This is a genomic window from Pantoea sp. Sc1 (assembly GCF_000255315.1).
GTDB lineage: Bacteria > Pseudomonadota > Gammaproteobacteria > Enterobacterales > Enterobacteriaceae > Pantoea > Pantoea anthophila.
Map to the genome: position 1 here is coordinate 3,503,043 of NZ_AJFP01000001.1, position 57,014 is coordinate 3,560,056.

General features: G+C 55.1%; 54 protein-coding genes and 1 tRNA gene (2 of these 55 cut by a window edge). 28 read left to right on the top strand and 27 right to left on the bottom strand.

Annotated elements, in window-relative coordinates:
• On the bottom strand, positions 1-332 hold the 5' portion of the coding sequence (locus S7A_RS20585; protein WP_009092317.1) for a DDE-type integrase/transposase/recombinase. Its footprint begins 70 nt before the window's first position; 332 of the gene's 402 nt are visible here — the first part of the coding sequence; its start codon is at positions 330-332; its stop codon lies beyond the left edge, outside the window.
• Positions 333-1,715: 1,383 nt separating this feature from the next.
• Between S7A_RS20585 and S7A_RS21550 the strand changes: the two genes are divergently transcribed.
• From S7A_RS21550 to S7A_RS16295, 5 genes are all read left to right on the top strand, one after another.
• Positions 1,716-1,949, top strand: a complete 234-nt coding sequence (locus S7A_RS21550; protein ID WP_202799431.1) for an N-6 DNA methylase — start codon at positions 1,716-1,718, stop codon at positions 1,947-1,949.
• Between the two features lie 29 nt (positions 1,950-1,978).
• The gene (locus tag S7A_RS21555; protein WP_202799432.1) at positions 1,979-3,100 is read left to right on the top strand and encodes an Eco57I restriction-modification methylase domain-containing protein; all 1,122 of its coding nucleotides are present in this window, start codon (positions 1,979-1,981) and stop codon (positions 3,098-3,100) included.
• On the top strand, positions 3,007-4,200 hold the full coding sequence (locus S7A_RS21560) for a BsuBI/PstI family type II restriction endonuclease (RefSeq protein ID WP_237712317.1): 1,194 nt from the start codon (positions 3,007-3,009) through the stop codon (positions 4,198-4,200). Before S7A_RS21555 ends, S7A_RS21560 begins: the two co-directional genes overlap by 94 nt.
• A gap of 710 nt (positions 4,201-4,910) precedes the next feature.
• Positions 4,911-5,432 carry a hypothetical protein gene (locus S7A_RS16290; protein WP_141629827.1) on the top strand — a complete coding sequence of 174 codons (522 nt, stop codon included), beginning with the start codon at positions 4,911-4,913 and terminating at the stop codon, positions 5,430-5,432.
• Between the two features lie 331 nt (positions 5,433-5,763).
• On the top strand, positions 5,764-6,399 hold the full coding sequence (locus S7A_RS16295) for a hypothetical protein (protein WP_009092320.1): 636 nt from the start codon (positions 5,764-5,766) through the stop codon (positions 6,397-6,399).
• Positions 6,400-6,501: 102 nt separating this feature from the next.
• Here the strand turns inward: S7A_RS16295 and S7A_RS16300 are convergent, their stop codons facing one another.
• From S7A_RS16300 to S7A_RS16325, 6 genes are all read right to left on the bottom strand, one after another.
• Entirely contained in the window at positions 6,502-6,777 is a 276-nt protein-coding gene (locus S7A_RS16300; protein WP_009092321.1) for a hypothetical protein, read from the bottom strand.
• A gap of 41 nt (positions 6,778-6,818) precedes the next feature.
• On the bottom strand, positions 6,819-7,145 hold the full coding sequence (locus S7A_RS16305; protein WP_009092322.1) for a DUF1493 family protein: 327 nt from the start codon (positions 7,143-7,145) through the stop codon (positions 6,819-6,821).
• Complete coding sequence (locus S7A_RS16310; RefSeq protein ID WP_009092323.1) at positions 7,139-7,585, bottom strand: STM2901 family protein; 447 nt, start codon at positions 7,583-7,585, stop codon at positions 7,139-7,141. Before S7A_RS16310 ends, S7A_RS16305 begins: the two co-directional genes overlap by 7 nt.
• A gap of 506 nt (positions 7,586-8,091) precedes the next feature.
• Positions 8,092-8,176 (bottom strand) — tRNA-Leu (locus tag S7A_RS16315).
• A 209-nt stretch (positions 8,177-8,385) separates the two neighbouring features.
• Positions 8,386-9,417 (bottom strand): DUF1176 domain-containing protein, encoded by a 1,032-nt coding sequence (locus tag S7A_RS16320; protein ID WP_033736633.1) that lies wholly within the window; start codon positions 9,415-9,417, stop codon positions 8,386-8,388.
• Between the two features lie 11 nt (positions 9,418-9,428).
• The gene (locus S7A_RS16325) at positions 9,429-10,481 is read right to left on the bottom strand and encodes a DUF1176 domain-containing protein (RefSeq protein WP_141629828.1); all 1,053 of its coding nucleotides are present in this window, start codon (positions 10,479-10,481) and stop codon (positions 9,429-9,431) included.
• 241 nt (positions 10,482-10,722) lie between these two features.
• Between S7A_RS16325 and S7A_RS16330 the strand changes: the two genes are divergently transcribed.
• Both S7A_RS16330 and S7A_RS16335 read left to right on the top strand, forming a co-directional pair.
• Complete coding sequence (locus tag S7A_RS16330) at positions 10,723-11,736, top strand: HNH endonuclease domain-containing protein (RefSeq protein WP_009092326.1); 1,014 nt, start codon at positions 10,723-10,725, stop codon at positions 11,734-11,736.
• Complete coding sequence (locus tag S7A_RS16335) at positions 11,733-12,398, top strand: bifunctional 2-polyprenyl-6-hydroxyphenol methylase/3-demethylubiquinol 3-O-methyltransferase UbiG (protein ID WP_009092327.1); 666 nt, start codon at positions 11,733-11,735, stop codon at positions 12,396-12,398. The genes S7A_RS16330 and S7A_RS16335 overlap by 4 nt, the downstream gene beginning before the upstream one ends.
• Positions 12,399-12,516: 118 nt before the next feature.
• On the opposite strand, the gene S7A_RS16340 is transcribed toward S7A_RS16335, so the two are convergent.
• From S7A_RS16340 to S7A_RS21320, 3 genes are all read right to left on the bottom strand, one after another.
• Positions 12,517-13,515, bottom strand: coding sequence for a YsnF/AvaK domain-containing protein (locus S7A_RS16340; RefSeq protein WP_009092328.1), 999 nt, complete (start codon positions 13,513-13,515; stop codon positions 12,517-12,519).
• A 16-nt stretch (positions 13,516-13,531) separates the two neighbouring features.
• Positions 13,532-13,933: a DUF2382 domain-containing protein gene (locus S7A_RS16345; protein WP_033736634.1), complete on the bottom strand. Its 402-nt coding sequence runs from the start codon at positions 13,931-13,933 to the stop codon at positions 13,532-13,534.
• A gap of 247 nt (positions 13,934-14,180) precedes the next feature.
• The gene (locus S7A_RS21320; RefSeq protein ID WP_141629829.1) at positions 14,181-14,363 is read right to left on the bottom strand and encodes a hypothetical protein; all 183 of its coding nucleotides are present in this window, start codon (positions 14,361-14,363) and stop codon (positions 14,181-14,183) included.
• A gap of 103 nt (positions 14,364-14,466) precedes the next feature.
• On the opposite strand from S7A_RS21320, the gene S7A_RS16350 reads away from it, so the two are divergent.
• The 3 genes from S7A_RS16350 (at position 14,467) to S7A_RS16360 (ending at position 16,427) form a co-directional block, all read left to right on the top strand.
• On the top strand, positions 14,467-14,976 hold the full coding sequence (locus S7A_RS16350; RefSeq protein WP_009092330.1) for a DUF2501 domain-containing protein: 510 nt from the start codon (positions 14,467-14,469) through the stop codon (positions 14,974-14,976).
• Positions 14,977-15,107: 131 nt separating this feature from the next.
• Positions 15,108-15,743 (top strand): hypothetical protein, encoded by a 636-nt coding sequence (locus S7A_RS16355; protein ID WP_009092332.1) that lies wholly within the window; start codon positions 15,108-15,110, stop codon positions 15,741-15,743.
• Between the two features lie 15 nt (positions 15,744-15,758).
• Positions 15,759-16,427 (top strand): MarC family NAAT transporter, encoded by a 669-nt coding sequence (locus S7A_RS16360; RefSeq protein WP_009092333.1) that lies wholly within the window; start codon positions 15,759-15,761, stop codon positions 16,425-16,427.
• A 46-nt stretch (positions 16,428-16,473) separates the two neighbouring features.
• Here S7A_RS16360 and S7A_RS16365 read toward each other — a convergent pair whose 3' ends face one another.
• From S7A_RS16365 to S7A_RS16375, 3 genes are read right to left on the bottom strand one after another with little or no spacing between them, the layout of a single operon-like run.
• On the bottom strand, positions 16,474-17,736 hold the full coding sequence (locus S7A_RS16365; protein WP_009092334.1) for a cytochrome c: 1,263 nt from the start codon (positions 17,734-17,736) through the stop codon (positions 16,474-16,476).
• A 4-nt stretch (positions 17,737-17,740) separates the two neighbouring features.
• Entirely contained in the window at positions 17,741-19,510 is a 1,770-nt protein-coding gene (locus S7A_RS16370) for a GMC family oxidoreductase (protein ID WP_009092335.1), read from the bottom strand.
• A 31-nt stretch (positions 19,511-19,541) separates the two neighbouring features.
• A complete protein-coding gene (locus S7A_RS16375) occupies positions 19,542-20,270 on the bottom strand; it encodes a gluconate 2-dehydrogenase subunit 3 family protein (RefSeq protein ID WP_009092338.1) in 729 nt (242 codons plus the stop codon).
• A 689-nt stretch (positions 20,271-20,959) separates the two neighbouring features.
• Between S7A_RS16375 and S7A_RS16380 the strand changes: the two genes are divergently transcribed.
• Complete coding sequence (locus S7A_RS16380) at positions 20,960-22,531, top strand: ABC transporter substrate-binding protein (protein WP_009092339.1); 1,572 nt, start codon at positions 20,960-20,962, stop codon at positions 22,529-22,531.
• Between the two features lie 160 nt (positions 22,532-22,691).
• Positions 22,692-24,194, top strand: a complete 1,503-nt coding sequence (locus tag S7A_RS16385) for a helicase HerA-like C-terminal domain-containing protein (protein ID WP_009092340.1) — start codon at positions 22,692-22,694, stop codon at positions 24,192-24,194.
• 32 nt (positions 24,195-24,226) lie between these two features.
• Here S7A_RS16385 and S7A_RS16390 read toward each other — a convergent pair whose 3' ends face one another.
• Entirely contained in the window at positions 24,227-24,721 is a 495-nt protein-coding gene (locus S7A_RS16390; RefSeq protein ID WP_009092341.1) for a hypothetical protein, read from the bottom strand.
• A gap of 248 nt (positions 24,722-24,969) precedes the next feature.
• Between S7A_RS16390 and S7A_RS16395 the strand changes: the two genes are divergently transcribed.
• On the top strand, positions 24,970-26,259 hold the full coding sequence (locus S7A_RS16395) for a DUF445 domain-containing protein (protein WP_009092342.1): 1,290 nt from the start codon (positions 24,970-24,972) through the stop codon (positions 26,257-26,259).
• Between the two features lie 65 nt (positions 26,260-26,324).
• Here S7A_RS16395 and S7A_RS16400 read toward each other — a convergent pair whose 3' ends face one another.
• Positions 26,325-27,170, bottom strand: coding sequence for a BtpA/SgcQ family protein (locus tag S7A_RS16400; protein WP_009092343.1), 846 nt, complete (start codon positions 27,168-27,170; stop codon positions 26,325-26,327).
• 29 nt (positions 27,171-27,199) lie between these two features.
• Between S7A_RS16400 and S7A_RS16405 the strand changes: the two genes are divergently transcribed.
• Entirely contained in the window at positions 27,200-28,081 is an 882-nt protein-coding gene (locus tag S7A_RS16405) for a ribokinase (protein WP_009092344.1), read from the top strand.
• On the opposite strand, the gene S7A_RS16410 is transcribed toward S7A_RS16405, so the two are convergent.
• On the bottom strand, positions 28,074-29,024 hold the full coding sequence (locus tag S7A_RS16410; protein WP_009092345.1) for a substrate-binding domain-containing protein: 951 nt from the start codon (positions 29,022-29,024) through the stop codon (positions 28,074-28,076). The two genes, S7A_RS16405 and S7A_RS16410, sit on opposite strands and share 8 nt — an antisense overlap.
• Positions 29,025-29,347: 323 nt before the next feature.
• Between S7A_RS16410 and S7A_RS16415 the strand changes: the two genes are divergently transcribed.
• From S7A_RS16415 to S7A_RS16440, 6 genes are all read left to right on the top strand, one after another.
• Positions 29,348-30,370, top strand: coding sequence for a LacI family DNA-binding transcriptional regulator (locus S7A_RS16415; RefSeq protein ID WP_009092347.1), 1,023 nt, complete (start codon positions 29,348-29,350; stop codon positions 30,368-30,370).
• A 375-nt stretch (positions 30,371-30,745) separates the two neighbouring features.
• Positions 30,746-31,492, top strand: coding sequence for an ATP-binding cassette domain-containing protein (locus S7A_RS16420; protein ID WP_192810383.1), 747 nt, complete (start codon positions 30,746-30,748; stop codon positions 31,490-31,492).
• 22 nt (positions 31,493-31,514) lie between these two features.
• The gene (locus S7A_RS16425; protein ID WP_009092349.1) at positions 31,515-32,516 is read left to right on the top strand and encodes an ABC transporter permease; all 1,002 of its coding nucleotides are present in this window, start codon (positions 31,515-31,517) and stop codon (positions 32,514-32,516) included.
• 3 nt (positions 32,517-32,519) lie between these two features.
• Positions 32,520-33,599, top strand: a complete 1,080-nt coding sequence (locus S7A_RS16430) for a phosphotriesterase (RefSeq protein WP_009092350.1) — start codon at positions 32,520-32,522, stop codon at positions 33,597-33,599.
• A gap of 12 nt (positions 33,600-33,611) precedes the next feature.
• Complete coding sequence (locus S7A_RS16435) at positions 33,612-34,367, top strand: glutamine amidotransferase (protein WP_009092351.1); 756 nt, start codon at positions 33,612-33,614, stop codon at positions 34,365-34,367.
• Entirely contained in the window at positions 34,367-35,479 is a 1,113-nt protein-coding gene (locus tag S7A_RS16440; RefSeq protein ID WP_009092352.1) for a M20 family metallopeptidase, read from the top strand. Before S7A_RS16435 ends, S7A_RS16440 begins: the two co-directional genes overlap by 1 nt.
• A gap of 95 nt (positions 35,480-35,574) precedes the next feature.
• Here S7A_RS16440 and lptG read toward each other — a convergent pair whose 3' ends face one another.
• Positions 35,575-36,651: an LPS export ABC transporter permease LptG gene (gene lptG, locus S7A_RS16445; protein ID WP_009092354.1), complete on the bottom strand. Its 1,077-nt coding sequence runs from the start codon at positions 36,649-36,651 to the stop codon at positions 35,575-35,577.
• Positions 36,651-37,751: an LPS export ABC transporter permease LptF gene (gene lptF / locus S7A_RS16450; protein ID WP_009092355.1), complete on the bottom strand. Its 1,101-nt coding sequence runs from the start codon at positions 37,749-37,751 to the stop codon at positions 36,651-36,653. Before lptF ends, lptG begins: the two co-directional genes overlap by 1 nt.
• 268 nt (positions 37,752-38,019) lie before the next feature.
• On the opposite strand from lptF, the gene pepA reads away from it, so the two are divergent.
• The 3 genes from pepA (at position 38,020) to S7A_RS16465 (ending at position 42,916) form a co-directional block, all read left to right on the top strand.
• Entirely contained in the window at positions 38,020-39,531 is a 1,512-nt protein-coding gene (gene pepA, locus S7A_RS16455; protein WP_009092357.1) for a leucyl aminopeptidase, read from the top strand.
• 65 nt (positions 39,532-39,596) lie between these two features.
• Positions 39,597-40,055, top strand: coding sequence for a DNA polymerase III subunit chi (locus S7A_RS16460; protein ID WP_009092358.1), 459 nt, complete (start codon positions 39,597-39,599; stop codon positions 40,053-40,055).
• Positions 40,056-40,060: 5 nt separating this feature from the next.
• Positions 40,061-42,916: a valine--tRNA ligase gene (locus tag S7A_RS16465; RefSeq protein ID WP_009092359.1), complete on the top strand. Its 2,856-nt coding sequence runs from the start codon at positions 40,061-40,063 to the stop codon at positions 42,914-42,916.
• 269 nt (positions 42,917-43,185) lie between these two features.
• On the opposite strand, the gene S7A_RS16470 is transcribed toward S7A_RS16465, so the two are convergent.
• A complete protein-coding gene (locus S7A_RS16470) occupies positions 43,186-43,425 on the bottom strand; it encodes a hypothetical protein (RefSeq protein WP_009092360.1) in 240 nt (79 codons plus the stop codon).
• Positions 43,426-44,015: 590 nt separating this feature from the next.
• Here S7A_RS16470 and S7A_RS16475 point away from each other — a divergent pair.
• Positions 44,016-44,516, top strand: coding sequence for a GNAT family N-acetyltransferase (locus tag S7A_RS16475; protein ID WP_009092361.1), 501 nt, complete (start codon positions 44,016-44,018; stop codon positions 44,514-44,516).
• Here the strand turns inward: S7A_RS16475 and S7A_RS16480 are convergent.
• The 4 genes from S7A_RS16480 to rraB all read right to left on the bottom strand — a co-directional run bounded on the left by S7A_RS16480 (position 44,511) and on the right by rraB (position 48,228).
• Positions 44,511-45,299, bottom strand: coding sequence for a histidine phosphatase family protein (locus tag S7A_RS16480; RefSeq protein ID WP_009092362.1), 789 nt, complete (start codon positions 45,297-45,299; stop codon positions 44,511-44,513). The genes S7A_RS16475 and S7A_RS16480 overlap by 6 nt on opposite strands.
• A 13-nt stretch (positions 45,300-45,312) precedes the next feature.
• Positions 45,313-46,632, bottom strand: coding sequence for a hypothetical protein (locus S7A_RS16485; protein ID WP_009092363.1), 1,320 nt, complete (start codon positions 46,630-46,632; stop codon positions 45,313-45,315).
• Between the two features lie 361 nt (positions 46,633-46,993).
• Positions 46,994-47,755 (bottom strand): tRNA-(ms[2]io[6]A)-hydroxylase, encoded by a 762-nt coding sequence (locus tag S7A_RS16490; protein WP_009092364.1) that lies wholly within the window; start codon positions 47,753-47,755, stop codon positions 46,994-46,996.
• A gap of 56 nt (positions 47,756-47,811) precedes the next feature.
• Positions 47,812-48,228: a ribonuclease E inhibitor RraB gene (gene rraB, locus S7A_RS16495; RefSeq protein WP_009092365.1), complete on the bottom strand. Its 417-nt coding sequence runs from the start codon at positions 48,226-48,228 to the stop codon at positions 47,812-47,814.
• Positions 48,229-48,390: 162 nt separating this feature from the next.
• Here rraB and argF point away from each other — a divergent pair, with 162 nt between their 5' ends.
• The 4 genes from argF (at position 48,391) to ridA (ending at position 51,553) form a co-directional block, all read left to right on the top strand.
• Positions 48,391-49,398: an ornithine carbamoyltransferase gene (argF, locus tag S7A_RS16500; protein ID WP_009092366.1), complete on the top strand. Its 1,008-nt coding sequence runs from the start codon at positions 48,391-48,393 to the stop codon at positions 49,396-49,398.
• Positions 49,399-49,681: 283 nt separating this feature from the next.
• Positions 49,682-50,617, top strand: coding sequence for an aspartate carbamoyltransferase (pyrB, locus tag S7A_RS16505; RefSeq protein ID WP_009092369.1), 936 nt, complete (start codon positions 49,682-49,684; stop codon positions 50,615-50,617).
• Between the two features lie 12 nt (positions 50,618-50,629).
• Entirely contained in the window at positions 50,630-51,094 is a 465-nt protein-coding gene (pyrI, locus tag S7A_RS16510; RefSeq protein ID WP_009092371.1) for an aspartate carbamoyltransferase regulatory subunit, read from the top strand.
• 72 nt (positions 51,095-51,166) lie between these two features.
• Entirely contained in the window at positions 51,167-51,553 is a 387-nt protein-coding gene (gene ridA / locus S7A_RS16515; RefSeq protein WP_009092373.1) for a 2-iminobutanoate/2-iminopropanoate deaminase, read from the top strand.
• A gap of 53 nt (positions 51,554-51,606) precedes the next feature.
• Here the strand turns inward: ridA and lplT are convergent, their stop codons facing one another.
• The 4 genes from lplT to S7A_RS16535 form a co-directional block, all read right to left on the bottom strand.
• A complete protein-coding gene (gene lplT / locus S7A_RS16520; protein ID WP_009092375.1) occupies positions 51,607-52,797 on the bottom strand; it encodes a lysophospholipid transporter LplT in 1,191 nt (396 codons plus the stop codon).
• Positions 52,794-54,944 (bottom strand): bifunctional acyl-ACP--phospholipid O-acyltransferase/long-chain-fatty-acid--ACP ligase, encoded by a 2,151-nt coding sequence (gene aas / locus S7A_RS16525; protein ID WP_009092376.1) that lies wholly within the window; start codon positions 54,942-54,944, stop codon positions 52,794-52,796. Before aas ends, lplT begins: the two co-directional genes overlap by 4 nt.
• Before the next feature lie 91 nt (positions 54,945-55,035).
• Complete coding sequence (locus S7A_RS16530; RefSeq protein WP_009092377.1) at positions 55,036-56,421, bottom strand: efflux transporter outer membrane subunit; 1,386 nt, start codon at positions 56,419-56,421, stop codon at positions 55,036-55,038.
• A 2-nt stretch (positions 56,422-56,423) separates the two neighbouring features.
• On the bottom strand, positions 56,424-57,014 hold the 3' portion of the coding sequence (locus tag S7A_RS16535; protein ID WP_009092379.1) for an efflux RND transporter permease subunit. Its footprint extends 2,511 nt past the window's final position; 591 of the gene's 3,102 nt are visible here — the last part of the coding sequence; the start codon falls outside the window, past its right edge; it ends in the stop codon at positions 56,424-56,426.

The following is a 57,014-nucleotide window of genomic DNA, read 5'->3' on the forward strand; positions in this document are numbered from 1 at the left end:
TGTCGACTTATCAGGCTTGATAATTCCAGCATAAGACCACGGTCTTCTGCCCATTGCGCCAAAGCCAGTGAGACCAATTCCGGTCCGTTATCTATCCGCATTCTCAGCGGAAATCTACGGTGTGCCACAATCCTGTCCAGCATCTGCACTACCCACTGCATCAGGATATTCAGATCATGTTCTGATACCCAGAACTTCATGGTAAAATCATCAAAAATATTAAAAGCCCGAAAACGTCGGCCATATGTCAGCGTGTAGTGCATAAAATCAATCGACCAGCTCTGATTGAGTGCTTCCGGCGTGGCCTGCGGGGCCTGATAGCGTGCCGGCAAAGATTATTTACACTTACGCCGAAAATTCAGTTTAAGCAGGCAGTAAATAAAGTGCCGAAGCTTGTGATTAACGCAAAACCCTTCACGCCGCAGAAGCTGCCAGATAAGGCTATAACAAAAGCCCCAGCTCAATGATGCGTCCAGATAATAGTGCATAAGCAGCGGACGCCGGGCCGAATAACTGCTGGCTGACAGGGACAGGTCTGCCAGCCTGCTGGCACAACGTTGCGACAGGCCCATTGTCTCACACATAACTTCCGCGAATGCCCGCTGCTGTTCTGTCGTCAGAACTTTCGACCCACGGCCACCTGAAGCGCCTCTTTATCCAGCATGGCTTCAGTGAGTCAGCTGCTCCAGTTAATTAATATCCCACTAGTGCTGCATGGCGGCTCGGGCAACAATGCTAGCAAGGTCGTGGAGTCAATCCGTTATGGCGCCGGTAAAAATCAAAATCTCTAGCAATATGAAGAAGGGCTTTCTGAAGTGCTGGAACAGGAACTTAAACAGGGCGGATACGAACCTAATTTATTGCTTATCAAACCGATGCAGGCTGCGTTTAAAGTGGTTGTGGCAGAGATAGCGCGGTTTAGTTCAGTGCGGAAAGCGTCGTTGTTTCCGTAAGGGGAGTTGTAGGGGCAGAGAGTCTAGGGAAAGTGACTGATGATGAGCGTCTTTTTGGGTTAAGACTTTGGCAGATAAGCTCCTATTCATACTAAGCTGAAAAGCTCTGTAACTTTCCCTTTATCAGGTTTTCTAAGGAAAGTAACAAATTACGCATGATTCACTACACACCCGGTATCCACATCGGCAAGACCAACTTTAATGATCTGATGAATCTATTCTTATTTGGCTAGTAAGCTGGCCGACACTTCTTTGATATTCCAACTTCTAATACCATTCGACCCATTACTCATATTTTCTACCAGTACCTAAATAGACAAGGAATTTTGTGACAACACCCTGTTTTCCTACAAAAAACTCTGGTACTGAGTTGTTTAAAAAGATGTGATGCGTCCCCTCAGGTGCTGTATGGTGTTGCATATAAAAACATCAGAATCCTAATATTGGCAAAATTATCAATCACCTACGCCTACATCAAAAATCTCAGCAGAAATTCTGCATAGACGCAACGGGATATGTTGATAATGTTTGAGGTATGGATGTGTTTTTTCGATGTTGACGCTAGATTTATCTTGACATAAATTTCATTATGTGAATATGCATAAATCAACGGTGAGCATGTAATCAATGTATCCTTGCTAAACCTTTTTCTTTAAGCAGTTTATAGTAACATTGTACCCTTGAGCAGCGTTTTGATGAGTGGAAGTAAATGCTACCAAAAAGAACGCAGTTTTAAATTTTTTGTAACTAAGTGGAAAAACGATGAGTCTTTTGGAATTGGCTGAACATAATAGAAAAGAAGCAAACAAACTACTCAACCCCAAAACCAAATCGGCACTCGGTCAGTTTATGACTCCAGCCCCGATTTGTCTTTTTATGGCAAGTCTGTTTGACAATATAAGAAGTGACGTAAAGTTACTTGATCCTGGCTGTGGAGTTGGATCACTTTCCGCTGCATTTTTAGATCGAGCTTTATCGTTGGGAATAAAAAAATAGACCTTGATGTCTATGATATTGAAGACGTGATGCTACCATTCTTAGGTAAAACATTAAAATCATGTATAGATAAGGCCGGAGAAGTCTTATCATTCAAAATAAACAATAAAGACTATATTATTGAAACCAGCCTAAGTATAGAAAATACTTTCAATAGTAAAGAGATCGAAACTTATAGCCACGTAATTATGAATCCTCCTTATAAAAAAATCCTTTCCTCGAGCCCTCACCGGATTTCGATGAGCAAGGCCGGGATAGAAACGGTAAACTTATATTCAGGATTTGTTTCTTTAGCGCTAAAACAATTGAAAATGGGCGGAGAGTTAGTAGCGATTATTCCTCGTTCTTTCTGTAATGGCCCGTATTATCAGCCATTTCGAGAACAGTTACTTTCCGAAACATCTATTAAGCATATTCACATCTTTGACTCTAGGAATACTGCTTTTGCGGAAGATAATGTTCTTCAAGAAAATATCATAATTCACTGCATTAAGGGGGTAACGCAAGATGAAGTTACAATTACTTCAAGCCCAACTTCTGACTTTCAGATTGATGAAGAAACGGGACAAATAACAGCTACTGATATGACACAACGTAAGGTTTCGATAGAAAAAATAGTAAACCCTACAGATAAACAAAAATTTATTCATATCGCAGCAAGTCCGCGTGAACAGGATATAATTGAAAGATTGTCACCTTTCATATCGACTTTAGAAGATTTAAAAATCCAAGTTAGTACAGGGCCAGTCGTTAACTTTCGACTTAAAGAAGATCTACGTGAAAAATTAGATTCACAGTCCGTCCCGCTTCTTTTTCCTCAGCATTTAAACGGAAAGGTTGAATGGCCGCTTGAAGGTAAAAAGCCAAACGCTATAAGAATTTCAGATTTGTCACGTCCATGGCTTTGGAGAAATAAAGGCTACTTTCTAATTATAAAAAGATTTAGTAGCAAAGAAGAAAAGCGTAGAATTGTAGCAACTTTATATGATTCATCTCTCCCAGGAGATTTAATTGGATTTGAAAACAAAACTAATGTTTTTCACAATAAAAAATTGGTATGGATGCAGATCTTGCCCGTGGGCTTTATGTTTATCTTAACAGTACATTATTGGATAAATACTATCGTCAATTTGGTGGCCACACTCAAGTAAACGCCTCAGATCTAAAATCAATCCACTACCCGTCTTTGGAAATCCTTCGAAAAATAGGCAGTACGTTAGATGGGGAAGTACTTAGTCAGAATGAAATAGACGAAATAATCAATAGGGAATTAGATCTTATGACAGATGGAAAATCGGCTGATCCACTTAAAGCTCAAGAAAAAATCGAACAAGCTATAGAAATCTTGCGTATGTTGGGAATGCCACGCCCTCAGATTAATGAACGTTCAGCATTGACCTTATTAGCGCTTCTTAATCTTCACCCTAACGGGTCTTGGTCAGAAATACAACGGCCACTGATAGGTGTAACTCCCATCATGGATTGGTGTAGAGATGTATATGGTAAAGAATATGCACCGAATACACGTGAAAATTTTCGGCGTCAAACTCTCCATCAATTTTGTAATGGAGGAATTGCGCTTTATAATCCTGATGAGCCCAACCGGGCAGTTAACTCTCCTAAAGCTTGTTATCAAATAGCTCCAGAATTACATACCGTACTGCTGACATATGGTACCCCAGAATGGGATGAATCTCTCAAAAAGCATATGGATCACATATCCACTTTGATTGAGCAATATGCAATGGCGAGAAAGATGGAAATGATCCCTTTGAAGCTGAATGATGGAACAGATCTCATCTTAAGCCCTGGTGCTCACAGCCAATTAATTAAGGATATCATTGTTGAGTTTGGTCCTCGCTTTGCCCCGGAGGCCGAAGTTATATATATAGGGGATACTGGCGCAAAAGAAGATTATTTCCGCAAGGACCGCCTTGCAAATCTGGGAGTTATTGTAGACCGTAAAGGTAAGCTGCCAGATGTTGTACTATATTGGGAAGAACGTAATTGGTTACTGTTAATCGAGTCAGTGACTTCACATGGACCTGTTGATGGAAAAAGGCATGGTGAGTTAGCAAAATTATTCGCGAGTGCAAAACCAGGCTTAGTTTATGTCACAGCTTTCCCTGACCGAAAAATGATGGCTAAATATCTTATGGATCTATCATGGGAAACAGAGGTCTGGGTTTCGGATGCACCGACCCATATGATCCATCTGAATGGTGATCGATTCTTGGGCCCGCATAATTAATATAGATATAAAATCTTAATGGGATCTAATTTTAGCTCCCATTTTTTATTTAAATGCCACAAAATACAAATCCTTAATTGCAAAGCTGCATTGTAAGGTAATTATAAAAATATCACCACCAACACCTCGCCTATTATTTACAATATTTATCTTAACCTTACTCTAAATTCGTGTGTTGTTGTAATTTTATTTCTTTCAATTACATAAATTAATTTTATTTTCAAAAAATTATGATAGCTCGCTAACTTGACATCATTTATTATCTTTATAAAATCACCTGCAAATATTACTTACATAAATCAAAAGTATCATTATTTTAAAAAGTGCTATTTTTAAGCTTAAATTAGGTCCAACAGAACAAGTTTTAGTACGGAGTTGAAGAAATTGGCGGGATCAGCAGCCCTGATATTTTGGGATTTCTGTGATTTTGCTGGAGACTCTCCAGTACGGCGCTTAGCAAAGCAGCCATTTAGGTGGGATATTTTTTTCAATCAATTGAAGAGTGTAGGCATGGTCTTTTGTAGTTGCCCACGGCAGAGGGGAATCTTAAATGATTTATCCTTAATGCCTTAGAGTTTTGTAATTGTATTTCATCAAATAGTTCTTCTAGAGGATAATTATGGCTGGCATTGGCTATTAGGTAGGTAAGTCTATTGATGACTTTCTGCTCGGTGACTTGAACGGTGCGATGTTACACGCATGTATGGCCGTTGATGGTACTTCGAAAAAAATTATATCCGGAAATGTACCGACACCGCACGAGATTTATAACTACTTTGCGAGAAATTTACTTAATCCTCCATCCAAAGTTTTTTCCAAGTTTAGACATCGAGCAAATAAAGTGGCCTGTTAAAATCTCTGCGGAACAAAATTCTGAAGAATGGCCTGACACAGCCGAGGTAATTTATAGTGTGCACCGCTGTGCCCATGATAATGGTGGCGAATTACCTGCGGGTTTCGAACTAATACCTGACGTACTTCACGGTGTTACGAACAGCACTAGTTTGAAAGCCGCTCCGGGTAGGGTGCAGATTTCCTATAGGGTGATCGTTGGCTTACTTGCAATTGCCGTACTTGCTACAGTAAATCATAATCTGAATACCGAAGACGGATACTGCTTATCACTCAACCACAAACAATTTATCATTAACCAATGGCGGGGTAAGCGTGATAAGTTTTTAGCCATAGCCGCACCGCACGATACACAGCACGTTAATTTTGGATTTGGGTAACTGGTATTCACAGGTAAAATCAGAAATACAGCTTTGAAACGTTCCTCTTGATCTGCAAGAAAAACTTTATAAATGAGAGATGAACATGAAGATGCTAATAATCGACCTTCTTTTGTGCGTCTCGTCGAAGATTTCCGCCGTGCAAGTAAAACTAACTCATGTTGAGCGTGTGGGTAATGGGAGAACTGCACATTACATCGAACGATGCTTGTTAAATCGTCAAGTTCATATCAAAATATTCTGTTAAGATTAGATACTGATCGCACCCGTACATACAATAAATCACATTCCCAAAAAATTTTAAAATTATTAAAATCAAAAAGGAAATAGAATGTTACAGTTTATTGTTCAAAACTTTACAAACATCAATGCATTCATTACGGCTTTAGCAGCAATTTTTACAGCCATAGCCACTTTTTTTCTGTGGCGAGTCACTAATCTATTAGCAAAAGAAACTAAACGCATGGTTGATGCTGCTGAGCAGCCTCATGTTGTAGTCACTCTTGAACCAAATATGTGGGCTGCATTTCACTTTGATATATGCATTACTAACACCGGCAACTCTCCGGCTTATAATATAAATGTGAATTTCGACCCACCACTAATCAATGCGGATCACAGAGAAAGAAGCAATCATAACATACCATTCAGTAATATAAGCGTATTAAAAAACGGTCAATCTCTCACGAGCAATATTTGTGAATATGAAAAAATTAAAGATATCAAATATAATATTAAAATAAGTTGGTCTAAGAGGCCTAACTCTCGAATTCGAGACGAAAATGAATACGTTTATGATATGGCATCCTTCGATGGGATTTCTTATTTAGGTGCAAGGAGTCCAGTAACACAGATTGCAGATCAGATTAAGAAGATTCGTGAGGATTGGAGACCGATATCACAAGGAAATAAGAAAATAAATCGGATATTTTCAGCCAAAATGATAGAGATGAGGAATCAAGATTAATTCAAGAGCGCCATCAAAAATTCCTGCAAGAGCGCGAAGAGAAATTGAAAGAGTAAAAATAACTAAAGGCCCTTTGCGGGGCCTTAAAATAGATGAATAATTTTATCCTTCAATTTCGACAAGTTTAAAAACCGTACCATCACTACGAGTCATTTTCCGATTATCAATATCTAAATCAAACGCTATGGTTTCGATTTGCTTAGTTACGGCAAAACCATCATCGTCGCCAGAATCCTTTTTAGGCACAATTTTGGTTATATCCATTGAGACTTTACCATCCACTATCGGATACACAAGCTCCCATCTTCTATCCTGAAAACGTCCTTCTTCAATAAATCCATATGTGATACCTTCAAACTGAACTGCAAATCTTTTCATTTTATTCTCCAGAGGTATTTAAGATAAATAACTACAATTTTTTACTCGTACAACCACTTGCCCGCTTTTGCAGAATCAGCAAACATTTTTACTGTCAGGGGTTTTTTAGTCTGGATAATGGCCTTGTTAGTAAACCACTTTCTAAAAAACCACGGGGTTTTCCACGGGAAATATCGGTCAATATCCATCCTGGATAGATCGATATCAAACTCTTTCCCGAATTTCTCTATAGATATGATTAAATCCTCTTGCTCAGTGTAATCTTGCAAGACATCATCAAAACCCACTGCATTATCCTTTGTTGGGAGCCAACCTAAAATAGGTAGTTCATCCTGAAAAAAAGTGAGCACTTCATTATCTGTCACCATACCTTGTCATCACCCCGAGCAATACGATTGTAAGTCACTACGGTTTTATATGTGATTTGAGAAAAATCATTAGCCAGTAGCACCAATCCTACAACAGGGACAGTTCTGCCTACAAAAGCCCCTAAGTTGTTAACGTACATCGGCTTTAAAAGTTGAATGCTCTTGTTTGTTATGGTTGGGAGACGGAACGGCAGATGTATATCAAGGTAACGGCGTGACATTATAGAGGCTATAGAAGTGCCTTTAGTGGCCGCCCCAGGCTTTGTGCGGGTTTTCAGTAATGGCAATCCAAGGATTATGCTGCTTAACGCTACTAAATCATGAATGCCATACTGTTCGTCGATTTTCTCAACGAATAACCAGAAAAACAGTTCACCAGCGGTAAGGTTAGTTATCCCGTTGTAGAAGTACGTCCCGTTTAGCTCTTCTGTTGTATCCATGCTAGCAGCCCTACAGATAAGATAGATTTATCATAAAGCCTCATTACAAAAAGACAATAGAAGCCATAAAGCCCCGTTGGTGGTACTATAAACAAGCGGAGCATAGCGACATCATCTGTCAGACTGATCACAACCTTATCAGGATAACTGTGTACCCATGCGGGAGCGTGGCTGAGACGCTGGCAGAGCCTGCATATCGTTTGCAGGTACGTTTTAACCACCATAGACCTGTTTTGGGGCTGTACAACGCCACAGATCGGGCTTGAATGCGTGCGATCAAACTGTTTTGGGATGGTTCAGAGACGTGGGCAACGTCATAGCTTTTCAAGTTGAGAACTGTACGTGTTTGAAGCTTGGAACTACACGCCGCTATGAGATAGTATTCCCGAAGATCTGCCACTACTAACTACAGCGGCAATTTCTGGTGAAACTTTAGATCACTTCTTACATGCAAGAGAGATAGAATTTTGCGTCTAACTCACTGTTTAATAAGAAGTTAAATTGAATGGTGCCGAAGGCCGGACTCGAACCGGCACACCTTTCGATGGTTGATTTTGAATCAACTGCGTCTACCGATTTCGCCACTTCGGCACTGAAGGGATGCGGAAAACGTTGGGGATTATACCGTTACCCCCTGTTTCCGCAACCCTTATCCGCAGGCTAAGGTACAACTGCTGAAAAAACCATCTTTTCAGATTTTACGTTCATCAGATGGCAGCCTTGCTGACGCAGACCACTCCCCCTCGCCCGCTCTAAAGCAGTTCCTCCAGCCCTCATGGTTCCCTGGCGTAACAAAAGCGCTAACCTGAAACAGGCTTCACATCCGCGACCAGCGTAGGCAGATCCCAGGTGCCGCCAGCATGGATATAGCGGCACATCCCGGTTCCGCCGTCATAGCTTTTGCGGAAAGCCTGACCATCCCACACCCAGCTCTCCTGGTTCATGCAGTCGCCGATGCCCCGGCCTTTCTGCACGCTGGTGATCTCGCCCTTGTCGTAATCCGATCCGGACACGGTTACCAGCACCGGCTGGCCTTTTAGCTGATTATCAATCACCCAGTAGCCATAGCCTTCGTTGTAAGCGGCTCGCCAGCAGAGCGCCGAAAGCAAGGCATGTGTCTCATCCAGTGGCGTCAGGGTGAGTCCATCGGTCTCCGGATCGCTGTTTTCGGCAGGTGAGTACAGGCTGTCGCACGTGTCATCGTCATTGCGATTGACGGTTGAAAGCAGTCGGGTTTTCAGCGCGTCGATTTCCGCATCAGTCAGCAAACGGGGTTCGCCGCTGACAGTTTTTGCTGCCTGGATAACCGGTGCGGGCACAGCCTTAGCCACGCTGCTCTCCGGCTTATTGCCCTTTTTGGTGAGCGCGCCTGGCGTGCCGATCCGGCCCTGCACGTCGTCCGCTTTCACCAGCACGGCGTAGGCGCCTTCGCCGGAAAGCAGGAAAGGCTTTGTGCCGCCTTTAAATTCGACTTTACCGTTGCCTTTGACGGCACTGATGACCGCAGAAGTCTGACTGGCCGACATGCGCCAGTTGTCGTCAGCCGCCACGAGATCGCCGGCTGACTTCCCGTCGATCCACAGCGTCAGCTTTTCCGCCGGTTCGCTGTCATCTTCGGTGTCGCCCAGCGTCACCTCTCCCACCGTCTCCGTTCCGGGTCCGGCGGCACGGGTGAGCAGGATGGAGCCGGACGGATCCTCTTCTTTGCCATAACCCGCAATGCGGCAGGTCAGCGTATTATCACAGGCGACTTCCCAGTCTTTGTGCTCAAAGGTGGTGCCGCTCTGGCTGGCCTGAGCCGACAGGGAGAGCATCGCCAGAACGAACAGCATCGGTTTACGGTTCACTTTATTCCCTCATGTTTTACGTCTGATATCAGCGTGGGTATCACTCTGTCACCGAGGGTACGTGGAAACCAGCAGCCATCGTTGATTTCCACCAGGCTTTGACGAAACGCCCTGCCATCCCAGACCCATTCTTCTTTAAACACGCAGCTGCCGGCACTGCTTGCCAGCGAAACATTGGTGATTACCCCCTTTTCCCAGGTCTGTGCGTCGGTGGTGACGGCCACCGGCTTCGCTTTGCGTTGCGGGTCGGTAACCCAGTAGCCGTATCCCTGGTTATAGGCTGCGCCCCAGCACTGGGTGGAGAGCAACGTGTGCGTTGCATCCAGTGGCGTGGCGGTAATATCGCCGCTGATAATATGGTCGTTGACGTCCTTCTCTCCGACTGCGGTCAGATAATCACATTCCTGATCCTGGGTTAATGCGGCAAGCAACTGCGGCCTGAGCGCTGCCGCCTCTTCTTTTGTCAGAACAGAGGGCTGGGAGTGACTGATCTGTGCCGCCTGGATAACCGGAACAGCCACGGCTTTCGCGACGCTCTTTTCGGGCCTGTCGCCTTTTTTCACCCAGGCACCCGGCGTGTTGATGCGTCCCTGCACGTCATCCACTTTCAGCAGGGCTGCATAGGCGCCATCACCGGAAAGCTGAAGGGTCTCATTATCCCCTCTGAACTCCACCGTGCCGCGTCCTTTGATAGCCTGAATAAGCGTCAGCGTCTGCGCATCTGACAACCACCAGCGATGCGCTTTCTGCGTCGCGTCACCCACACGCTGGCCGTTAATCCAGAGCGTGAGCGCTGTTACCGGCTGCTGATTTTCATCATCCTCCGGCAGCATGATTTCGCCAGAGGTGGCGGTATCCGCGCCCGCTGCACGCGTCAGCAACACGCCGCCCAGATTCTCTTCTGTGGTTTGCCCGCCGACACGGCAGGTTAAGGTGTTATCGCAGGCTACTGACCACGCCTTGTGATTAAAAGATACGCCGCTTTCCTGGGCGATAACCGGGGTGGCAAGCGCTGCCACTAACATTACCCGCTTCTGAATAACCGTCACGCTGCTTCCTGTTCCCTGAATGTGAGGTGAGTGAAATGACAATCTGTTGCTAAGCAGAGGGCGTCCCTGCGGATGAGCCCGGCAACAGCGGCTATCATAATCTCTTTATGACCTTTTAACGCCTTTTTATCCCTGAAAGCGCGCCCTGTTCCTCCCGTCCTTTACGGTTTACATTTACCTGTGTTTGTTATCTGATCCTGTTACGTGAATTTTCGAGCAGCCTCGCAAAACAGGAACCTGCATGCGCTTTTACCAGGCCGATCCCCGCCTTGAAAACTACTGGCGTGGCGTTATTCTCTTTGGCAAAAATGTCGCCTCCTATAAGTTTGCTCTGGCCCATGCGCTCTATGATCTGAAGCAGCCAGACAGCGATCTGATTACGCTGGAGGCGCTGGCCGTGCCCTTTACGCGTCATTTATGTGCTCACCTGCGCGATGCGCCAAAACAAATTACCAGTAAAAGCAGCGGGTTTCTGGAGGCGTGCAGGCAATTCAATGTGGGCGACATCACCGAAGATCAGCTGATTGCCATTACCGTGAAGCGCGGCTTTGCGAATGTCATTGATGCCTTTCATAACGTGAATCACGCGGAAATCGACAAACGTTTCTTTCTGGATGAACGGCGCAGCCATAAAGGCATCCGGCTGACGGATAACTTTTATCAGCTGACGGAAAATGAACAGTTTGCCAGTCTGGTCGCGGAAACAGAGGCCAGATGGCGGCTGGTTGAAGAAGCCTGGGCGATGAACGTTTCACGTAACCTGATTGCGGTTGATTATGACGATAACGACAAGATGCTTTTCAGCCGTCAGAGTGGTCGCCGCGTCACCATTACCAGCTGTCGCAGCAGCCTGAACGGCTACCAGAAAGGCCGGTGCTTTTATTGCTTCCGGCCGATTAGTGTGACGGGCGGTGAGGAGAACCAGGCTGATGTCGATCACTTCCTGCCGCTGATGCTCAGCGAAGAAATCGGCAACCTCAACGGCGTCTGGAATCTGGTGCTGGCCTGCCAGACCTGTAATCGCGGTGCTCAGGGTAAGTTTGCTCGTATCCCCTCAATCTCGCTGCTGCAGCGCCTGAACGATCGAAACGAATACTTTATTAACAGCCACCTGCCACTGCGGGAAACGTTAATCCGCCAGACCGGCGAAACACCCCAACAGCGGCACAGCTTTCTGCAGACAAACTGGAACAGGGCAAAATTTGCCCTGCTGCACGAGTGGCAGCCAGCGGCACAGGGAGACAGCCTGTTTTGAGCAACGAAGAGTATTACCGGGAGCACGCTCAGCGGTTTTTTCGCGATACGGCCAACGTGGATATGTCGGCACTTTACCGGCCTTTTATCAGCGAATTGCCGTCCGGCGCACGCATTCTGGATGCAGGCTGCGGTTCAGGGCGTGACGTCAGAGCCTTTAGTGACATGGGCTTTGTCGTCGAAGCCTTTGATGCTTCCGCCGAACTGGTTGCGCTGGCTAGTCAGTTTTCCGGGAAATCGGTAGCGCATAAGCGTTTTCAGGAGGTTGATGCGGTTGAAACTTACGACGGGATCTGGTGCTGCGCCTCCCTGCTGCATATCTCCGAAGCGGAGCTGCCTGGCGTCATGACCAGGCTGGCCATCGCGCTGAAACCAAACGGCGTCTGGTATCTCTCGTTCAAATATGGCCGCGGCGAGCGGGAAAAGGACGGCCGCAGATTTACAGATATGGATATGGCCGGGTTGCAGAAGCTGATTGATGGCGTTAATGCTCTCGGCGCTCAGACGCTGGCAGAAAATAAGCCGCTGAAGACAACAGAAGCGGGCGCCGGGGAGAACAGGTTCGCTCTTGAGACAGCACATCTCTGGCAGACCGGTGATTTACGTGTCGGTCGGGGCGATGAGATCTGGCTGAATGCGATTCTCAGGAAAACGTTAAGCTGACATCTCTGCCTCTCAGGCGAGGTTCCACCCCCACAAAAAAGCCAACCTTGCGGTTGGCTTCTTCGTGCATGCTCAGCATCGGGCATTGCCCTCAGCGCCTGTTGTCAGGGTTGGCGCCTCAGTGCGAATGATCGTAATCACGATGATGCAGCTTGTTTTCAACCTTATCCTTCACTTCGCTGGCTTTCTCGCTCACCTTCTCTGTCAGGCTCTCTTTGTGGTCGCGGTTCTGCACGCCGAGTGAGGCGGTGCCTGCGGTTGCCGGTTTGCCTCGTGCCGCCGAACCCGGCAGCTCGCTATCCAGACCGCCACGGGCGTGGTCGATGTCCACTTCCTGACGACGCACCGTGTCATTAATGGTCTCGGTGCGGTCACTGCCATCGGTTCGCACCACCACTTCTTCTTTCACATGGGCCGTTTTGTTGATCACCGGCTGCTCATGAGTCTCTGCCACTTCGACGGTTTTCTCGGACCAGTCCACCTCTCCGGCCAGCGCGGGTTCATTTACCGAGCGGCGGAAGATGTCAGCGTGCTGTTCATGCAGCGAAATCTCTTCAGAGACGGTATCGGTCACCGTATAGCGGCGTACACGGGTCGAGCCTTCGCTGACCAGACGTTTACCCACTTCAATCTGCTCTTCGGCCAGACGCAGAATGTCGGCTTCGCTCTCATCGCCGGTCAGCGAGGTGCGTCGCGGCTCTACCTGACGGTCGTTGGTCTCACCGGCAAACTGTTTACCGGCCGTCGGATTTACGCCCGGCGTGGTCGTGCCGTTATCCAGGGTGCTCTGCATACGTGACGGGACATCCACCGAGTCATGCGAATGGAGAATCGTCATGGCGCGAGCCAGCTTCTCCTCTTCGGTGCGCAGCGTCAGAACCACGCCGCCTTTATCCATCGCCCGGGTATAGACATCCGCCTGATCTTTATCGACGGTATGGCCAAACAGGCGCTGCCACAGGCTCGGATGGCGGACTGACTGCCCTTCCTGCTCTAAACGCTCTCCACTGATAAGACTGATGTCCCGATCGGAAAAGCCTGCTTTCACGAGATTTCTTTTCGCGGCCTCTGCCTGATTTGCAGAATCGAACAGTGTTACGATTTTTTCCTGTGCCATGATAGGTTCCTCTCTGTTAGCGGGTTTGATCGTCATCTCTCTCAACGTTCACCTGCTGCTCACGTCGGGTCACCACTTCCTGAAAAGGAACGTGTTCCTGCACTTTTCGGATGTGGATTTCCTCTTTAAGCACCAGTTTTCTGACGATTTGAATTTCTTCTTCAACTACCGGGACAATCAGTACACCGTTTTCTTCCCTGATATCGGGCATCGTCTCTACGGGTTGTGCTTTTGCTACATGCTCAACCTCAACCTTATCCCGGTTAAGCAGTGTACTGATGACCTCGTCATGCTCGGTTGTGGAACGGGTAACCCGGACATGTCCATCCACAATCTTTTGCTTCGTCAGGGCTATTTTCTCTTCAGCGAGTTTAAGCGCGACCTCTGCAGAGTTATTGTGTTCTGGCTGTCCAGCCATATTGATTCTCCCGTTAAGATTAAATATCTGCCACAACTGCCTGACACAGTGATTAAGCATGAACACTCTCGCTGATTTCGCAAGCCGGAATAATAAAATTTCCGGCAGATGAAATTTATATTCAGCCCCCTCGATTAACATCAATCAAAATAAACCCTCAGTTTTTACCGCTGCGCTAAAAATAGAAAAACCAGTAAAAACAGAAACCTGAAAAGAACTGGTTTCACTGGTAAATAGTTACCATTGGTTATGTGCCATCAGGATTTATGCCGATAAAAAGGCCACAAAAATTAGCGGCAACCAGGAATATTCCTGCCATAACGGGCGAGAATATTAAATAATGTTTCAGCGCCAGATCTTTATTTACACAACCATCAGGCTGTACCGGGAAATAACCCAGGCCGCGCTTTACTTCATTATTCAGCGCCATGATTACAGAAGAGTCTTAAAGTAAAATTAAATAAAAAAGTTCAGGAACTTTCTGTGCCTTTGCCTCTCTTAGCAAAACTGAATAAGCAGATACCGAGGTTGAGATGAAACAGGCACAACGCAGTGTGTGGGGATGGGGACTGGCCGCGCTTCTGGTCGCAGGCAGTGCATCAGCAGCAAGCTGGCAGGATCAGCTGAGCAGTGCAGCGTCGCAGCTCAGCCAGCAGAACAGCGGTAACACCACCAGCACCACGCAGCAGAATGGCGGGCTGTCGCTCTCCTCCATTACCAGCATGCTGGGCGGCGGCGACAAAGCGGTCAGCGCCAGTAGCATGACGAACGCGGCCGGCGTGATGCAGTACTGTGTCGAGCACAACGTGGTGAAAAACAATGTGCAGTCGGTGAAAGATCAGGTGCTGAGCAAGCTGGGCCTGACCACGCCCGCCGCGCAACAGCAGCAGACAGACTACACCCAGGGCCTGGCAGGCCTGCTGAACACCGGTAACGGTCAGCAGCTTAATCTGCAGAGCCTGAGCAACTCGCCAATGGGTGAGAAACTCAAAACCAAAGCCTGCGACGTGGTCCTGAAGCAGGGTAAAAACTTTATCTCCTGATCCCCTCTCTGCCTCCCTCTCCTCGCGGTTCAGCGGGGAGCGGGAAACTCCCCCGTGCTGTGATGCCTGACATTCCCTTAACCTGGGGTTGAGCGCTATAGTGTTGTTTTGGTTTCTACAGGACAGCACGCATGAAAGGCATCAACATCGCACTTTACTTCGACCCCGATCAGATCCAGGCCTGCGTCCACCAGCAGGACGGCAGCTATCTCAGCAAAAAATTCGAGTATGACGATGGCGTGATTGAAGAGATCTATCAGTGGCTGGATCAGTACGAACCCAACCGCACGCATATCTGTCTGATAGAAAACGAAACCGCCGAACTGCTGGCCGATGAGCTGGTCGACAGCGGCTATCGCGTTCACCAGGTCACCATGCACCAGCTGCTGAGCTGGTTCGCAGCCGAACCCCCTTCGTCCCCTGATGGCACGCCGATGCGCGCCATGCTGCGCTTCCTTGAAGAGGAGCATCCGCGCGAATATGAGTCACGCACGCCGCAGACCGAAGCGCTGATGGAGATGTTCGACGAGCTGGACGCGCTGGAGATGGTCGATGACGGCGACGACGAAGACGCCCTGCCGGGCGATCTGCTGCGCGCCATGAAGAAGCACAAAATCACCGCCAGCGCCGCGGCCCAGCGACTGCTGCCGGAAGTCAACGAACGCATCCGCGAACACCTGATGCAGTATCCCGAACTGATGACGCCTGAAATCCTGCAGGACTTCTTCCCCGAGTTGCTGGAAGCGCTGGAGCGCCCGAAACATTAATCAGGGGGATCTGACATGCTGGAGCTGATCAAAGCGGTAAGCCTGGGGCTGGTCGTGCTGCTGCCGCTGGCGAATCCGCTCACCACCGTGGCGCTGTTTTTAGGGCTGGCGGGTGACATGAACTTCCAGGAGCGCAACCGTCAGGCGCGGCAGGCGTCACTCTACGTGTTCGCCATCATGCTGGTGGCGTGGTACGCGGGCAATGCGGTGCTGAACACCTTTGGCATCTCGATTCCCGGCCTGCGTATCGCCGGTGGACTCATTGTCGCCTTTATCGGTTTCCGGATGCTCTTTCCGGCGAAGCCTGCCAGCCATTCGGTGGAAGCAAAGCAGAAACTGGATGAGCTGGACGAGGCCAAAGAGCCGGTGAACATCGCCTTTGTGCCGCTGGCGATGCCGAGCACGGCCGGGCCGGGAACCATTGCGATGATCATCTCTTCCGCCTCGACGGTGAAAAGCGGCGTCGATTTTCCCGCCTGGGTGCTGAGCGTCGCGCCGGTGCTGACCTTCCTGCTGGTGAGTCTGATTTTGTGGGTCTCGCTGCGCAGCTCCGGAGCGATCATGAAGCTGGTCGGCAAGAGCGGCATTGAGGCGATCTCGCGCCTGATGGGATTTTTACTGGTCTGCATGGGCGTGCAGTTTGTGATTAACGGCGTGCTGGAAGTGGCGCGCACCTTCCACTGATCCGGGCTTCCCCTCTCCAGACCGGCAGAGGGGAAGCCCTTCTTCGTTACTTCAGCGTTTTCCGCACCTCAGCCACCTGATCTTTACTCACGGCTGGCGCGCTGTTGCTCCAGCCCTGACGAATAAAGGTCGCCAGCTGCGCCACTTCATCATCACTCAGCCGTCCGGCAAAGCCAGGCATCGCCAGTTTTGACGGGGCCTTAGCGACAGAGGGTTGCTGCGCGCCCGCCAGGATCGTATGGATCAGACCGGTGGGATCGCTGGCGTTGACGATCGTCGCCTGATCCAGCTCCGGGAAGACGCCCGGTGCGCCTTTGCCGGTCACGAAGTGACAGGCACCGCAGTTATCCAGATAGAGACGCTCACCTTCGCTGAGGTTTTTCGCCGCGGTAAGTTTTGCTTCCGTTGCCTGCTGCGCCTGCACGTTAAACGCCTGCAGGGGCGGATTGCCGCCCAGGAACTTCAGGTAAGCGGCGATGGCGTTGAGATCGGCGTCGGTCATGTGCGAACTGCTGTGCTCAATCACAGAGGTCATCTCGCCGCCCACCGCCGCCTTATCGTTACGCCCGGTCTGCAGGTAATCCACGATCTCCTGCTGGCTCCAGTGCGGCAGGCCACGCAGCGACGGCACCGCCCAGTGGTTCAGGCTGCCACCTGCCAGGAATTGATCGTCACCGCTGTCGAGGGCTTTCTCGTTCATGCCCAGGCCGCGCGGCGTATGGCAGCTGCCGCAGTGACCCAGACTCTCCACGATATAGGCACCGCGGTTAACGTCGGCTGATGCGCCACCGATTGGCCGGAACGGCTTATCGGACGTGAACGCCCAGTTCCAGAAACGCATGCCCCAGCGCTGGCTGAACGGGAAGCTCAGATCCGTTTCCGGTGGCTGTTCTGCGCTTGGCTTTACGCCCTTCATAAAGTAGACGTAGAGCGCGTGGATATCGGCATCGCTGATTCTGGCGTAGTCGGGGTAAGGCATCGCCGGATAGAGACGGGAGCCGTCCGGCAGGATGCCTTTACGCACCGCGTCAGCAAACTGCTGCTCGCTGTAGTTACCGATGCCGTGTTGCTTATCGGGCGTGATATTGGTGGAGAAGATGGTGCCGAGGTTCGAGGTAATCGCCAGTCCGCCCGCATAGTCAGGCTTGCCCGGCAGCGAGTGGCACGCCATGCAGTCACCGAGCCGGGCGAGGTATTCACCCTGCTTAATCAGTTGTGCTTCATCTTCGGCGTGCACCGGCAGCGCAGAGAGGCTGCCCAGCAGCAGCGCGCTGCTGACGATAAAAGAGTTAATTTTCAGCTTATTCATGCGCTTATGCCTGTACCAGTGGGCCGGGATTTTTCAGGTAGTGATCTTTGATCGCCTGTGCGGCCATCAGGGTAATCGCACCGATGGTGTCGGTCGGGTTCGCCTGGAAGTTCTGCGGGAAGGCGTTGCCGCCCGGCACAAAGACGTTATGCACATCCCAGCTCTGCAGGTATTTATTCAGCGCCGAGGTTTTCGGGTTATCGCCCATCACCGCCCCGCCCACGTTGTGGGTCGAGACATATTTGGTGATATCGAAATCCGCGCCCATCGGCAGGAAGCTCATGCTCATGCTGTCGGGGTTCAGCTCTTTAGCAATATTGCCGACGATCCCTTTCAGATGCTGCTGCAGCTTCAGCTCATTCTCTTTCCAGTTGAAGGTCATACGCAGCAGCGGCAGCCCGCGGTGATCGTTGTAGTTCGGATCGAGATCCAGATAGATATCGCGGTAGGACTGACAGGTGGTGGTAATGCTGATCTTCATCGAATGACCGTACCACTCCTCCAGGCCTTCCTTGTAGCCCATGCCCCAGGAGGGCGTGCCTTTTGGCAGCGCGGTGCTGATGGGCGTGCCGGTCGCCTGTGAACTGTGGATCTTCGCGCCGCCCAGGAAGCCCAGTCCGGGACCATCGAAGTTGCCTGGCGAGATATCGTTAAACATCTGCCCGGTCGCGCCTGCAGTGGCGTAGGGGTTAAAGTTTTTATCTTTGAAGAAGAGGGTTGCGCCGCCGTTCGACAGGAAGGCGTAGTTACGGCCGACCACGCCCTCTTCGGTTATCGGGTTGTAAGGCTTGCCGATGCCGGAGAGCAGCATCAGCCGCACGTTGTAGAGCTGGAAGCTGCTCAGCACGACGATTTTCGCCGGCTGGAAGCACTCATTGCCCTGCGCATCGATGTAGATCACCCCTTTGGCGGTTTTCTTATCATCGTTCAGCACCACCTTAATCACTTCCGCGTTCACTTCATAAGAGAAGTTCGGCATGCGCTTCAGCGCGTCCATCACCGCCGTCTGCGGCGACGCTTTGGAGTAGTTCAGGCAGGGATATTTACTGCAGTAGCCGCAGTAGTTGCAGGGGGCGATCTGGTTGCCGTAGGGGTTTTTCCACGCCCGCGACACACAGGCCGACGGGTTCGGGAACGGGTGGTAACCGAGTTTTTGCGCCGCCTCTTTGAACATCACATTGTTCAGCGTGTCTTCCAGCGCGGGCAGCGGATAAGGTTCAGAACGTGGCCCTTCAAACGGATCGCCGCCCGGCAGGATTTTGCCGCGCAGATTGCCGGTGTTGCCCGACTGGCCGCAGATCAGCTCGAATTTGTAGTAGTAAGGCTCGATCTCTTCCCAGCTGAAGGGGAAGTCCATCACCCGCATATCTTCCTGCAGAATGCCGGGCTTGTACGCCTCGTCGACATAGGTTTTGAGTTTGATATCGGTCGGAGTGGGACGGATCAGTACCGCCGTCCAGTGCATGCCTGCGCCGCCGACGCCGGTGCCCGGCGCAAATGCGCCCCATTTACGGGTAGGCAGTGCGGTCTGGCTGCTGTTGTAGCGCACGGTGACCGCCACTTCCGCCGGGGTGGCGAACACTTTGTTGCGCACCGCATAGGCATATTCATCTGCCGGTTTCGGATAGGCGAACTCGTCATAATCGCGATCGCCGCCGCGCTCCAGGGCGCGCACCTCCAGTCCTGCCAGCGCCAGCTCAATACTCATCAGTGAGCCTGCCCAGCCGAGGCCGCAGACCACGACGTCGACTTCTTTTTTAGTAACCTGTGCCATGATAATCCTGTTTACCTGATGTGGAAGCGCCTCAGGCGCGTTCACCTTTGATGCTGACCGGGCCGAGCGGATAAGGCACATTGTGCTGTTTCACCCACTCGGTGAAGCTGGCACGCGCGCCGGGGAAGCCGATGGCGATCCAGGCTTTCATCCCTTTATTGCCGCCATACATCGGGTCGGCCAGATAGCCATGTTTGGTATCGGAAAGCAGCTGGCTGAAGAAATGTGACGGTCTGAGATCGGCTTCGCCCAGCGCGGCAAAGTCGATCTGGTTTTTATTCACCTGCGTCAGCACCGCATCCTTCTCTTCCAGCGTCAGCGCAGCAAACGCTTTCTGATGGGTGTTATGGCACCACTGATTGAGCAGCTTTATGCCGGTCTGGTAGATCTGCTGGGGACGGAACGGGATCTGATAGCCCAGCGTCGCGGGAGCCTGGGTATTGAAAGGCCCCTGCAGGTAGATCTCACTGCCGAAGGCTTCGCTGTGCAGCTGCTGATCGATAAAGATCGGCACATTGGTTTCCAGCGCGCCCGGCGCTTTGCCTTTACCGCCTGCCGGGATCAGACGATCGGTGGCCGCCAGGATGAACTGCCACTCGTCGGTACTGAAAAAGATCGGCCTGTAATCGGCTAACTCGGGGGCCGCCATCTCTGCCGCCTGTGCCGCCGTGATGCCCTTTAACACCAGCTCACTTAATGGCAGCGCCAGCAGTGAACCGAGCAAAAATTTACGCCTGGTGGTGGGTTTTTCTAAAAGCATATCCGCACGACTCTCATCTGCTGAATACCCCTCTTAATCGCTGATGACGCTGAAAGGCGATGCGCAGAGGGGTATTCCCCGCCGGTATTCACGCACACGGCACAGACGACGGCAGAACGGTTAAGGGCGGGTAGAATTATCTATCGGTGACAAAGAAAATATATCGGTTAAAGACCTGACAATCTTAGGGATATAAATGTGTCTGAATGTAAATTTAAAATTTACGTGCTGTCACAGCAGAAAAAGGTTATCAGACGGCACCCATTCAGCGGGCAGAAAAAAGCATAACCGGAAGGGGTAATTCCGTGAAAAAACGATAAAAATCGGTTAATTAGCCATTACCCGGCAGCTATGTGGCGGGATATTTTCATATTGTCATTATCACGCTCATTGATCGATAAAAGAATTACGCTTCCCTGCTCGCTGTCTTTTCAGCACGCCACGCTTTAAACAGGCCGCTTTTTTCAGGTGGTCAGTTACAGATAACGGGCTTTTGCTTCGGTGAGCAGGAGTAATATTTCCGGAGCGAAAAGAGTCTTAAAGAAATAATCACAACCCGCCATTATATTCACCTTCCTGTTCGCCTGAACCTGACGCGGATATTTGTGCAAAGCTCAGAACAAACCGGCATTTTGAGATTATCGGACGCCCGCTAGAGTAGAGCCATTACCGACTCAGGATAACCCTCTATGCGAAAAACGCTTTTGTCCCTGTTAACGGCGCTGACTCTGGTTCACTCCGCACACGCCGCCACTCCCACCGATACCCTGGTGGTGGCCGTTCCGCTGGATGGCATCATCAGTTTTGACCCGGCGGAAAGTTTTGAAGCTATCAGTAACAGCAGCCTGCGCAATATCTATCAGATGCTGCTGGAGCCGGATCATCACAATCCGCAGCAGCTTTCGCCGCTGGCCGCGACCCGCTGGCAGGCGGGCAAAACGCCGCACAGTCTGGTGTTTGATCTTAATCCCCAGGCCCGCTTCGCCAGCGGTAATCCGCTGACCGCTCAGGATGTGGTGTTCTCCTTAACCCGCGCGGTGAAGCTGAATAAAGCACCCTCTTTTATTCTGGGCGAGTTTGGCTGGACGCCAGAGAATATCGACCAGCAGTTCACGGTGATCAGCGACCATCAGCTTGAGCTGCGCTGGCCGGCGGGGATTGGTCGCGACCTGGCGCTGCGCCTGCTGACCGCGCCGGTCGCCTCAATTGTCGACAGCAGGCTGGTCCGGCAGCACGCCAGTAACAACGACTACGGCAACGGCTGGCTGAAGGTGCACTCGGCAGGCAGCGCCGCCTACGCCATCAGGCAGTTTGTGCCGCTGCAGGCGCTGGTTCTGGAGGCCAATCCCTACAGCACCCAAAAACCGCATCTGAAGCGCGTTCTGCTGAAAGGGGTGGCCGATCCGGGCAGCCGCCGGCTGCTGATCCAGCAGGGAGACGTGGATGTCGCCTATCAGCTCGGCCCGGACCAGATCGCCGCGCTGAAAAACACGGCGGGGGTGCGCGTCGAGGCCTTCCCCTCGAGCCTGGTTTACTACCTCGGCTTTAACACCCAAAGTCCGCAGCAACCGGCGCTGGGCAATCCGGCGCTGTGGCAGGCGGCGCGCTGGCTGGTGGACTATGAGAGCCTGGCAAACCAGCTGCTGAAGGGTCAGTACCGTATTCACCAGAGCTTCCTGCCGGACGGGTTTGACGGCACCCTGGATACCACGCCGTTTCACTACGATCTGAAAAAGGCACAGGAAATTCTGCAGAAAGGCGGCATTAAACCGGGCACGCATATCGCTCTGACGGTGGTCAACCAGCCGCCTTACATCGACGTGGCGCAGGCGCTGCAGGCGAGCTTTGCTAAAGCCGATGTGCAGCTCGATCTTCAGCCGGTGGCGGAATCGGAGCTGTGGAGCAAAATGCGCAGCCGTGACTTCCAGGCGATCTTCTCCTACTGGGGCGCGGACTACATCGATCCCAACACTAACGCCAGTGCCTTTGCTTATAACGTGCCCGGCGGCGGCAAAACCCTGGCCTGGCGCGTCGGCTGGACGATCCCTGAACTCAGCGCGCAGACCCGCACCGCCGCCGGAGAGAGTGACGCCGCAAAACGTCGCGGCCTTTACACGGCCCTGCAGACCCGCGTCCAACAGGACTCGCCGTTTGTTCTGCTGCTGCAGGGCGCAACCCAGGTCGCCGTGCGCAGCAACCTGAAGAGCCTGCAGCAGGGTATCGGCGTCAGCCTGCTCAATTTTGAAGAGGTGCAGAAGTAGAAAATCCGGCAGGGATGGCAGCCTGCCTGACATGACGCCAGTAAAAGCGAGGCCGTTGCATGACAGCGCAACGGCCTCGCTTTTGACGAATTGTTCTCCTCTTCCCTGCCCTTCGCTTGCTATCCTTCAGGCATAACCCGTTGCCCGAGAGAGGAAAATCATGACATCTCCGCTACTGATTGCCCGGACGCCTGACGTCGAACTCCATCTGTTACCGCAAATGGCGAACCGCCACGGCTTAATCACCGGCGCAACCGGCACCGGTAAAACCGTCACGCTGCAGAAGCTGGCCGAATCCTTCTCCGCCAGCGGCGTGCCGGTCTTTATGGCCGACGTGAAAGGCGATTTAACCGGCGTGGCGATGGCCGGTCAGTCCGGCGAAAAGCTTCAGGAGAGACTGGCGAAGATCGGCGTCACCGACTGGCAGCCGCAGAGCAATCCGGTGGTGCTGTGGGATATCTTCGGCGAGAAAGGCCATCCGGTGCGGGCAACCGTCTCCGATCTCGGCCCACTGCTGCTGGCGCGCCTGCTGAACCTTAATGAGGTGCAGAGCGGCGTTCTGCAGATTATCTTCCGCATCGCCGATGATCAGGGCCTGCTGCTGCTGGACTTCAAAGATCTGCGCGCCATGACCCAGTACATCGGTGACAACGCGAAGAGCTTCCAGACCCAGTATGGCAATATCAACAGCGCCTCGATCGGCGCGATTCAGCGCGGTCTGCTGACGCTGGAGCAACAGGGTGCAGAGCACTTCTTTGGCGAACCGATGCTGGATATCGCCGACTGGATGCGCGTCGACAGCAGCGGTAAAGGCGTCATCAACATCCTCTCCGCTGAAAAGCTCTACCAGATGCCGAAACTCTATGCCACCAGCCTGCTGTGGCTGCTGTCAGAGCTGTATGAGCGTCTGCCGGAAGCGGGCGATCTGGATAAGCCTAAGCTGGTCTTCTTCTTTGATGAGGCGCACCTGCTGTTTACCGACGCGCCGCCGGTGCTGCTGGAGAAGATCGAACAGGTGATGCGCCTGATCCGCTCCAAAGGGGTCGGCGTCTGGTTTGTTACCCAGAACCCGGTGGATATCCCGGATCGGGTGCTGGGCCAGCTCGGCAACCGCGTACAGCACGCCCTGCGCGCCTTCACCCCCAAAGATCAGAAGGCGGTGAAAACCGCTGCAGAAACCCTGCGCACCAATCCGGCTTTTGACAGCGCAGAGGCCATTCAGGCGCTCGGCACCGGCGAAGCACTCATCTCCTTCCTGGATGCCAAAGGCAGTCCGTCGATCGTCGAGCGCGCCATGGTGATTGCGCCCGGTTCGCGTATGGGTCCGGTGACAGGCGATGAGCGCAACGGTCTGATCAACCATTCGCCGCTGTATGGCAAATATGACACGGACATCGATCGGGAATCGGCTTATGAACGGCTGCAACAGGGCGTGCAGGCCGCCAGTGACAAGGCCAATGCGCCTGAAGCCAAAGGCAACGCGGTGGCGGTCGATGACGGGATTCTGGGGGGATTAAAAGAGATCCTGTTTGGCAGCACCGGTCCGCGCGGCGGCAAGCGGGATGGTGTGGTGCAGACCATGGCGAAGAGCGCCGGGCGTCAGATTACTCACCAGATCATTCGCGGCGTGCTGGGCAGCCTGTTTGGCGGTCGTCGCCGCTAAAGGTGGGTGGCAGCCGGGCTGCCACCTTAACGCTACTGATGTTTCCAGTGGGTGGAGACCGGGTTGGTGACCGTGTTCTTTTCCTGCGTGTAGGTGCCGTTCTGCTGGGCAATCGCTTCGCCGGTATCGACAATCGCGTTCTGGATAAACACGTTCTGCTTATCGCCGCGCACAAAGGTCAGCTGATGGAAGGCGGTCTTGTTACCCCAGTCGCTGGAGGGCAGCGAGATAAAGCGCACCGTGAAGGTCTCATCATCGAAACTGCCCTGCATCACGTAGACGCCGTAATGGTTTTCACCCTGCGAGATGATTTTATAGGTGCCGTTGTCGTAGTAATAAATTTCGGCATCGGGAAAGGGTTTTTTGTCGTACATTTTACGGTAATGCAGGACCTGCTTAATGGTGGGCTTGCCGAAGCTGACGGTCAGATTTTTTCCATCGGCAGAGGTGGTCAGCCCTTCTGCATGCGCGCCGATACCACTCATTAACATCAACAGACTGGCGGTTGCCGTTGCGATTGCTTTCACGTGAATTCTCCTGGTCTGGTTCCATGGATAGGGTGTGTCAACGTAAGGAGACTGCCTCCGGAATGTACACCGCCGTAACTGTTTATCAGAGTGGTAATTTTTAAGGTGATTAGTTTTTAAGAACAGTCTGGTCAGCGCCTCGCCCGTCCGGTTAAGACCGCATAAATCCGTGCCAGACTTAACTGCGCTTTTCGACCGGGAGAGGAGAACGTTGACCTGTTAAGCAGGCAAACTGCTAAGATCAGGATATGGATAAACAACGCGAACTCAAACGGACCAAACGCCTGGCGCTCTCGCTGCTGCTGCTGGCCGCCCTCACCTTTGTCGTCACACTGTTTCTGCCGCCCAGCTTTTACGTCAGCGGCATCAAAGCCATAGCGGAAGCCGCGATGGTCGGCGCACTGGCCGACTGGTTTGCGGTGGTAGCGCTGTTTCGCCGCGTGCCGGTGCCATTTATTGCCCGTCATACGGCCATTATCCCGCGCAACAAAGATCGCATCGGTGAGAATCTGGGGCGCTTTGTGCAGGAGAAGTTTCTGGATACCGATTCGCTGCTGAATCTGATCCGACGCTACGATCCCTCCACCCTGCTGGCGCAGTGGCTCAATGCGCCAGGTAACGCCGACCGCGTGGGCCGCCATCTGCTGCAGGTGATGCGCGGCTTCCTGGATCTGACCGATGACACCCGCATCCAGACCTTTATGCGTCGTGCGGTGCATCGCGCTATCGACAAAGTCGATCTCAGCCAGACCAGCGCCCTGGTGCTGGAGAGCCTGACGAAGAACAATCGTCACCAGGCGCTGCTGGATGCGGCAATCGACCAACTGCTGAAGCTGCTGCACAAACCCACCACCCGGGAATTTATCGCTAATCAGCTGGTGCGCTGGCTGAAGCGCGAGCATCCCATCAAGGCGAAAATGCTGCCGACCGAGTGGCTGGGCGAGCACAGCGCAGAACTGGTGGCGAACGCGGTGGACTCCCTGCTGGATGATGTGGCGCTGGATCAGGGCCATGAGCTGCGGCTGGGCTTTAACCGGGCGGTTGAGAAGCTCATCGTGAAGCTGCAGAGCGACCCGGAAATGGCGGCCCGCGCCGACGAGATCAAAGGCTGGCTGAAAGAGGATGCCTCCTTTAACCGCTATATCGGCGAGCTCTGGAATGATATGCGTAACTGGCTCAAGGCGGATTTCAGCAGCGAAGAGTCGCGCGTGCAGGAGAAAATAGGCGATGCGGCACGCTGGCTGGGCGAAACCCTGGCCGCCGACCCGGCGCTGCGCGACTCGATGAATCAGCACCTGGAGCAGGCTGCCCGCAGCGTCGCGCCGGAGTTTGCCCGCTTCCTGACGCGCCATATCAGCGACACGGTGAAAAGCTGGGATGCGCGGGATATGTCGCAGCAGATAGAGCTGAACATCGGTAAGGATCTGCAGTTTATCCGCATCAACGGGACGCTGGTAGGCGGCACCATCGGGCTGATCCTCTACCTGCTGTCGCAGCTCCCCGCCGTACTGCCGGTGGTGAAAGGCTGGCTGGGCTGACGTAACCAAAAAACCTCGCTTCCCTGCGGGGTTTTTTGTCCTCTGCGTCAGGCAATAAAGGGCGGTTATGGCTGCTCCAGCGCAGGCTGCGCGACCGCCATAAACGCTTTTACCCTCTCCCGATCCACATCGTTCCACCAGACGCCATCGACTTTGAGCGCACTGGCTACGATCACAGCCTGCGTGCGCGCCAGAATCTGGCAGACGTTGGCGGGCGTCACGCCTGACCCCACCAGCAGCGGTAAGGTGGTGGCAGCGCGGATCTCGTCGATTTCCTCCAGCGTGGCGCTGTCGCCGGTGCGTTGTCCGGTGGCGATAACCGCATCCGCTTCGAAGAAGTCGACATCGCGGGTCAGTTCCCGAATGGAGCGATCGGCCACTATCGCGTGGCTGCCGTGTTTAACATGGCTGTCGGCGAATACCCGGATATGTTCGGCCCGCAGCTGGCTACGGTAGCGCAGCGCTTTCGCGGCAGCCCCTTCAATAAAGCCTTCGTTGGCGATATAAGCATTCGCCCACTGATTGACGCGGATAAAATCCGCCCCGCCCGCCAGCGCGGTGGCAAAGGCAGGCAGCGCGGCATTCGCCAGCACGTTAATGCCCAGCGGCACGCCGAAACGCTCCCGCACTTTTTCCGTAATCACCGCCATCAGCGCCGGCGTTTCCGGGCCAATATCCTCAGGTTTTGAAAAAGGAATATCGCCATGATTTTCCACAATCAGGCCGTGAACCCCGCCCAGAATATAATTTTCCGCATCGCGTAATGCGCGATCAATTATCGCGCTGACAGGTTTGCCCCGATATTTTGGTGAGCCCGGGAAGGGGTCACAGTGAATGACGCCAATAACCGCTTTAGGGCGTGAAAATATCGCTTGTATTGCATCAATTTTTCCTGCTGATATAGCAACCATCGCTTCTTTATCCTGTTCGGGAAAACACTATGCGTGTTTATGTGGCTGGAAATATTACTGTCGATGAAACCTGGTCTGTTACCGATATTCCGGCTAAGGGCGCCTCTGTTCACGGTTATCAGCGATCGCAGGATATCGGCGGAAAAGGCGCGAATCAGGCGATAGTGTTATCCCGTTGCGGCATTGAAACCTGTTTAATTGCCGCGACCGGTCACGACAGCAAAGGAAAATGGATCCGTCAGCAGCTCATGAACGAGCCCGTGACGTTACTGCCCACGCAGCCCATGACCGCGTTGAGCGACACCTCGCTTATTCTGCACAGCGCCGATGGCGATAACGCCATTATTACCAGTACATCGGCGGCAGATGCGCTGGATATCACTACGCTTAGCCACCATCTGGCCAGCGCGCGTCCGGGCGATCTGCTGGTTCAGCAGGGCAATTTCTCGCCCGAAAAAACCCATGCGCTGTTCAGCCTGGCCAAATCCTGCGGCCTGATAACCGTATTTAACCCCTCACCCGTGCACGCCGCTTTTGCCTCATGCTGGTCGCTGGTCGATATCGCCGTGGTCAATCAGCACGAAGCGCAGCAGCTGCAGCCCCGCGCAGTGAAAACGTTAGTGACCACACTGGGCAGTGCGGGCGCCTGGCTGACGCAGGGCGACCAGCGAACGTTTTGTCCGGCGCAACCCGTTAATGCCACAGATACCACCGGCGCAGGCGATACCTTTCTTGCCGTGATGCTGGCTTCCGCGATCCGGCGTGGAGGGGAAATCGATGCATTAGCACTGACGCATGCCAGTCAGGCTGCGGCGCTGACTGTCAGCCGTCATGGGACACGTCAGGCCTTCCCCACCGCAGAGGAACTCGCCGCGCTGCTCCAGTCAGGCGGCGAGCCAGCGGTTATTTAAACATTGCGCGATAACTGTCCACGTTGGCTTTGGTCACCACCGTGGCCGGAACCAGAATGGTTTTCGACACGGTTTTGCCTGCGGTAATCGCGTTCAGGGCTTTTACCGCCTCTTCACCCATCTTTTTCGGGTCCTGTTGCAGGACAGCCGTGACATAACCGCCATCAATCCCGCTGATGGCTTTGGACGTCAGATCCCAGCCAAAGACTTTGATCTCTTTCTGGCGGCCCTGGTTTTCCACCGCCGCAATTGCGCCCAGCAGTGCCGGCTCGCCGGTCGCGTAGATGGCGGTTAAATCCGGATTGCCGGTGATCAGGTTTTCTGCCGCCGTCATCGCCGTATCCTGCACGTTCTGGCCATCAACCACATCCGCGACGGTGATGCCCGGATTGCTTTTGATGGTTTCTTCAAACCCCTTCTGACGCTGGTTCTGCACGGCTGAATTCAGCGCGCCCACAATGCCCAGTCGCGCTTTGCCGCCCATATTTTTCGCCACGTAGTCGACAAAATAGTGACCAATAATTTTGCCGCCTTCCAGGTTATCCACGCCCACCTGTGCCGCCTGTGGGCCCGCCGGTAATACCGCATCAATCGCAATAACCGGTATTCTGGCGGCGGCCGCTTCTTTAATCGCTGGCATAATGCCGTTGACGTCAATCGCATCCACCATAATGCCCTTCACACCCTGCTGAATATAGGTTTCAATGGCGTCGTTTTGAGACACTGGATTATCGTTAGCGTTAAAGATCACTAAATTTTTACCGCTGGCTTTCGCTGCTTGCTGGGCGCCATTATTCATCTGATTAAAAAACAGGGCCTGCTGATTGATCTGAACCAGCGCATAAGTGGGGGCGGCTTTTGCCAGTGAAAATAATGAACCCGCAGACAGTAAGCCGGTTGCCAGCGCAACAGCACGCAGTTTTCTGGTGTTAAATGCCATCATCTTAAAATTCCTCGTCGGGAATGAGCGATAACCAGTCGATCTCCGCATTAAAATGCAGAGGGAATAGTGTTGGCGGGCAAATATCGTCTGAATGGCTGCTTCAGCCAGAACCTGAATAATCGACTTTCTGCACACCGTCCATTATGGTGCACGTGTGAAAGGAATTAATCGGGTTTGGGAGTGACTCCCGGGTCGTGCGGTAAACTGCCTTTAACATTCGCTTCTGGCTAAATTTTGTCAAGCGATTATTTTATCGTCAGCGGGCATGGAAAAACTGTCTCCGCTGCGCGCAACTGTGTTACTGATAGCCGATTCCGGGCAAGATGGCAGGTGATATGAGTAAAAAACGGGTGCTGTTATCGGATGTGGCAGCGCTGGCCGGACTCTCTAAAGCGACCGTATCCCGCTATATGAATCAAAGCATTATGCTGCCGCAGGAGACGATTGACCGCATTGAAGCGGCGATTCGTCAGCTGGATTATCGCGGTAACAGCCTGGCGCGTCGCCTGAGCAAGGGCGGCAGCGAAACCCTGGGGCTGGTGCTGCCCGATATTACCAATCCCTTCTTTGCCGAACTGGCAGATGCCGCCGAAGAAGCCGCCTCTGCCCATGGCTACAGCCTGGTACTCTGTATTACCCGCAACCATCCGGACAAAGAGAGTCAGTTTATCCGCTGGCTGGATACCTGCCAGGTGGATGGCCTGCTGTTTACCACCAACCATCCTGATAACGGTCTGTTACGCAAAGAGATTAATCGCCACCAGCGCATCGTGCTGCTGGATGAGGACATCCCTGGCAGCGTCGTGCCCAAAGTGTTTGCCGACAACGTTCAGGGTGGGCGGATGGCTACCGAAAATCTGATTGCTGCGGGTCATCAGGATATCGCCTTTGTCGGCGGCCCGGCGGAACTGATGAGTGTACGCGAACGCTACCAGGGGTTCTGCACCGCAATGGAGCAGGCTGGCCTGCGTGTCCCGCCCGAATGGGTGATGTACGGCGAATACCAGCGTGAGTTCGGTAAACAGGCGCTGGAACAGCTGTTCAGCCGCGCAGAGCGCCCCACCGCCGTCTTTGCCGCCAGCGATTTTCTGGTACTGGGATTGATGGATGGCCTGCGCGCGCGTGGGCTCAGTGCGCCCGACGCGCTGTCCCTGGTGGGCTTTGATGATGCCACCTATGCTGACTTCACCCAGCCCCGTATATCCACCATCCGCCAGCCCGCACGTGAACTGGGCCGCACGGCCGTAGAGATTATGTTGCGTATCCTGAATGATGACCTCCCCGTCCCCGCCGAAACCCGTCTGCAGGTTGAATGGGTGGCGCGCGACTCGATACGGATTCGTTAACCACGACCCAGAATGGCGCAAAAGCGCACAATAGTGGCGCAAAAAGTGAGCGCCTCCATTTTGCCGGTTTCTGTTCAGTAAACCGGTTTACCTAATGTCAAACGGCAAATGTGCTGTATTACAGTGAGTTAGACCCTAAGTGCCACGGCTGGTCACAGACTGGCACGGAAGCTGCACTGTCTCACCCGGCAAACAAATATCGTGTAGCGTGTTGTTCTGTGTGTTGTGACAAAGGGTTTATCCTGTAGGTAAACCGGTTTACAAGGGCGTAAACCGTGCCGGATAGCCCCTTTTTACATGCAGAGTAACGGTCCCGTTAGTGGTGATGGGAGTAATCATATGCAGCAGGCACACACTGCCCTGGCACGGGTAGAGATGGTGAATATTACCAAGACCTATGGCGCAATCCGGTCTCTGCAGGGCGTCAACCTGCAACTGGCTCCGGGTGAAGTGCTGGGTCTGGTGGGCGATAACGGCGCGGGAAAATCCACGCTGACTAAGGTGCTGTCAGGTGCGGTCATCCCGACCAGCGGCACGATTCGTATTGATGGTGAAGAGCAGCATTTCTCTACTCCGGCGGATTCGCGCCGCTGCCATATCGAGATGGTGTATCAGGATCTGTCGCTGTGCGACACTGTCGATGTGGCAGGCAACCTGTTTATGGGACGTGAACCGATGAAGTCCATTTTCGGCATCCCGTTTCTGGACGAAGAAAAAATGCACACTGACGCGCGGGAAATGCTGAAAGGCCTGGGGATTTCTATCCCGGATACCCGGCTGCTGGTACGCAACTTATCCGGCGGGCAGCGCCAGGCGATTGCCATTGCACGCGCTGCCGCCTTCGATCCCAAGGTACTGATTATGGATGAACCCACCGCCGCGCTGGCCGTCGCCGAAGTGGAGGCGGTGCTGGAGCTGATCCGCCGGGTGTCGGCACGGGGCGTGAGCGTCATCCTGATCACCCATCGCTTACAGGATCTCTTCCTGGTGTGCGATCGCATCATGGTGATGTACGAGGGCACCAATATGGCGGAGCGCCGCGTGGCCGAAACGGATCTGACCGAGATCGTCAATCTGATCGTGGGTGAGAAGTTTGTCGCCCGCTCGGCCGCCGCGCACTGAGCGAGGTAACAGGATGACTATTATGAATCTGAGCAGTTCCCGTATGGCACAGCACTCGCTGCCGCGTCGTCTGCTGCACAACCACTCTGGCGTGGTGAGCATCGCGCTGTTTTTCGTGTTCTGCTGCGTGGTCTTTTCCCTGATCACCGGCAACTTCCTCAGCAGTGCTAACTGGCTGAATATCATTCGCCAGAGCGCGCCGCTGCTGATTGTCGCCACGGCGATGACGCTGGTGATCACCACAGGCGGGATCGATCTTTCCGTAGGATCGACGCTGGCGCTGGTCGGCGCCCTCTCCGCTATCGCGCTGAATAACTGGGGCCTGCCCTGGCCGGTGGTGTTGCTGGGCGGCTTGCTGCTGGGCGCCCTGGTGGGGGCCATTAACGGCTTCTTTATCGCTTACGAAGGCATTCCGGCCTTTATCGTCACGCTGGCGACGCTGGCGGTGGTGCGCGGCGTGGCGCTGCTGATTACCCAGGGCTACTCCATTCCCATCCCTGCCGACAGCCCGTTCGCTTTAATGGGCCGCGCCTGGGTACTGGGCGTGCCGATGCCCGCGCTGATTGGCATCGTGGCGCTGATCGTCGGCCATATCGCGCTGAATCATATGCGTTTTGGTCGCTATGTCACGGCGATTGGCGCGAATGCGGAAGGCGCGCGCCGGAGCGGCATTAACACCAAAGCCATAAGCATGAAGGTCTACATCCTCAGCGGTATGGCGGCGGCGCTGGCGGGCATGATCATCACCGCGCGTCTGGGCAGCGGCTCCTCCAACCAGGGCGAAGGCTTCGAGTTGCAGGTGATCGCGGCGGTGGTGCTGGGCAGTACCAGTCTGTTTGGCGGCTTCGGAACCGTTATCGGCACGCTGCTCGGCGCACTGTCGATTGCCATCATCCAGAACGGCCTGATTCTGTCGCATATCTCCCCGTTTTACACGCAGATCGCCACCGGTACGATTATTCTGCTGGCCATCTGGCTCAACACCCGCATTCTCAACCCGACGCGATCGGCGGCGAAAGGATAGCTGATGAAACACTCTATTTTTCGTCATCCCGATCCGCTGCCGCTGGGCAGCAACAGCGGCTATGTGATGACCGTCCTTGGCCCGCTGCCGGTGAGTGAGATGGGCGTGACGCTGATGCACGAGCACATTCTGCTGGATGCCTCCGGCAAGTGGGTTCCGCCCTGCTGCTGTGGCGAGCGTCACCTGGCGGAAATGCCGGTCAGCATCGAAAACCTGGGCGAGCTGTCGCTTAATCCGCTGATCAGCCGCGATAACTGTCAGCTGTTTGATGTGGATCTGGCGATTGAAGAGCTGATGAAGTTCCGGGCACTGGGCGGCGAGACGGTGGTGGATCCCACCAATATCGGCATTGGCCGTGACCCGAAAGCGCTGCAGCGCATCGCGCGCCTGACCGGGCTGAACATCATCATGAGCACCGGGCTGTATCTGGAGCCCTCACATCCCGACTGGGTCAAAACGATCAGCATTGACGCGCTCGCTGACAGGCTGATTTACGACCTGGGCGGCAGAGAGGAGAAACCCGAGGTGCTGGCTGGCCTGATCGGCGAAATCGGTGTGTCCAGCCGCTTTACCCCTGACGAGGAGAAATCCCTGCGGGCGGCGGGCCGCGCCAGTGCCGCGACACGTGTTCCGGTTGAGGTGCATCTGCCCGGCTGGGAGCGCTTAGGTCATCGGGTGCTGGATATCCTGGAAGAAGAAGGCGCTGACCTGCGTCATGTGGTGCTGTGCCACATGAACCCCAGCTTTGCCGATAAGCGCTACCAGCGCGATCTGGCACAGCGCGGCGCCTTTCTGGAATATGACATGATCGGCATGAGCTATTACTACGCCGATGAGACCGCGCAGTCACCGTCCGATGAGGAGAATGCCCGCGCCATTCGCGAGCTGATCGATGACGGCTTCATCGAACAGATTTTGCTGTCGCAGGACGTGTTCCTGAAAACCATGCTGACCCGCTACGGCGGTCACGGCTATGGCTACATCCTTAAACATTTTGTCCCGCGCCTGAAACGCCACGGCGTCAGCGGCGAACAACTTGAAACCTTACTGATTGCTAACCCACAGCGCGTTTTTGGTGGGTAAGGGAGAACCTGAATGCAGAAGAAAATTTTACTGGTCGGCGAGTCCTGGACCAGCACGTCTGTTCACGTCAAAGGCTTCGATCAGTTTGCCACCGCCACCTGGCATAATGGCGCGACCGACTTTATGGCGGCGCTGGCCGACAGCGATTATGCCATCACCTACATGCCCGCCCATGCTGCCGCCACCGAATTTCCTTTAACCCCGGACGGGCTTCAGCAGTGGGATGCGATCATTCTGTCCGACATCGGCGCCAATACGTTGCTGCTGCACCCGGATACCTGGCTGAAGAGCCAGCGCACGGCAAATCGCCTGACGCTGATCCACGACTATGTGGCGGCGGGCGGCGCGCTGATGATGATTGGCGGTTACTTCAGTTTTCAGGGTATCAATGGCGGCGCGCGCTATCGCAACACGGCGGTCGAGAAAGTCCTGCCGGTGCGCTGCCTGGCCTGGGATGACCGCATCGAAACGCCCGAAGGCGTTTATCCCTGCATGATCGAATCTCACGCGCTGTTCGCCAGTATGCCAGACGACTGGCCATGGCTACTGGGCTATAACGAAGTGGAGATGCACCCGGAAGGAAAGCTGCTGGCGACTATCGCCGGCACGTCACATCCGCTGCTGGCGGTGCGCGAGTATCAGCAGGGTCGCTCACTGGTCTGGACCAGCGATATGTCTGCGCACTGGCTGCCGCAGGAGTTTGCTCAGTGGCCGGGTTACCGCCAGCTGTGGATCAACTGCCTGGACTGGTTAACGGTGCGCGGATGATGAGCCAGAGCCAGACGCTGGCGCAGCAGCTGTTGCGCTTTGACACCATTAATCCTCCGGGCAACGAAGCGGCCTGCATGCACTTTCTGGCAGAGTGGCTGGCGGAACGGGGCTTTGAGGTCACCCTGTCCCCCTTCGGTGAAAATCGCCTTAACCTGATTGCCCGCCTTCCTGGCCGTCAGCCCGGCCCGCAGCTGGCGTTTACCGGCCATCTGGATACGGTCCCGCTCGGCAATGCTGACTGGCAGTTCGATCCGTTTGGTGAAATCGTGGATGACCGGCTTTACGGTCGCGGTTCGAGTGACATGAAGGCGGCTGTCGCGGCTTTTGCTGTGGCCTGCGTGACGCATCAGCAGGCGATTCAGCAGGGTTCCGGCGTCGTGCTGATGATCACCGGCGGGGAGGAGACGGGCTGTGACGGCGCGCGGGCGCTGATTGCTGCCGCTGACCTGCCCGATGTCGGCGCATTGATTGTCGGCGAGCCCACCGCCAACTATCCGGTTATCGGCCACAAAGGCGCACTCTGGCTACGCTGTGAAACGCGCGGGAAAACGGCCCATGGCGCGATGCCGGAACTGGGCATTAATGCCATTTATCTGGCGGCGGAGGCTCTGGGCAGGATCCAGCACTTCTCGCCTGGCGCGCCACATCCGCTGATGAAGCAGCCGACCGTTAACGTCGGACGCATTTCAGGCGGCCTGAACATTAACTCTGTGCCCGATCGCACCCAATTTGATGTGGATATCCGCAGCGCACCCAATCTGCAGCACGCCACCATTCGACAGCAACTGACAACCTTACTGGGAGAGAGCGTAACGGTGACGACGCTGGTGGATCTGCCGGCCGTACTGAGCGAAGAGAATCAGGCCTGGATTCATTCTGTCTATCAGCATTGTCAGGCGTTACATGACGCTCCGCTGACGCCGCGCATTGTGCCCTATTTTACTGATGCGTCACTGTTGTTGCCCGCACTGGGTACGCCGCCCTGCATTATCCTTGGTCCCGGCGAGCCATCCATGGCTCACCAGACCGATGAATATTGCCTGCTGAGCCGGTTAGCGGAAGCGGAGCTGTTGTATGGTGCGTTGATTAACGACTGGATGAAATCATAGAGGGGTGCCTCAGACGGCCGGGCGAATAAAGGGGCGCACGGCGCCAGCCATAAAAAAGGCCGCCCTGAGAGGCGGCCTTTTTTCATTCACGGTGCTTAGCGCCGCTTAATCAGCATAAACATACTGATCGCAAAGAACGCGAAGCTTGGCAGGATCGCCCCCAGCACCGGCGGCAGTCCGTAAACCAGACTCAGCGGGCCGAAAATCTGATCCAGCACGTAGAACAGAAAGCCGAAGCTGATACCGGTCACGACCCGTACCCCCATCGACACGCTGCGCAGCGGACCGAAAATAAACGACAGCGCCATCAGCATCATCACCGCCACCGACAGCGGCTGGAAAATCTTGCTCCACATATTCAGCCGGTAACGTCCTGACTCCTGGCCGCTCTGCTTCAGATACTTACTGTAGTTATACAGACCGCGAATCGATAACGCATCCGGGTCGAGCGCCACCACGCCCAGCTTGTCGGGCGTCAGATTGGTTTTCCACTCGCCGCTCAGACTCTGTGAGCCGGTAATCTGCTTCGGATCGGTCAGGTTAGACTCATCGACCTGCGACAGTATCCAGCGCTTTTTGTCTTTATCCCAGGTCGCCGTCGCCGCATAACGCACGCTCTGTAAACGGCGCTGATCGGTAAAGTTATAGATGCTGACACCGTCAATCTCATTGTCGCCTTTAATGCGCTCAATAAAGATGAAGTTGTTGCCATCCTTTGCCCACAGACCATTCTGCGTCGACACCAGTGCGCCGCCGTAAAGCTGCTGCGCCCGGTAGTTACGCGCCATCTGCTCGCCTGACGGCGCCACAAATTCCCCGATCGCCATGGTCAGCAGCACCAGCGGAATCGCCGTTTTCATCACCGACAGCGCCACCTGCATGCGGGTAAAGCCCGCCGCCTGCATCACCACCAGCTCACTGCGCTGCGCCAGCGCGCCCAGTCCCAGCAGAGCACCCAGCAGGGCCGCCATCGGGAAGAAAATCTCAATATCTTTGGGCACGCTCAGCAGGGTGTAATAGCCGGCGCTCAGCGCGCTGTAGCTCCCCTGCCCGGTCTTACGCAGCTGATCGACGAACTTGATGATGCCGGAAAGCGACACCAGCATGAACAGCGTCAGCATTATCGTATTGAAAATCGTTTTACCGATATAACGGTCAAGAACGCGAAACATCAGACTGACCCTCCGCGTGTAAAGCGGGCGCGAACCCGACGCATCGGCACCGTATCCCACAGGTTAAGCACTATCGCCAGCAGCAGATAGCCGATATTCACCACCCACATCCACACACCCGGATCGAGGCGGCCTTTTGCTCCGCTCGACTTCAGCGAGCTCTGCAGCAGGAAGAAGATCAGATAGAGCAGCATCGCGGGCAGCATCGACAGCACGCGTCCCTGACGGGGGTTCACCACGCTGAGCGGCACCACCATCAGCGCCATCACCAGCACTGCGAACACCAGCGTCAGACGCCAGTGCAGCTCGGCCTTAAACTCAGGCGTGTTGTTGCTGAACAGGCCGGTAAAGCTCGACTGCTCTGCATCATTCGGATCGAGCGTCGCCGCCTTATAGCCCACAATCGCCTGATAGTTGGTGAAGTCGGTAATGCGGAAGTCACGCAGCAGGGCCGTGCCCTCAAAGCGGGTGCCCTTATCCAGCGTTACCACCTGCGAACCATCTTTACGCTGCTCCATGTGGCCGCTGTCGGCCAGCACCACAGACGGACGCGCATTGCCTTTAGGCCGCAGCTGCGCCAGGAAAACGTTGCCAAACTGGTTGCCCTTTACATCCTCGACAAACAGCACGGCGCTGCCGTCGCTGGAGGTCTGGAACTGGCCAGCGGCCATCGCCGCGGCTCCCGGGTTCGCTTTGGCATTCTGCGTTACCTCATCCTGATAGCGGGATGACCAGGGGCCGAGCCAGATAACGTTCACCGCCGCCACCAGCGAGGTAAACAGCATCAATACCATCGCCGCTTTAACCAGCACGGCCTTACTCAGGCCGCAGGCGTGCATCACGGTAATTTCACTTTCCGTGTAAAGCCGTCCCAGCGTCATCAGGATCGCCAGAAACAGACTTAAGGGCAGTATAAGTTGTGCCATTTCAGGCACGCCGAGTCCTAACAGTGTCAGAACCAGGTTTGTCGGCACTTCGCCATCCACCGCGGCTCCCAGGATCCTGACTAACTTCTGGCAAAAGAAGATGAGTAGCAGGATAAACAGGATAGCCAGCTGGCTTTTGAGCGTTTCCCGAACCAGATATCTAATGATGATCACGCTTAGTACGCCTGTGAAAACTTGTCTTTTTGCAGGAAAATCGCTAGTTTCAACGCTTATCAGCCATTTTTCTTCATCAATGGCCGTCGTCGTAGCTAAAATTGTATGAAAAACGCGTCCGGGTGGTGAAAAAACAACATCTTGTCACCCTGATTCATTATGACCTCCAGCGGCAGAATGTCATGCTGCGACAATGAATAAATGGGTCATGAGCGCGCTACATTCTAGCGGCAGCAGCGGCCGTTGTCTTTAAGATTCAGGAGAGTGCATGGAGTTCAGTGTAAAAAGCGGAAGCCCGGAAAAACAACGCAGTGCCTGCATTGTCGTTGGCGTTTTCGAACCGCGTCGTCTGTCACCGATTGCCGAACAGCTGGATAAAATCAGTGACGGTTACATCAGTGCCCTGCTGCGCCGCGGCGAGCTGGAAGGAAAAGTGGGCCAGACACTGCTGCTGCATCATGTGCCAAATATCCTGTCTGAGCGTATTCTGCTGATTGGCTGCGGGAAAGAGCGTGAACTGGACGAACGCCAGTACAAGCAGGTCATTCAGAAAACCATTAATACGCTGAACGACACCGGCTCCATGGAAGCGGTCTGCTTCCTGACCGAGCTGCATGTCAAAGGCCGTAATACCTACTGGAAAGTGCGTCAGGCGGTGGAAACCTCAAAAGAGGCGCTCTACAACTTTGATCAGCTGAAGAGCAACAAAGCCGAGCCACGTCGCCCGCTGCGCAAGCTGGTGTTCAACGTGCCGACCCGTCGCGAGCTGACCAGCGGCGAGCGGGCGATCCAGCACGGGCTGGCGGTTGCCGCCGGTATGAAAGCGGCGAAAGATCTTGGCAACATGCCGCCTAACATCTGTAACGCCGCCTATCTGGCGTCACAGGCGCGCCAGCTGGCCGATGCCTTCAGCAAAAATGTGACCACCCGCGTGATCGGCGAACAGCAGATGAAAGAGCTGGGCATGAACGCCTATCTCGCCGTCGGTGCCGGATCGCAGAATGAGTCGCTGATGTCGGTCATTGAATACAAAGGCAATCCGGACGCTGAAGCGCGCCCGATTGTGCTGGTGGGTAAAGGGCTGACCTTTGACTCCGGCGGCATCTCCATCAAGCCTGCCGACAGCATGGATGAGATGAAGTATGACATGTGCGGCGCCGCCGCGGTCTATGGCGTCATGCGTATGGTGGCCGAGCTGAACCTGCCGCTGAACGTGGTCGGCGTGCTGGCGGGCTGTGAAAACATGCCGGATGGCCGTTCGATGCGTCCGGGTGACGTGCTGACCACCATGTCAGGCCAGACGGTCGAAGTGCTGAACACCGACGCTGAAGGCCGTCTGGTACTCTGTGATGCACTGACTTACGTCGAGCGTTTCGACCCGGAAGTGGTGATCGACGTCGCGACGCTGACCGGTGCCTGCGTGATTGCGCTGGGCCATCACATCAGCGGCCTGCTATCGAACCACAATCCGCTGGCGCATGAGCTGATCAGCGCGTCCGAGCAGTCCGGCGATCGCGCCTGGCGTCTGCCGATGGCGGATGAGTTCCAGGAGCAGCTGGAGTCCAACTTTGCCGATATGGGCAACATTGGCGGTCGTCCGGGCGGCGCGATCACCGCCGCCTGCTTCCTGGCGCGTTTCGCCCGCAAATATAACTGGGCGCACCTGGATATCGCCGGAACCGCCTGGCGCTCCGGCAAGGCCAAAGGCGCCACCGGTCGTCCGGTGCCGATGCTGTCACAGTTTCTGTTGAATCGGGCAGGATTGAACGGCGACGATTAAGCGCCCTCTTTTCTGACAGCAAGGGCGGATCTGATTCCGCCCTTGATCTTCTGATGAGCAAACCGATGAAAAACGCAACCTTCTACGTGCTGGAAACCGATGCCACCCAGGATGGCCTGAGCGCTGTTGAAGCGCTGGTGTGCAATCTGGCGGAAACACGCTGGCGGGCCGGAAAGCGGGTGCTGATTGCCTGCGAAGATGAACAGCAAGCCATTCGTCTCGACGAAGCGCTGTGGCAACGACCGGCCAATGCCTTCGTGCCGCACAACCTGGCGGGTGAAGGCCCGCGCTACGGTGCGCCGGTTGAGCTGGCCTGGCCACAGCGTCGCGGTAGTTCACCGCGCGACCTGCTGATTAGCCTGCTGCCCCACTTCGCAGATTTTGCTACTGCTTTCCATGAAGTGATAGACTTCGTTCCTTACGAAGACGCTCTCAAACAACTCGCGCGCGACCGCTACAAAGCGTATCGCAGCGTGGGTTTCCAATTGAATACGGCAGCGCCACCACAGCCGCAAACGACATAGCAGAAATGGAAAAGACATATAACCCGCAAGATATCGAGCAGCCGCTTTACGAGCACTGGGAAAAGCAGGGCTACTTCAAACCCAATGGCGACACCAGCCAGGAAAGCTTTTGCATCATGATCCCGCCGCCGAACGTCACCGGTAGCTTGCACATGGGTCACGCCTTCCAGCAAACCATCATGGACACCATGATCCGTTACCAGCGCATGCAGGGCAAAAACACCCTGTGGCAGGCGGGCACGGACCACGCGGGCATCGCCACGCAGATGGTGGTTGAGCGCAAGATTGCGGCTGAAGAGGGCAAAACGCGCCAGGATTATGGCCGCGATGCGTTCATCGAAAAAATCTGGGAGTGGAAAGCGGAATCCGGCGGCACCATTACCCGCCAGATGCGTCGCCTCGGTAACTCTGTTGACTGGGAGCGCGAGCGCTTCACGATGGACGAGGGCCTCTCCAACGCCGTTAAAGAGGTATTTGTTCGCCTCTACAAAGAGAACCTGATCTACCGTGGCAAACGCCTGGTGAACTGGGACCCGAAACTGCGCACCGCGATCTCCGATCTGGAAGTGGAAAATCGCGAGAGCAAAGGCTCGATGTGGCATATCCGTTATCCGCTGGCGGATGGCGCTAAAACCGCTGACGGCAAAGATTATCTGGTCGTCGCCACCACCCGTCCGGAAACCCTGCTGGGCGACACCGGCGTGGCCGTGAACCCGGAAGATCCGCGCTATAAAGATCTGATCGGCAAATTCGTGATGCTGCCGCTGGTTGGCCGCCTGATCCCGATCGTCGGCGACGAACACGCGGACATGGAAAAAGGCACCGGCTGCGTCAAAATCACCCCGGCTCATGACTTCAACGACTACGAAGTCGGCCGCCGTCATCGCTTACCGATGATCAACATCCTGACCTTTGACGGCGATATCCGCGACCGCGCTCAGGTGTATGACACCAACGGCGAAGCCAGTGATGTCTGCTCCGACGACATCCCGGCCGCCTTCCAGGGCATGGAACGCTTTGCCGCGCGTAAAGCAATTGTCGCCGCGGTGGATGAACTGGGCCTGCTGGATGAGATCAAACCCCACGACCTGACCGTTCCTTACGGTGACCGTGGCGGCGTGGTGATTGAACCGATGCTGACCGACCAGTGGTATGTGCGTACCGCCCCGCTGGCGAAAGTGGCGGTTGAAGCCGTTGAGAACGGTGATATCCAGTTCGTGCCGAAGCAGTACGAAAACATGTACTTCTCCTGGATGCGCGATATTCAGGACTGGTGTATTTCCCGTCAGCTGTGGTGGGGTCACCGCATTCCGGCGTGGTATGACAACGACGGCAACGTCTACGTCGGCCGCACCGAAGACGAAGTGCGCGCGGAAAACAACCTGGCCGCCGATGTGGCGCTGCGTCAGGATGATGACGTGCTGGACACCTGGTTCTCCTCAGGCCTGTGGACCTTCTCTACCCTGGGCTGGCCGGAGAACACTGAAGCGCTGCGCACCTTCCATCCGACCAGCGTGCTGGTCAGCGGCTTCGACATTATCTTCTTCTGGATTGCCCGCATGATCATGCTGACCATGCACTTCATCAAAGATGAAAATGGCAAACCGCAGGTGCCGTTTAAAACCGTCTACATGACCGGTCTGATCCGTGATGAAGAGGGTCAGAAGATGTCAAAATCCAAGGGCAACGTGATTGACCCGCTGGATATGGTTGATGGCATCTCGCTGGAAGCGCTGCTGGAAAAACGTACCGGCAACATGATGCAGCCGCAGCTGGCCGAGAAGATCCGCAAACGTACCGAGAAGCAGTTCCCGAACGGCATCGAGCCATCAGGCACCGATGCGCTGCGCTTTACGCTGGCGGCACTGGCCTCAACCGGTCGCGACATCAACTGGGACATGAAGCGCCTGGAAGGGTATCGCAACTTCTGTAACAAGCTCTGGAACGCCAGCCGCTTTGTGCTGATGAACACCGAAGAGCAGGATTGCGGACAGAATGGCGGCGAGATGACGCTGTCGCTGGCGGATCGCTGGATCCTGACCGAGTTCAATCACACGGTGAAAGCCTACCGTGAAGCGCTGGATACCTATCGCTTCGATATCGCGGCGAACATCCTGTATGACTTCACCTGGAACCAGTTCTGTGACTGGTATCTGGAGCTGACCAAGCCGGTCATGAACAGTGGCAGTGAAGCGGAGCTGCGTGGCACCCGTCACACGCTGGTTCACGTACTGGAAGCGCTGCTGCGCCTGGCGCACCCGATCATTCCGTTTATCACGGAAACCATCTGGCAGCGCGTGAAAGGCCTGAAAAACATCAGCGATGACACCATCATGCTGCAGCCGTTCCCGCAGTTTGATGCCGCGAAGGAAGATGCGGAAGCGAAAGCCGATATCGAGTGGATGAAGCAGGCGATCGTTGCCGTGCGTAATATCCGTGCGGAGATGAACATTCCGCCGAGCAAGCCGCTGGATGTGCTGCTGCGTGACTGTTCACTGGCTGCCCAGCGCCGCGTTGAAGAGAACCGTAATTTCCTGTCACGCCTGGCGCGTCTGGAAAGCCTGACCATTCTGCCGGCAGGCGAGAAAGGTCCGGTCTCGGTCACTAAAATTGTGGAAGGCGCAGAGCTGCTGATCCCGATGGCGGATCTGGTCGACAAAACCGCTGAGCTGGAGCGTCTGGCGAAAGAGCTGGTTAAGCTGGATGTGGAAATCGAGAAGATCGAGACCAAGCTGGCGAACGAAGGCTTTGTTTCACGCGCGCCGGAAGCCGTGGTGGCGAAAGAGCGCGAGCGCGTGGCAGATCTGCAACAATCAAAAGCAAAACTGATTGAACAGCAGGCGGTCATTGCGGCACTCTGATTAACAGTTTGCTCTGAAAAAACCCCGCGCAAGAGTGCGGGGTTTTTTATGGGTGAATGAGCCAGAAATAGGGTTATCCCGATTCAGGCTAAAATATAGCGCCAGTTTCCCTGCGCCATCTGCACTGCCTGTTTGCGAATTAACGTCATGGCAGCAATATTCAGATCAGTAAATTCAGAGTATTGATATCGGCAAAAGGCGTTACGTGTTAGTTAAATATGAAAGAAAAAGATCGGGGTCAATCTGTCAATAACCCGCCGCTATCGGTTTTATTCAGGCTGCATCGTATTATTCAGATGCGTGACAGCCGCATTTAAAACCGTCATACATCTCTCTTTCCAGTACCCTCCGGAGTTTAATTTACTGAGCGCAGCCGTGCTTTTCGCAACATAAAGCAATACTTCATCCCGCGCTGGCTCAATAAATGGCACACCACAAATGGCATTAACATTTTCTTCAGTGAGAAACATCAATACCTTTGCAGGGTTTGCAGGCAGGGCATAGGCCATAGCGATGTTTAAACCTTCCTGAAAAGAGGTTTGCCCTAAGAAAGGCGAACGAGTAAGAAACCGGGTAGAGTCCTATCCAGTAAGCGCGTCCTTCTGAAAGATAGGCCGTTATCTGTTCATAATCTTTTTCAGAAAGTTGAGTGCTATTGTTACTGCCCGATGCCGTCAGGACTTTGTCTGCTAAAATTTTCTCTGAGGATTTAATCTCCGCTGACGAGCACATCAAAGAGAATAGAGCAATTGCCACAACAAATGGCCATTTCATTTCACAGCTTCCTTTTTTTCAGAATATTATTTTTATCGCTTTTTGAAGCGTTTAACTTACCGAAGCAAAGCCAGATAGCGTTGATTTGCATCAACGAATAAAGACAGTTCTCAATACAAAGACAGCCTTATTTTCAGAAATGCGAGAAGAAAGCACTTTTATTCATAAGGCGGGTAATCATTAAAAGTAAAAAGAATTCCTGCATCGTAATCAGAAATGTAAATGGCATTAAAAGCGTCTGAGGATTATCAGTAATATTGCTTTTAGATGACGATAATGTTACTTCTGGTAAATGTCTAACCGATTCGCATAACCCAACCCCAACATGATTCCTGACTCTCAACACCTCCAGGTGCGGCCGATTACTGCCGCCGATAATCCGCATATCGCTCATGTCATCCGCGTTGTTTCGGCGGAATTTGGCCTGACGGCTGACAAGGGCTATACCGTCTCCGATCCCCAGCTCGACCAGCTGTTTGAGCTCTACAGTGCCGATCAGAGCGCCTACTGGATTGTTGAGTATCAGGGCAAGGTGGTGGGCGGCGGAGGCATGGCGCCTCTCGCCTGCAGTGCGCCAGACATCTGCGAACTGCAGAAAATGTACTTCCTGCCCGTGGTGCGCGGCCAGGGCCTGGCGCGCGAGCTGGCACTGCGGGCGATGGATCATGCACGCAGCCACGGCTTCCGTCGCTGCTACCTTGAAACCACCGCCAGCCTGACCCGCGCCATCAGACTCTATGAGTCGCTGGGCTTTGCGCACATCGAGGGCGCGATGGGCTGCACCGGCCATGTGGATTGCGAAGTGCGCATGCTGAAGACCTTATAAGCCGCGCTCCACGTAACGCATATCGTTGATGGACTCGATTTTGAACTGCCCGTTATCGGTGTAGCGCAGCAGCGTCACGCTGGCATTCTTAAGCTGCTCGCGTAACGAAGTATCGCCCAGCGCCTGCAGCAGCGTGGTGATAGCCATACCGTGACTGACCACCAGCACATTGCCTCCGCCCTGCTGCTGCGCCTGCTTCGCGATGGTCTTGATACTCTCCATCATACGCTTAGCTACCTGCTGATAGGTTTCGGCCTGGCCGGAGGATTTAATCCCTGGCAGCGATGGCGTGCCTGCGGCTTCCGCCTCATGAATCGCATCGATCATCCTGTCCATCTGAATTTTACCGGCGCTGAATGCCTCCAGCAGCGCCGTGTCGGAGGGATAACCCGCCTGAAGAGCGGCAGCGGTAATCAGATTTTTATCCAGATCGCCTTCATAAAGGCCAAATCCCACCTCGCGCAGCCCTTTCATCTCTTTCAGTACAGGCGGATTTTTCCAGTTCTTCATCACCAGCTGCGCGGTTTCCCTCGCCCGACCCGAATCGCTGGACCAGGCCGCGACGAAGGGCAACGGCTGTAAACCCCGTCCCAGTTGCTCTGCAACCGCGGCGCCGGAAGCGGTCAGCGGCGTATCGGCCCATCCCTGGGCGCGATGCACCGTGTTAAACATGGTCTTGCCATGCCGGGTCACATAGAGCATCACATCCGCGGCCCAGGCGGAGCCGGCAGTGCTGACGGAGATGAGGGCAATTAACATCAGGGTTTTCAGTTTCGTTTTCATTTTACTCTCCGGGTTAAAAAAGATTGAATTTATATTGAATGACCACTTCGGCGGATAAACTGCGGGAGCGCTGAACTTTTCCCTGACTATTCAGGCGCGGAGTCTCTTTACTGTTTTTATATGACCAGCCATAACCGGTCAGCGTAAACAGCGTCAGATGTTTAAAGGAGGGATGCTGATTACTGAACTGATTAATTAATGAAACCTCGCCAGTTCGTACAAGATTATTACGATAATGGAACTGACCATAATTAAGCTGTATTCCACTGCTGATCCCTTTTGCAATTTCATACTGACTCAGAGAGACCAGCGCCAGCTCTCTGTCACGCATATAATCTTTGCCCGCGGAGGTCAGTGAAGTGAAACGTCCCCGGGTATTTTTAGTCAGGGGTCGGGCATAATATCCCACCGCCTGCTTTTTAGGGGCGGAGGTCCAGCCAGCAGCCAGCCTCTGCGTCCAGGCGCCCTGCTTCCAGATGGCCTCCCCGACATAGTGCCATGCCTGGTGATCAAAGGTTCTTTTGCTGGCGGGCATACTTTTATACTTTTCCAGCGCCTGGCTGCCATAGATCTGCGAAGCCAGTGACCAGTGTGGCGAGAGGGAATAGCCTGCCTCAATGACATGACGGCGCTGATAGCGTTCGGCCTCACCAAACGCATAGGCCAGCGCGTGACCGCTATCTTTGTAGCTCAGCGCCGCGGTGTAAATGGCGTCGATTTTTTGCCGGGCCTGGGTTTGCAGCGCCAGCGTTTTACCCGAGTCGTGCCGTATGGCTTTGTTAACCATGGCAAGATCCAGCCGGGCATTCTGCCACGTCACTGCACCGCTGTAGCCGGCATAGCTGTTGCGCGACAGGCGATCCGTGGTCGTCAGCACACCGATATTTTTCAGTTCCTGCCAGCCCGCCTTCCCCTCGAACCGCAGCGCGCGGTTGCCAAGCTTCAGCTTAAGATAGCGCTGACTGAACTTGCTGAAGCCGTGCGCATCCCGCTTTTCCATGTTCCCGCCGCTGTCATAGAGCAGACCGCGCGTGGAGAAGTAGTCGCTGGCGCCCAGGCGTACGGCGCGGGTATAGGTCGCATCAAACCCGAGCAGGTCCCACTGATAACCGGAACGAAAATCGAACGTCGCGGCCTGGCCCCAGGCGTTGTGAACCGCTGTGGGCTGCGCTTCGTTCTCCTTGAGATACTTCCAGTGGTTGCGCAGTCTGAGATCGAGCGCAGCGTCACGCCATAATCCGGAGGAGGTCTGAATGCCAGACGCATTAACATTTCCCCAGCAAAGGGTCAAAAATAGCGAAACAAATAACAGAGAATAACGTTTTCCTTTCATTATGAAGTCCTTCACCTGGCGATATTAAAAATCCGTCACCCCATGACAATAAGGGTGACCTGGTGCCGTTAACCCATAAAAAAACCCGACCCACTGCCCTCTGTTAAAAAGGGCAGCGAGTCGGGTTTTGCTTAAAAAAATAACAATCCCGCACTGACTCCGGGACTATATTTATTTAAGGGCGGAAAGTCAGCGTAAAAAAGCCGTTATGTGATAGGTGGCACAAAATATCTTTGTCTGCCAGCGTGATTTAAAATAAAGCGTTACACAGCGCGTTATTTAAAACAGCGCCACGCAGGAAATATAAACGCGATCACCCAATCAGAAAAAGAGACACCCCGATCAGGGTGCCCTCAGGGATTCACCAGGCGGGTACGCCGCTGTGAAAACGCAGCTCCGTGTCCGGCTCGCTAATCAGCTTCGCCTCGACCCGGCCAATCGCCTGCACCCGTGGCGCGATATCTTTTGCCGCGATCTGCGCAGCCAGCGTCAGGTAATCCTGATAGTGGCGCGCCTCGGAGCGGAGAAGCGACAGATAGAACTTCGCCAGCTCATCATCCAGCCAGGGAGCCAGACTGGCAAAACGTTCGCAGGATCGCGCCTCAATGTAAGCGCCGCAAATCAGCTTATCCACCAGCGTTTCCGGCTCATGGGTGATCACCTCACGCAGCAGAGATTTTGCATAGCGGCTGGAGGTGATCTTCTGATAGACCAGTCCGCGTGACTGCATAATCTCCCACACCTGATAGAAGTGATGCAGCTCCTCTTTAATCAGCAGCACCATCTTTTCCACCAGCTCATCGGCCCAGGGCAGCGCATTGCGCACGATGATGCGTTTGGTCAGATTTTTATGGGCATTGATAAAGTCGCTGTCGCCATCTTCGCGGAAGATGAAGTCTTCATAGGGTTTCAGCCAGGCGAGAATCGCCTCGCCGCTCGGCTTGTCGGCCACATACTTACGGATTAACCATACCGCGGTCTGCGCGGCTTTCAGTTCGCACACCAGATGGTCGGTCAGCAGCAGGGTCAGGTTTTCCGGCTTGCGCGCCTCATCAATCCAGGCTTGCGGCGTGCGGCAGTGCAGAAACTGACAGATCGGTTCGAGTAGCGGTGCGTAATTCATGATGTCAGAACAGAACAGGAGAAGGTAAGAGGCGGAGAGGGCTCCGCCCGGGCGACTTAGTGGCGAACACCATCATCATCTTCATCGTCGATAGCGTCGTCATCTTCCTCTTCGGCATCGGGATCTTCGAAATAGGTGCCCCAGCCGTCATAATCGACGTTGTATTTACCGACCAGGTTAACCAGCTGCTCAACCTGCACATCGATCAGTTCCGCTTTCAGCGCCGATTCGCTGAGGATATCAACGCACATGACGGTCGTGCCATCTTCCAGCTCCAGCTCTTCCGGCTCGGTCACTTCATAACCCAGCTTAAAGGCGTCAACGGCCGCTTTTTCCAGCGAATCAAAATTATTGCATGAGAGATGGTGCTCGATGGTATAGAGCGCATCGGGATCGCTGCCATCCTCCAGCAGTTCTTCGATAATCTGCCGCGTCTCTTCACGCTGCTCTTCCAGCAATGCTTCATATGCCATAACGATGTTCCTCTCTGAGTTCGGCAATAAACCGCTATTTTCCCACACTGCCTGTCGCGCCACTACACAAAACGACAAGTTTATTGGCACCCGCTCTTGAAAATGCATATTCATACGGTTAGATTGAATTTTAATTCACTTTAATGATTACCGGAGTGTTGTATGAGTCAGCTGTATCAGCGCCATTTCCTCAGGCTTCTGGATTTTACCCCCGCCGAAATGGATCACCTGCTTACCCTTTCCGCTGAATTAAAGCAGGCGAAAAAAAGCGCCAGCGAAGTGCAGTACCTGAAAGGCAAAAACATCGCGCTCATCTTCGAAAAAGACTCGACCCGTACCCGATGCTCTTTCGAAGTTGCCGCTTACGATCAGGGTGCTAACGTCACTTATCTCGGCCCGAGTGGCAGCCAGATCGGCCATAAAGAGTCGATGCGCGACACGGCGCGGGTGCTGGGCCGGATGTACGATGGCATCCAGTATCGCGGTTACGGTCAGGCGCTGGTTGAAACGCTGGCGGAACATGCCGGTGTGCCGGTCTGGAACGGCCTGACAGACGAATTTCACCCGACCCAGCTGCTGGCCGACCTGCTGACCATGCAGGAGCACCTGCCGGGCAAAAAACTCAGCGACATGACGCTGGTCTATGTCGGTGACGCACGCAACAACATGGGTAACACCATGCTGGAAGCGGCGGCGCTGACCGGACTGGATCTGCGCCTGGTGGCCCCGGAAAGCTGCTGGCCCGAGGCGCAACTGGTGGCTGAGTGCCGTGAGGTCGCCCGTCAGACCGGCGGTACCATCACCCTCACCGACAACATATCCGACGGCGTCAAAGGCGCAGACTTCATCTACACCGATGTCTGGGTGTCGATGGGCGAAGCCAAAGAGGTCTGGGCAGAGCGTATTGCCCTGCTGCGTGACTATCAGGTTAACCGGGCGATGCTCGATCTGACCGGCAACCCGCAGGTGAAATTCCTGCACTGCCTGCCCGCTTTCCATGACGATCAGACCACGCTGGGTCAGCAGATGGCGGAACAGTACGATCTGCCTAACGGCATGGAGGTGAGCAACGAGGTGTTTGAGTCGGCGCACAGCATTGTCTTCGACCAGGCCGAGAACCGGATGCACACCATCAAAGCAGTGATGGTGGCCACGCTGGGCCAGCGCTGATCGTCCGGCGGCAGGCGGGCTGACGCCACAGGTTGTCGCCCGCCTGCCGCCCCGGCCCTCTACGCAGCGCAAACGTTTTCCCTTGCTGCGCCACCGCGAACGGGTATAATGCGCCCCAATTTGCCGGAGGAAATATGCGACAGCACAGCGGACAATTTGACGCGCCATCACGCCTGACCGCAGGCGGTGCTGCTGTTTCTTTCGGTCATCGACCCGATCATAAAAAAGCCCCTTAAGCAGGGGCTTTTTTTGTCCGCAATCCGGCCGCGCAGAGGAGAGAGTTATGGCTAACCCGCTATACCGCAAGCACATCATTTCAATTAACGACCTCAGTCGTGAAGAGCTGGAGCTGGCGCTGCACACCGCCGCTCAGCTTAAAGCCCATCCGCAGCCGGAACTGCTGAAGCACAAGGTGATTGCCAGCTGCTTCTTTGAGGCCTCGACCCGCACCCGCCTGTCGTTTGAAACCGCGATTCACCGTCTGGGGGCGTCAGCGGTGGGCTTTGCCGACGGCAGCAACACGTCACTGGGCAAAAAAGGCGAAACCCTGGCCGACACCATTTCCGTCATCGGCACCTATGTGGATGCGATTGTGATGCGTCATCCGCAGGAGGGCGCGGCGCGGCTGGCGACGGAGTTTTCCGGCGGCATTCCGATTCTGAACGCCGGTGACGGGGCCAATCAGCATCCGACCCAGACCCTGCTCGATCTCTTCACCATCCAGGAGACCCAGAGCCGCCTGAATAACCTGAACGTGGCGATGGTGGGGGATCTGAAATATGGCCGCACCGTGCACTCCCTGACCCAGGCGCTGGCGAAGTTTGATGGCAACCGCTTCTTCTTTATCGCGCCCGATGCGCTGGCGATGCCCGCCTATATCACCGACATGCTGGACGAGAAGAGTATCCCCTGGTCACGTCACGACAGCTTTGAAGAGGTCATGCCGCAGCTCGATATTCTTTACATGACGCGGGTGCAGAAAGAGCGGCTCGATCCGTCTGAATATGCCAACGTCAAAGCGCAGTTCATCCTCCGCGCCGCCGATCTCGCCACGGCGCGTGACAATATGAAAGTGCTGCACCCGCTGCCGCGCATCGACGAAATCACCACCGATGTCGACAGCACCCCTTACGCCTGGTATTTCCAGCAGGCGGGTAACGGCATCTATGCACGCCAGGCTCTGCTGGCACTGGTTTTAAACAGCGAACTCGCCCTGTAAGGAGATCTCATCATGACGCAGGACAACAAATTGCAGGTCGAAGCGATCAAACGCGGCACGGTCATCGACCACATTCCGGCACAGATCGGCTTTAAGCTGCTCTCTCTGTTCCGGCTGACCGAAACCGACCAGCGCATCACCATCGGCCTGAATCTGCCGTCGGGCGAGATGGGCCGCAAAGATCTGATCAAGATTGAAAACACCTTTCTCACCGACGATCAGATCAATCAGCTGGCGGTCTATGCGCCCGATGCCACGGTTAACCGCATCGACGACTATGAGGTGGTGGCCAAGATCGCCCCGACGCTGCCGGATCGCATCGAGCGGGTGCTGACCTGTCCCAACAGCAACTGCATCAGCCGCAGCGAGCCGGTCTTCTCCAGTTTTGCCGTGAAGCAGCGCGCCGACGATGTGCATCTCAAATGCAAATATTGCGAAAAAGAGTTCGCCCGCCACGTGGTGCTGGGTCACTGGTAATCGCCCTGCCCGACCTTATAATGGGCAACACCGGCGGCACCGCCGCCTGACGACATAATTAAAGGAGCCATGATGTCCCGTGAAATCAGTACTGAGAAAGCCCCTGCCGCGATCGGTCCCTATGTTCAGGGTGTTGATCTGGGCAGCATGATCATCACCTCAGGTCAGATCCCGGTCGATCCGGTGACTGGCCAGGTGGCGGATGAGATTGCCGCACAGGCGCGTCAGTCGCTGGAGAATGTGAAGGCGATTGTGGAAGCGGCGGGCCTGAAAGTGGGCGATATCGTGAAGACCACGGTGTTCGTGAAGGACCTGAATGATTTTGCCACGGTCAACGCCACCTATGAGGCGTTTTTCACCGAGCATGACGCACACTTCCCGGCGCGTTCCTGTGTCGAAGTGGCGCGTCTGCCAAAAGATGTGAAGATTGAAATCGAAGCGATCGCGGTCCGTCGCTGATTCGTCCGTCCGCCTCTCTCCGCCGCGCAGGCCGGAGAGAGGCGGTGACGCGCTTAACGCTTAGCCGGTCGCCACAGCCACAGTACGGCTATCGCCAGCGCAAACAGTACGCCAAACCCGACGCCCGTTGCGACAGCAGGCGCACCCGCCTTTATCGCCAGCGTATAGAGCCCCAGCATCACCAGCATCGCGCTGTTCTCACCGAGATTCTGCACCGCAATCGCGTTGCCGGAACCGACGCTCTCTTTGCCCCGCGCCTGCAGCAGCGCGTTCAGCGGCACCACAAAGAAACCGCCCAGCGCGCCAATCAGCATCAGCAGGAGATAGGCGCTGACCAGCGAATGCTGCAGCGAGAAGACGACGACCATCACGCCAATCAGAACGCCCGCGGGCATGCAGCGGCGCACCGTCTCCAGCGTCACCAGCTTCGCCGCCGCCGCCGCTCCCAGCACAATCCCGATTGCCACCATCGCATTCAGGGTGGTGGGGGTGGTGTTGTCGCTGATGCCCAGCGCCACCGGCACCCACAGCACCAGCAGGAAACGCAATGTCACGCCAGCGCCCCAGAAGAGGCTGGTGCCGAGCAGCGAGAAGCGCGTCTCTGCGTCGCGCCACAGCAGCCCAACGGCATCGAAAAAGCGGCGCACCATGACGCCCGGCCGCCAGCTCTGGCCTGGCCGCGCCGCCTGCAGTTTCGGGATAAAGAGGTTCGCGGCGACCGCAATGCCGTAGGTGAGCGCACAGATCCCCAGCGCCGCCAGCAGATGCCAGTCCGCCAGCATTCCGCCCGCCACCGAGCCGAGCAGAATGGCGGCGATGGTCGAGCCCTCCATCAGCCCGTTGGCTTTGACCAGCTTCTCGCCGTGGGTAATCTCACCCAGGATGCCATATTTGGCCGGAGAATAGGCGGCCGCCCCCGCGCCGACCAGGGTATAGCCGATGAACGGATTGAAGCCGAAGCAGATGGTCAGCGCCCCCAGCAGCTTCAGGCTGTTGGCGAGCATCATCACCCGCCCTTTTGCCATGCTGTCCGCCACCTGACCGACAAAAGGCGCCAGCAGAATGTAGGCCGCGACAAAGAGCATCTGCAGGATCGGCTGGCTCCAGTCGGGATAGAACTGGCTTTTCAGCAGCGCCAGCGTGGCAAACAGCAGCGCGTTATCGCCGAAGGCGGAAAAGAACTGGGCGACAATCACGGCAATCATGCCGCGTGACATCAGCGGTGCAGTGCGATCAGGGCTCATGTCTGCTCCTCTTCCGCCATCTTTTTCAGCGTCACATAGTCAGGTTTGCCGCTGCCGAGCTGCGGCAGCTGTTTCACCACCCGGATGTCGCGCGGCAGCGCCAGATCCGGCGCGCCCAGCTCGCGGGCCGCTTTCTGCAGCGTGTCGCGCGCCAGTTCAGCGTCGGTGGTGAAGAGCACCAGCGCTTCACCGCGCTGCCCATCGGGACGCAGTGAGGCGGCGTGCTGTTTGTCCGGCGACGCCTTCAGGGCGATCTGCTCAACGATCTCCAGCGACACCATCTCACCGGCAATCTTGGCAAAGCGTTTGGCACGGCCCTGAATCTGGCAGAAACCGCCTTCATCAAAGCTGACGATATCGCCGGTGTCATACCAGCCCGCCTCCATATTGCCTTCACCATCGTCGGCGACCGGCGCTTCCAGCACGCCAGGGTTTTCGACGCGCAGATAGCCCTTCATCACGTTTGGCCCGCGCAGCTGCAGCCGTCCGCCGTTCTCGATGCCCGGCACCGACATCAGCCGTGAATCCATGCCCGGCAGAATCCGTCCGACGGTGTGCGCCTTCGTCGCCATCGGCACGTTGATGGCAACCACCGGCGCACACTCGGTGACGCCATAGCCTTCAAGGATGCGGATACCGTACTTCTCCATATAGAGCTGGCGGGTGTTCTCCTGCAGCTTCTCGGCCCCCGCCACCACATAGCGCAGGCGGGCAAAATCGTACGGCGCGGCAAAGCGCGCATAGTTGCCCAGGAAGGTGGAGGTGCCAAACAGCACGGTGCAGTTGCGGTCATAGACCAGCTCCGGCACGATGCGATAGTGCAGCGGGCTGGGGTAGAGAAAGACCTGCGCACCGGTCATCAGCGGCGTAAACAGGCCGACGGTCAGGCCAAAGGCATGAAACAGCGGCAGCGCCGACATAAAGCGATCGCGCGGCGTGAAGTCCGCCACGGTGCGGATCTGTTCGACATTCGCCAGCAGGCTTTTATGCGAATGCACCACCCCTTTGGGATTGCCCTCCGAGCCGGAGGTAAACAGCACCATCGCGGCATCTTCCGGCTGCTGCGGCAGTTGGGCGCGGCGCGGCATCAGCAGGTGCGCGACGATCCAGAGTTTATCTTTCGCGGTCACCGTCTCTTTCAGATCTTCCAGATAGATCCACTGCACCTCACCGAGCCCCTGCGGCAGATGCCACAGGTTGCCTTTCTCCAGGAACTGCCGTGAGGTGAAGACCGTTTTAATCTGCGCGGCGGTCAGCGCCGCCCGCATGCCGTTCACGCCTGCGGTGTAGTTAAGCATCGCCGGAACGCGACCACGCAGTGAGGCACCGAAAATCGCTGCGGCCGTCACGGTGGTATTCGGCAGCAGCAGCCCCACCACTTCACGCGGCTGACTGTAGCGTTCCAGAATCCGGCCCACGCCCAGCGACTTTTTCAGCAGTCCGTTGTAGCTGTCAGGTTTGAAACTGACATCTTCGATGCAGCGCTTAAACGCGCCGTAGCGGGTCCGGGCGGAGAGCAGCGCCTCAAACAGGGTTTCACGCGGACGCACCGCCATGCGCGCTTCCATCATGATATGGTGCAGATGCTCCCCGGCCAGCATACGCCGGTCGCGCGCCCGTTTCGCCTCCGGCATCGGAATGCGCGTGGCGGGCAGCACAGAGAGGGTGATGCGCGGGAACAGGCGGCGTTTAAACACCCCCGCCAGGCGACCAAACGGCGTGAACTCTGCGCCTTCAATCCGCATCGGCACCACGTTCGCACCCGAGCGGGCCGCGACAAAGCCCGCCCCGCTGTAGATCTTCATCAGCGAGCCGGTGACGGTAATCCGCCCTTCCGGGAAGATCACCACCGGACGGCCACTGTCGATCAGCCGCACCAGCTGCTTCAGCGCCATCGGCCGGGTCGGGTCCAGCGGCACAAAGTCGATAAACGGCCTGACCAGGCGCATAAACCAGCTTTCGCCGATGGTCGAGTAGATGGCGAAGACCGGTCTGACCGGCAAAAATAGCGCCAGCAATATGCCGTCGAGAAACGACATATGGTTCGGCGTGATCAATACCTTCTGTTTATGCAGTTCGGCGACGTCGCCACGCAGTTCGACCCGCCATAACAGGCGGAAGATGAGGCGCAAGAGTGTGAAAACCATGCCGGCTCCTTAGCATCGGGGAAAAATAGGCCCTCACGATGCAGGATTTGAGGCAGTTCGACAACAGAATTATCGCCACACCGACACCGCATCAGGGTGCCTGCCAGCCGCCGCCGAGGGCGGCAATCAGCGCCACACTGCTGACCCACTGCGTGCTCTGCAGCGTCAGCAAACTCTGCTGGGCACTCAGGCTGCTGTTCTCTGTGGTCGCCACATCCAGGTAGTTAATCATGCCCGCCTCATACTGCAGACGCGTCACCCGCGCCGAGGTCTGCGCCGCGTCGGTGGCACGCTGCTGCGCGGCAACCTCGCCCTGTAGCGTGTTCAGCTCTACCAGCTTATCTTCCACCTCCTGCATCGCGGCCAGCACCGTCTGACGATAGGTCGCGACGCTGGCATCCCAGGCTGCCCGCGCCTGATCGACCCTGGCAGAGGTCGCGCCCGCGTCAAACAGCGTGCCGCTCAGCTCTGGCCCCAGTGACCAGACGCGGTTTGGCAGCGAGAACAGCGAATGCAGCACCGAAGCGCTGACACCCCCGCTGGCGCTCAGGGTCAGGTCGGGATAGTAACCGGCCACCGCTACCCCCACGGCGGCATTGGCGGCGGCCATATTGCGTTCGGCGTATGCGATGTCAGGACGGCGCTGCAACAGCTCGCCCGGCAGGGCTGCCGGAATCGCGGGCAGCGTGGCGGTCAGCGGCGCGGCGGTCAGCGTAAAGTCAGCGGGGGCTTTGCCGACCAGCAGCGCAATGGCGTGTTCCATCTGCGCGCGCTGCCACTGATAATCCTGCGCCGAGGCGCTGGCGCTCTCCAGTTGCAACTGCGCCTGAGCCAGAGTCGCACGCGATGCGGTGCCCGCCTGATACTGGCTGTTAATGACGTTCAGGTAGCGCTGATAGGCATCAACGCTCTGCTGATAGCACGCGATTTTCTGATCCATGATGCGCAGCTGGAAATAGTCCTGTGCCAGCTCAGACTGGGCGCTCAGGGTAATATTGGCCAGCTCTGCCGCGCTGGCCGAGGCGCTGGCGCGATCCTCCTCCAGCGTGCGCCGCAGTTTGCCCCACAGATCCAGCTCCCAGCTGGCACTCAGCGCCGCCTGATGGCTGCTGCTGGTGGTGCGAACGCTACTGCCAGTGGCATGGCTGCCGCTGCGCGTCACGCTGCCGTCATAGCCCAGCGAAGGAAACAGCGCTGCGCGAGACTCGGCCGCCAGCGCCTGCGCCTGCCGGTACTGCGCGGCATAAGTCGCCACGTTCTGATTCGATACGCTCACCTGGCTCAGCAGCCCGTCTAGCGTGGCGTCATGGTAGACCGACCACCATTTGCCTTTGCTTTGCGCATCCAGCGGCGTCGCCCGCTGCCAGCCCCGGGCCTCTTTATAGTGAACCGGCATCGCCACCGCCGGGCGCTGATAGTCGGGACCCACGCTACAGCCAGCCAGCAGCAGCACAATAAACGGGATAAAAGGTTTCATGGTCAGGATTCCGCATGGCGCAGACGACGCCATTGACGTTGAGTGGCACGACCCAGACGATCGAGCCACAGATAAACCACCGGGGTGGTAAACAGCGTCAGCAGCTGGCTGAGCGCCAGTCCGCCCGCGATGGCGATCCCCAGTGGACTGCGCAGATCGGCATCACCGCCGCTGCCCAGCGCCAGCGGCAACGCGCCGAAGAAGGCGGCCAGCGTCGTCATCATGATCGGACGGAAGCGCATCAGACACGCCTGAGTGATCGCCTGCTGCGGCGACATACCCTGCTGCCGTTCCGCGTCGATAGCAAAATCGATCATCATGATGGCGTTCTTTTTCACGATACCGATCAGCAGGATGATGCCAATCAGCGCGATCACCGTGAGCTGCGTGTTGGTCAGCAGCAGCAGTAACAGCGCGCCGACGCCCGCGGACGGCAGGGTTGAAAGAATGGTCAGCGGATGGATGTAGCTCTCGTAGAGCACGCCGAGCACGATATAGACCGCCGCCAGCGCTGCCAGAATCAGCCACGGCATGGTGGCGGTCAGCTGGGAAAAGGCAGCGGCGGTACCGGCAAAACCGGCGTGAATGGTTGA

What these genes read in the sequence shown, in the direction of transcription:
- S7A_RS16400 (WP_009092343.1), bottom strand. Translation starts at nt 27,170, where the DNA reads ATGGTTGCTATATCAGCAGGAAAAATTGATGCAATACAAGCGATATTT.
- S7A_RS16475 (WP_009092361.1), top strand. Translation starts at nt 44,016, where the DNA reads ATGATTCCTGACTCTCAACACCTCCAGGTGCGGCCGATTACTGCCGCC.
- argF (WP_009092366.1), top strand. Translation starts at nt 48,391, where the DNA reads ATGAGTCAGCTGTATCAGCGCCATTTCCTCAGGCTTCTGGATTTTACC.
- S7A_RS21560 (WP_237712317.1), top strand. Translation starts at nt 3,007, where the DNA reads ATGGATGCAGATCTTGCCCGTGGGCTTTATGTTTATCTTAACAGTACA.
- S7A_RS16370 (WP_009092335.1), bottom strand. Translation starts at nt 19,510, where the DNA reads ATGGCACAGGTTACTAAAAAAGAAGTCGACGTCGTGGTCTGCGGCCTC.
- S7A_RS16460 (WP_009092358.1), top strand. Translation starts at nt 39,597, where the DNA reads ATGAAAAACGCAACCTTCTACGTGCTGGAAACCGATGCCACCCAGGAT.
- S7A_RS16340 (WP_009092328.1), bottom strand. Translation starts at nt 13,515, where the DNA reads ATGGCACAGGAAAAAATCGTAACACTGTTCGATTCTGCAAATCAGGCA.
- S7A_RS16405 (WP_009092344.1), top strand. Translation starts at nt 27,200, where the DNA reads ATGCGTGTTTATGTGGCTGGAAATATTACTGTCGATGAAACCTGGTCT.
- lplT (WP_009092375.1), bottom strand. Translation starts at nt 52,797, where the DNA reads ATGAGCCCTGATCGCACTGCACCGCTGATGTCACGCGGCATGATTGCC.
- S7A_RS16305 (WP_009092322.1), bottom strand. Translation starts at nt 7,145, where the DNA reads ATGGTGACAGATAATGAAGTGCTCACTTTTTTTCAGGATGAACTACCT.
- S7A_RS16310 (WP_009092323.1), bottom strand. Translation starts at nt 7,585, where the DNA reads ATGGATACAACAGAAGAGCTAAACGGGACGTACTTCTACAACGGGATA.
- S7A_RS21555 (WP_202799432.1), top strand. Translation starts at nt 1,979, where the DNA reads ATGCTACCATTCTTAGGTAAAACATTAAAATCATGTATAGATAAGGCC.
- S7A_RS16415 (WP_009092347.1), top strand. Translation starts at nt 29,348, where the DNA reads ATGGCAGGTGATATGAGTAAAAAACGGGTGCTGTTATCGGATGTGGCA.
- aas (WP_009092376.1), bottom strand. Translation starts at nt 54,944, where the DNA reads ATGGTTTTCACACTCTTGCGCCTCATCTTCCGCCTGTTATGGCGGGTC.
- S7A_RS16465 (WP_009092359.1), top strand. Translation starts at nt 40,061, where the DNA reads ATGGAAAAGACATATAACCCGCAAGATATCGAGCAGCCGCTTTACGAG.
- pyrI (WP_009092371.1), top strand. Translation starts at nt 50,630, where the DNA reads ATGACGCAGGACAACAAATTGCAGGTCGAAGCGATCAAACGCGGCACG.
- S7A_RS16350 (WP_009092330.1), top strand. Translation starts at nt 14,467, where the DNA reads ATGAAACAGGCACAACGCAGTGTGTGGGGATGGGGACTGGCCGCGCTT.
- S7A_RS16300 (WP_009092321.1), bottom strand. Translation starts at nt 6,777, where the DNA reads ATGAAAAGATTTGCAGTTCAGTTTGAAGGTATCACATATGGATTTATT.
- S7A_RS16440 (WP_009092352.1), top strand. Translation starts at nt 34,367, where the DNA reads ATGAGCCAGAGCCAGACGCTGGCGCAGCAGCTGTTGCGCTTTGACACC.
- ridA (WP_009092373.1), top strand. Translation starts at nt 51,167, where the DNA reads ATGTCCCGTGAAATCAGTACTGAGAAAGCCCCTGCCGCGATCGGTCCC.
- S7A_RS16380 (WP_009092339.1), top strand. Translation starts at nt 20,960, where the DNA reads ATGCGAAAAACGCTTTTGTCCCTGTTAACGGCGCTGACTCTGGTTCAC.
- S7A_RS16385 (WP_009092340.1), top strand. Translation starts at nt 22,692, where the DNA reads ATGACATCTCCGCTACTGATTGCCCGGACGCCTGACGTCGAACTCCAT.
- S7A_RS16435 (WP_009092351.1), top strand. Translation starts at nt 33,612, where the DNA reads ATGCAGAAGAAAATTTTACTGGTCGGCGAGTCCTGGACCAGCACGTCT.
- S7A_RS16360 (WP_009092333.1), top strand. Translation starts at nt 15,759, where the DNA reads ATGCTGGAGCTGATCAAAGCGGTAAGCCTGGGGCTGGTCGTGCTGCTG.
- S7A_RS16375 (WP_009092338.1), bottom strand. Translation starts at nt 20,270, where the DNA reads ATGCTTTTAGAAAAACCCACCACCAGGCGTAAATTTTTGCTCGGTTCA.
- S7A_RS16295 (WP_009092320.1), top strand. Translation starts at nt 5,764, where the DNA reads ATGTTACAGTTTATTGTTCAAAACTTTACAAACATCAATGCATTCATT.
- S7A_RS16330 (WP_009092326.1), top strand. Translation starts at nt 10,723, where the DNA reads ATGCGCTTTTACCAGGCCGATCCCCGCCTTGAAAACTACTGGCGTGGC.
- S7A_RS16320 (WP_033736633.1), bottom strand. Translation starts at nt 9,417, where the DNA reads ATGCTGTTCGTTCTGGCGATGCTCTCCCTGTCGGCTCAGGCCAGCCAG.
- lptG (WP_009092354.1), bottom strand. Translation starts at nt 36,651, where the DNA reads ATGTTTCGCGTTCTTGACCGTTATATCGGTAAAACGATTTTCAATACG.
- S7A_RS16480 (WP_009092362.1), bottom strand. Translation starts at nt 45,299, where the DNA reads ATGAAAACGAAACTGAAAACCCTGATGTTAATTGCCCTCATCTCCGTC.
- S7A_RS16485 (WP_009092363.1), bottom strand. Translation starts at nt 46,632, where the DNA reads ATGAAAGGAAAACGTTATTCTCTGTTATTTGTTTCGCTATTTTTGACC.
- S7A_RS16430 (WP_009092350.1), top strand. Translation starts at nt 32,520, where the DNA reads ATGAAACACTCTATTTTTCGTCATCCCGATCCGCTGCCGCTGGGCAGC.
- S7A_RS21320 (WP_141629829.1), bottom strand. Translation starts at nt 14,363, where the DNA reads ATGGCGCTGAATAATGAAGTAAAGCGCGGCCTGGGTTATTTCCCGGTA.
- S7A_RS16470 (WP_009092360.1), bottom strand. Translation starts at nt 43,425, where the DNA reads ATGGCCTATGCCCTGCCTGCAAACCCTGCAAAGGTATTGATGTTTCTC.
- S7A_RS16345 (WP_033736634.1), bottom strand. Translation starts at nt 13,933, where the DNA reads ATGGCTGGACAGCCAGAACACAATAACTCTGCAGAGGTCGCGCTTAAA.
- S7A_RS16410 (WP_009092345.1), bottom strand. Translation starts at nt 29,024, where the DNA reads ATGATGGCATTTAACACCAGAAAACTGCGTGCTGTTGCGCTGGCAACC.
- pyrB (WP_009092369.1), top strand. Translation starts at nt 49,682, where the DNA reads ATGGCTAACCCGCTATACCGCAAGCACATCATTTCAATTAACGACCTC.
- S7A_RS16355 (WP_009092332.1), top strand. Translation starts at nt 15,108, where the DNA reads ATGAAAGGCATCAACATCGCACTTTACTTCGACCCCGATCAGATCCAG.
- S7A_RS16530 (WP_009092377.1), bottom strand. Translation starts at nt 56,421, where the DNA reads ATGAAACCTTTTATCCCGTTTATTGTGCTGCTGCTGGCTGGCTGTAGC.
- S7A_RS21550 (WP_202799431.1), top strand. Translation starts at nt 1,716, where the DNA reads ATGAGTCTTTTGGAATTGGCTGAACATAATAGAAAAGAAGCAAACAAA.
- rraB (WP_009092365.1), bottom strand. Translation starts at nt 48,228, where the DNA reads ATGGCATATGAAGCATTGCTGGAAGAGCAGCGTGAAGAGACGCGGCAG.
- S7A_RS16420 (WP_192810383.1), top strand. Translation starts at nt 30,746, where the DNA reads ATGGTGAATATTACCAAGACCTATGGCGCAATCCGGTCTCTGCAGGGC.
- S7A_RS16490 (WP_009092364.1), bottom strand. Translation starts at nt 47,755, where the DNA reads ATGAATTACGCACCGCTACTCGAACCGATCTGTCAGTTTCTGCACTGC.
- S7A_RS16395 (WP_009092342.1), top strand. Translation starts at nt 24,970, where the DNA reads ATGGATAAACAACGCGAACTCAAACGGACCAAACGCCTGGCGCTCTCG.
- S7A_RS16365 (WP_009092334.1), bottom strand. Translation starts at nt 17,736, where the DNA reads ATGAATAAGCTGAAAATTAACTCTTTTATCGTCAGCAGCGCGCTGCTG.
- S7A_RS16425 (WP_009092349.1), top strand. Translation starts at nt 31,515, where the DNA reads ATGAATCTGAGCAGTTCCCGTATGGCACAGCACTCGCTGCCGCGTCGT.
- pepA (WP_009092357.1), top strand. Translation starts at nt 38,020, where the DNA reads ATGGAGTTCAGTGTAAAAAGCGGAAGCCCGGAAAAACAACGCAGTGCC.